Annotated in this window: 57 protein-coding genes and 1 tRNA gene (2 of these 58 cut by a window edge); 48 read left to right on the forward strand and 10 right to left on the reverse strand. The window is 39.9% G+C overall.

Annotated features, from left to right (window positions below; translation table 11 throughout):
- From ychF to AC6UD0_RS04765, 7 genes are all read left to right on the forward strand, one after another.
- A protein-coding gene (gene ychF, locus AC6UD0_RS04735) for a redox-regulated ATPase YchF (RefSeq protein WP_500695788.1) crosses the window boundary here: on the forward strand, positions 1 to 262 show its final stretch. The gene continues 836 nt to the left of window position 1, outside the view; 262 of the gene's 1,098 nt are visible here — the last part of the coding sequence; its start codon lies off the left edge, out of view; the stop codon is at positions 260 to 262.
- 9 nt (positions 263 to 271) lie between these two features.
- Positions 272 to 1,012 carry a DUF1129 family protein gene (locus AC6UD0_RS04740; RefSeq protein WP_500708292.1) on the forward strand — a complete coding sequence of 247 codons (741 nt, stop codon included), beginning with the start codon at positions 272 to 274 and terminating at the stop codon, positions 1,010 to 1,012.
- A 138-nt stretch (positions 1,013 to 1,150) separates the two neighbouring features.
- Positions 1,151 to 1,837 (forward strand): response regulator transcription factor CroR, encoded by a 687-nt coding sequence (gene croR, locus AC6UD0_RS04745; protein ID WP_500694021.1) that lies wholly within the window; start codon positions 1,151 to 1,153, stop codon positions 1,835 to 1,837.
- A 21-nt stretch (positions 1,838 to 1,858) separates the two neighbouring features.
- Positions 1,859 to 3,043: a sensor histidine kinase gene (locus AC6UD0_RS04750; RefSeq protein WP_500708324.1), complete on the forward strand. Its 1,185-nt coding sequence runs from the start codon at positions 1,859 to 1,861 to the stop codon at positions 3,041 to 3,043.
- Positions 3,024 to 4,313, forward strand: a complete 1,290-nt coding sequence (locus AC6UD0_RS04755; protein WP_500707451.1) for a D-alanyl-D-alanine carboxypeptidase family protein — start codon at positions 3,024 to 3,026, stop codon at positions 4,311 to 4,313. Before AC6UD0_RS04750 ends, AC6UD0_RS04755 begins: the two co-directional genes overlap by 20 nt.
- Before the next feature lie 126 nt (positions 4,314 to 4,439).
- The gene (locus AC6UD0_RS04760) at positions 4,440 to 5,216 is read left to right on the forward strand and encodes an AzlC family ABC transporter permease (RefSeq protein WP_500696938.1); all 777 of its coding nucleotides are present in this window, start codon (positions 4,440 to 4,442) and stop codon (positions 5,214 to 5,216) included.
- A 15-nt stretch (positions 5,217 to 5,231) separates the two neighbouring features.
- Positions 5,232 to 5,564: an AzlD domain-containing protein gene (locus tag AC6UD0_RS04765; protein WP_500694018.1), complete on the forward strand. Its 333-nt coding sequence runs from the start codon at positions 5,232 to 5,234 to the stop codon at positions 5,562 to 5,564.
- A gap of 71 nt (positions 5,565 to 5,635) precedes the next feature.
- On the opposite strand, the gene AC6UD0_RS04770 is transcribed toward AC6UD0_RS04765, so the two are convergent.
- The gene (locus AC6UD0_RS04770; protein ID WP_500707452.1) at positions 5,636 to 6,814 is read right to left on the reverse strand and encodes a class I SAM-dependent methyltransferase; all 1,179 of its coding nucleotides are present in this window, start codon (positions 6,812 to 6,814) and stop codon (positions 5,636 to 5,638) included.
- A gap of 197 nt (positions 6,815 to 7,011) precedes the next feature.
- Between AC6UD0_RS04770 and AC6UD0_RS04775 the strand changes: the two genes are divergently transcribed.
- Both AC6UD0_RS04775 and AC6UD0_RS04780 read left to right on the forward strand, forming a co-directional pair.
- Entirely contained in the window at positions 7,012 to 8,103 is a 1,092-nt protein-coding gene (locus AC6UD0_RS04775; protein WP_500694016.1) for an AI-2E family transporter, read from the forward strand.
- Between the two features lie 42 nt (positions 8,104 to 8,145).
- The gene (locus AC6UD0_RS04780; RefSeq protein WP_500694015.1) at positions 8,146 to 8,844 is read left to right on the forward strand and encodes a 2,3-diphosphoglycerate-dependent phosphoglycerate mutase; all 699 of its coding nucleotides are present in this window, start codon (positions 8,146 to 8,148) and stop codon (positions 8,842 to 8,844) included.
- A gap of 29 nt (positions 8,845 to 8,873) precedes the next feature.
- On the opposite strand, the gene AC6UD0_RS04785 is transcribed toward AC6UD0_RS04780, so the two are convergent.
- Positions 8,874 to 9,350: a MerR family transcriptional regulator gene (locus tag AC6UD0_RS04785; protein ID WP_500694014.1), complete on the reverse strand. Its 477-nt coding sequence runs from the start codon at positions 9,348 to 9,350 to the stop codon at positions 8,874 to 8,876.
- A 188-nt stretch (positions 9,351 to 9,538) separates the two neighbouring features.
- Between AC6UD0_RS04785 and AC6UD0_RS04790 the strand changes: the two genes are divergently transcribed.
- Together AC6UD0_RS04790 and AC6UD0_RS04795 are read left to right on the forward strand one after the other, a co-directional pair.
- Positions 9,539 to 11,020, forward strand: coding sequence for an MDR family MFS transporter (locus tag AC6UD0_RS04790; protein WP_500694013.1), 1,482 nt, complete (start codon positions 9,539 to 9,541; stop codon positions 11,018 to 11,020).
- Positions 11,020 to 11,790 (forward strand): DUF4811 domain-containing protein, encoded by a 771-nt coding sequence (locus tag AC6UD0_RS04795; RefSeq protein ID WP_500707453.1) that lies wholly within the window; start codon positions 11,020 to 11,022, stop codon positions 11,788 to 11,790. The genes AC6UD0_RS04790 and AC6UD0_RS04795 overlap by 1 nt, the downstream gene beginning before the upstream one ends.
- A gap of 35 nt (positions 11,791 to 11,825) precedes the next feature.
- On the opposite strand, the gene AC6UD0_RS04800 is transcribed toward AC6UD0_RS04795, so the two are convergent.
- The gene (locus AC6UD0_RS04800; RefSeq protein WP_500707454.1) at positions 11,826 to 12,668 is read right to left on the reverse strand and encodes a metal ABC transporter solute-binding protein, Zn/Mn family; all 843 of its coding nucleotides are present in this window, start codon (positions 12,666 to 12,668) and stop codon (positions 11,826 to 11,828) included.
- 121 nt (positions 12,669 to 12,789) lie between these two features.
- Between AC6UD0_RS04800 and AC6UD0_RS04805 the strand changes: the two genes are divergently transcribed.
- Positions 12,790 to 12,862: transfer RNA gene (locus tag AC6UD0_RS04805), tRNA-Thr, on the forward strand.
- Between the two features lie 57 nt (positions 12,863 to 12,919).
- Here AC6UD0_RS04805 and helD read toward each other — a convergent pair.
- Positions 12,920 to 15,232 carry an RNA polymerase recycling motor HelD gene (gene helD / locus AC6UD0_RS04810; RefSeq protein ID WP_500708293.1) on the reverse strand — a complete coding sequence of 771 codons (2,313 nt, stop codon included), beginning with the start codon at positions 15,230 to 15,232 and terminating at the stop codon, positions 12,920 to 12,922.
- A gap of 308 nt (positions 15,233 to 15,540) precedes the next feature.
- Here helD and trpS point away from each other — a divergent pair, with 308 nt between their 5' ends.
- From trpS to AC6UD0_RS04890, 16 genes are all read left to right on the forward strand, one after another.
- Positions 15,541 to 16,560, forward strand: a complete 1,020-nt coding sequence (trpS, locus tag AC6UD0_RS04815; protein ID WP_500708294.1) for a tryptophan--tRNA ligase — start codon at positions 15,541 to 15,543, stop codon at positions 16,558 to 16,560.
- A gap of 51 nt (positions 16,561 to 16,611) precedes the next feature.
- A complete protein-coding gene (locus tag AC6UD0_RS04820) occupies positions 16,612 to 17,547 on the forward strand; it encodes a Ppx/GppA phosphatase family protein (RefSeq protein WP_500708296.1) in 936 nt (311 codons plus the stop codon).
- A gap of 8 nt (positions 17,548 to 17,555) precedes the next feature.
- Positions 17,556 to 18,821 (forward strand): hydroxymethylglutaryl-CoA reductase, degradative, encoded by a 1,266-nt coding sequence (locus AC6UD0_RS04825; protein ID WP_500708298.1) that lies wholly within the window; start codon positions 17,556 to 17,558, stop codon positions 18,819 to 18,821.
- Positions 18,808 to 19,779, forward strand: a complete 972-nt coding sequence (locus AC6UD0_RS04830) for an IpaB/EvcA family protein (protein WP_500708300.1) — start codon at positions 18,808 to 18,810, stop codon at positions 19,777 to 19,779. Before AC6UD0_RS04825 ends, AC6UD0_RS04830 begins: the two co-directional genes overlap by 14 nt.
- 9 nt (positions 19,780 to 19,788) lie before the next feature.
- The gene (locus AC6UD0_RS04835) at positions 19,789 to 20,499 is read left to right on the forward strand and encodes an NAD-dependent protein deacylase (RefSeq protein WP_500707460.1); all 711 of its coding nucleotides are present in this window, start codon (positions 19,789 to 19,791) and stop codon (positions 20,497 to 20,499) included.
- An 8-nt stretch (positions 20,500 to 20,507) separates the two neighbouring features.
- Entirely contained in the window at positions 20,508 to 21,356 is an 849-nt protein-coding gene (locus AC6UD0_RS04840; protein WP_500708301.1) for a DUF72 domain-containing protein, read from the forward strand.
- A 66-nt stretch (positions 21,357 to 21,422) separates the two neighbouring features.
- A complete protein-coding gene (gene metG / locus AC6UD0_RS04845) occupies positions 21,423 to 23,465 on the forward strand; it encodes a methionine--tRNA ligase (RefSeq protein ID WP_500708303.1) in 2,043 nt (680 codons plus the stop codon).
- A gap of 60 nt (positions 23,466 to 23,525) precedes the next feature.
- Positions 23,526 to 24,299, forward strand: coding sequence for a TatD family hydrolase (locus AC6UD0_RS04850; RefSeq protein WP_500708304.1), 774 nt, complete (start codon positions 23,526 to 23,528; stop codon positions 24,297 to 24,299).
- Between the two features lies 1 nt (position 24,300).
- Positions 24,301 to 24,870: a ribonuclease M5 gene (gene rnmV, locus AC6UD0_RS04855; protein WP_500708305.1), complete on the forward strand. Its 570-nt coding sequence runs from the start codon at positions 24,301 to 24,303 to the stop codon at positions 24,868 to 24,870.
- Positions 24,863 to 25,753, forward strand: coding sequence for a 16S rRNA (adenine(1518)-N(6)/adenine(1519)-N(6))-dimethyltransferase RsmA (gene rsmA / locus AC6UD0_RS04860; protein ID WP_500708306.1), 891 nt, complete (start codon positions 24,863 to 24,865; stop codon positions 25,751 to 25,753). Before rnmV ends, rsmA begins: the two co-directional genes overlap by 8 nt.
- A gap of 72 nt (positions 25,754 to 25,825) precedes the next feature.
- Positions 25,826 to 26,056, forward strand: a complete 231-nt coding sequence (locus AC6UD0_RS04865; RefSeq protein ID WP_500693999.1) for a Veg family protein — start codon at positions 25,826 to 25,828, stop codon at positions 26,054 to 26,056.
- 209 nt (positions 26,057 to 26,265) lie between these two features.
- Positions 26,266 to 26,964 carry a metal ABC transporter ATP-binding protein gene (locus AC6UD0_RS04870; protein ID WP_500695771.1) on the forward strand — a complete coding sequence of 233 codons (699 nt, stop codon included), beginning with the start codon at positions 26,266 to 26,268 and terminating at the stop codon, positions 26,962 to 26,964.
- Positions 26,957 to 27,757 carry a metal ABC transporter permease gene (locus AC6UD0_RS04875; protein WP_500693997.1) on the forward strand — a complete coding sequence of 267 codons (801 nt, stop codon included), beginning with the start codon at positions 26,957 to 26,959 and terminating at the stop codon, positions 27,755 to 27,757. Before AC6UD0_RS04870 ends, AC6UD0_RS04875 begins: the two co-directional genes overlap by 8 nt.
- Positions 27,758 to 27,864: 107 nt before the next feature.
- On the forward strand, positions 27,865 to 28,692 hold the full coding sequence (gene purR / locus AC6UD0_RS04880; RefSeq protein WP_500693996.1) for a pur operon repressor: 828 nt from the start codon (positions 27,865 to 27,867) through the stop codon (positions 28,690 to 28,692).
- A gap of 24 nt (positions 28,693 to 28,716) precedes the next feature.
- Positions 28,717 to 30,096 carry a bifunctional UDP-N-acetylglucosamine diphosphorylase/glucosamine-1-phosphate N-acetyltransferase GlmU gene (gene glmU / locus AC6UD0_RS04885; RefSeq protein ID WP_500696922.1) on the forward strand — a complete coding sequence of 460 codons (1,380 nt, stop codon included), beginning with the start codon at positions 28,717 to 28,719 and terminating at the stop codon, positions 30,094 to 30,096.
- A 79-nt stretch (positions 30,097 to 30,175) separates the two neighbouring features.
- The gene (locus tag AC6UD0_RS04890) at positions 30,176 to 31,168 is read left to right on the forward strand and encodes a ribose-phosphate diphosphokinase (RefSeq protein ID WP_500693994.1); all 993 of its coding nucleotides are present in this window, start codon (positions 30,176 to 30,178) and stop codon (positions 31,166 to 31,168) included.
- Positions 31,169 to 31,224: 56 nt separating this feature from the next.
- Here AC6UD0_RS04890 and yidA read toward each other — a convergent pair whose 3' ends face one another.
- Together yidA and AC6UD0_RS04900 are read right to left on the reverse strand one after the other, a co-directional pair.
- Entirely contained in the window at positions 31,225 to 32,034 is an 810-nt protein-coding gene (gene yidA, locus AC6UD0_RS04895) for a sugar-phosphatase (protein ID WP_500693993.1), read from the reverse strand.
- A 1-nt stretch (position 32,035) separates the two neighbouring features.
- Positions 32,036 to 33,388, reverse strand: coding sequence for an HD domain-containing protein (locus tag AC6UD0_RS04900; protein WP_500693992.1), 1,353 nt, complete (start codon positions 33,386 to 33,388; stop codon positions 32,036 to 32,038).
- Between the two features lie 127 nt (positions 33,389 to 33,515).
- On the opposite strand from AC6UD0_RS04900, the gene AC6UD0_RS04905 reads away from it, so the two are divergent.
- The 5 genes from AC6UD0_RS04905 to AC6UD0_RS04925 all read left to right on the forward strand — a co-directional run bounded on the left by AC6UD0_RS04905 (position 33,516) and on the right by AC6UD0_RS04925 (position 38,085).
- On the forward strand, positions 33,516 to 33,950 hold the full coding sequence (locus AC6UD0_RS04905) for a YwiB family protein (RefSeq protein WP_500708308.1): 435 nt from the start codon (positions 33,516 to 33,518) through the stop codon (positions 33,948 to 33,950).
- Positions 33,951 to 33,995: 45 nt separating this feature from the next.
- A complete protein-coding gene (gene rpoE / locus AC6UD0_RS04910; RefSeq protein ID WP_500695768.1) occupies positions 33,996 to 34,571 on the forward strand; it encodes a DNA-directed RNA polymerase subunit delta in 576 nt (191 codons plus the stop codon).
- A 145-nt stretch (positions 34,572 to 34,716) separates the two neighbouring features.
- Positions 34,717 to 36,336 (forward strand): CTP synthase, encoded by a 1,620-nt coding sequence (gene pyrG / locus AC6UD0_RS04915; RefSeq protein WP_500708309.1) that lies wholly within the window; start codon positions 34,717 to 34,719, stop codon positions 36,334 to 36,336.
- Positions 36,337 to 36,448: 112 nt separating this feature from the next.
- Complete coding sequence (gene murA / locus AC6UD0_RS04920; RefSeq protein WP_500693988.1) at positions 36,449 to 37,723, forward strand: UDP-N-acetylglucosamine 1-carboxyvinyltransferase; 1,275 nt, start codon at positions 36,449 to 36,451, stop codon at positions 37,721 to 37,723.
- A gap of 110 nt (positions 37,724 to 37,833) precedes the next feature.
- Entirely contained in the window at positions 37,834 to 38,085 is a 252-nt protein-coding gene (locus AC6UD0_RS04925) for a type B 50S ribosomal protein L31 (RefSeq protein ID WP_500693987.1), read from the forward strand.
- A 49-nt stretch (positions 38,086 to 38,134) separates the two neighbouring features.
- Here AC6UD0_RS04925 and AC6UD0_RS04930 read toward each other — a convergent pair whose 3' ends face one another.
- Both AC6UD0_RS04930 and AC6UD0_RS04935 read right to left on the reverse strand, forming a co-directional pair.
- On the reverse strand, positions 38,135 to 39,370 hold the full coding sequence (locus tag AC6UD0_RS04930; RefSeq protein ID WP_500693986.1) for a multidrug efflux MFS transporter: 1,236 nt from the start codon (positions 39,368 to 39,370) through the stop codon (positions 38,135 to 38,137).
- The gene (locus AC6UD0_RS04935; protein WP_500708311.1) at positions 39,357 to 39,866 is read right to left on the reverse strand and encodes a low molecular weight protein-tyrosine-phosphatase; all 510 of its coding nucleotides are present in this window, start codon (positions 39,864 to 39,866) and stop codon (positions 39,357 to 39,359) included. Before AC6UD0_RS04935 ends, AC6UD0_RS04930 begins: the two co-directional genes overlap by 14 nt.
- A gap of 172 nt (positions 39,867 to 40,038) precedes the next feature.
- On the opposite strand from AC6UD0_RS04935, the gene AC6UD0_RS04940 reads away from it, so the two are divergent.
- The 6 genes from AC6UD0_RS04940 (at position 40,039) to AC6UD0_RS04965 (ending at position 45,884) form a co-directional block, all read left to right on the forward strand.
- The gene (locus tag AC6UD0_RS04940; protein ID WP_500708312.1) at positions 40,039 to 40,827 is read left to right on the forward strand and encodes a hypothetical protein; all 789 of its coding nucleotides are present in this window, start codon (positions 40,039 to 40,041) and stop codon (positions 40,825 to 40,827) included.
- A gap of 80 nt (positions 40,828 to 40,907) precedes the next feature.
- A complete protein-coding gene (locus AC6UD0_RS04945) occupies positions 40,908 to 42,284 on the forward strand; it encodes a UDP-N-acetylmuramoyl-tripeptide--D-alanyl-D-alanine ligase (protein ID WP_500708313.1) in 1,377 nt (458 codons plus the stop codon).
- A gap of 169 nt (positions 42,285 to 42,453) precedes the next feature.
- Positions 42,454 to 43,944 (forward strand): degradosome RNA helicase CshA, encoded by a 1,491-nt coding sequence (gene cshA / locus AC6UD0_RS04950; protein ID WP_500708315.1) that lies wholly within the window; start codon positions 42,454 to 42,456, stop codon positions 43,942 to 43,944.
- Positions 43,945 to 44,056: 112 nt separating this feature from the next.
- A complete protein-coding gene (gene alr / locus AC6UD0_RS04955; protein WP_500693981.1) occupies positions 44,057 to 45,199 on the forward strand; it encodes an alanine racemase in 1,143 nt (380 codons plus the stop codon).
- A 23-nt stretch (positions 45,200 to 45,222) separates the two neighbouring features.
- Positions 45,223 to 45,486 (forward strand): hypothetical protein, encoded by a 264-nt coding sequence (locus AC6UD0_RS04960; protein ID WP_500693980.1) that lies wholly within the window; start codon positions 45,223 to 45,225, stop codon positions 45,484 to 45,486.
- Between the two features lie 26 nt (positions 45,487 to 45,512).
- Positions 45,513 to 45,884, forward strand: a complete 372-nt coding sequence (locus AC6UD0_RS04965; RefSeq protein WP_010022835.1) for a type II toxin-antitoxin system PemK/MazF family toxin — start codon at positions 45,513 to 45,515, stop codon at positions 45,882 to 45,884.
- Positions 45,885 to 45,938: 54 nt separating this feature from the next.
- On the opposite strand, the gene cbpA is transcribed toward AC6UD0_RS04965, so the two are convergent.
- Both cbpA and AC6UD0_RS04975 read right to left on the reverse strand, forming a co-directional pair.
- Complete coding sequence (cbpA, locus tag AC6UD0_RS04970) at positions 45,939 to 46,610, reverse strand: cyclic di-AMP binding protein CbpA (RefSeq protein WP_500693979.1); 672 nt, start codon at positions 46,608 to 46,610, stop codon at positions 45,939 to 45,941.
- Positions 46,611 to 46,712: 102 nt separating this feature from the next.
- The gene (locus tag AC6UD0_RS04975; RefSeq protein ID WP_500708316.1) at positions 46,713 to 47,666 is read right to left on the reverse strand and encodes an L-lactate dehydrogenase; all 954 of its coding nucleotides are present in this window, start codon (positions 47,664 to 47,666) and stop codon (positions 46,713 to 46,715) included.
- A gap of 204 nt (positions 47,667 to 47,870) precedes the next feature.
- On the opposite strand from AC6UD0_RS04975, the gene pth reads away from it, so the two are divergent.
- The 9 genes from pth to ftsH all read left to right on the forward strand — a co-directional run.
- Positions 47,871 to 48,428: an aminoacyl-tRNA hydrolase gene (pth, locus tag AC6UD0_RS04980; protein WP_500696915.1), complete on the forward strand. Its 558-nt coding sequence runs from the start codon at positions 47,871 to 47,873 to the stop codon at positions 48,426 to 48,428.
- Positions 48,429 to 48,460: 32 nt separating this feature from the next.
- Entirely contained in the window at positions 48,461 to 52,000 is a 3,540-nt protein-coding gene (gene mfd / locus AC6UD0_RS04985; protein WP_500708318.1) for a transcription-repair coupling factor, read from the forward strand.
- On the forward strand, positions 51,981 to 53,552 hold the full coding sequence (locus tag AC6UD0_RS04990) for a putative polysaccharide biosynthesis protein (protein ID WP_500708319.1): 1,572 nt from the start codon (positions 51,981 to 51,983) through the stop codon (positions 53,550 to 53,552). Before mfd ends, AC6UD0_RS04990 begins: the two co-directional genes overlap by 20 nt.
- Entirely contained in the window at positions 53,549 to 53,836 is a 288-nt protein-coding gene (locus AC6UD0_RS04995; protein ID WP_500693974.1) for an RNA-binding S4 domain-containing protein, read from the forward strand. The genes AC6UD0_RS04990 and AC6UD0_RS04995 overlap by 4 nt, the downstream gene beginning before the upstream one ends.
- Before the next feature lie 75 nt (positions 53,837 to 53,911).
- Positions 53,912 to 54,295 (forward strand): FtsB family cell division protein, encoded by a 384-nt coding sequence (locus tag AC6UD0_RS05000; RefSeq protein WP_500699654.1) that lies wholly within the window; start codon positions 53,912 to 53,914, stop codon positions 54,293 to 54,295.
- An 89-nt stretch (positions 54,296 to 54,384) separates the two neighbouring features.
- Entirely contained in the window at positions 54,385 to 54,867 is a 483-nt protein-coding gene (locus tag AC6UD0_RS05005) for a S1 domain-containing RNA-binding protein (RefSeq protein ID WP_500693972.1), read from the forward strand.
- 50 nt (positions 54,868 to 54,917) lie between these two features.
- Positions 54,918 to 56,300 (forward strand): tRNA lysidine(34) synthetase TilS, encoded by a 1,383-nt coding sequence (gene tilS / locus AC6UD0_RS05010; protein ID WP_500708321.1) that lies wholly within the window; start codon positions 54,918 to 54,920, stop codon positions 56,298 to 56,300.
- Positions 56,293 to 56,832 (forward strand): hypoxanthine phosphoribosyltransferase, encoded by a 540-nt coding sequence (gene hpt / locus AC6UD0_RS05015; RefSeq protein WP_500693970.1) that lies wholly within the window; start codon positions 56,293 to 56,295, stop codon positions 56,830 to 56,832. The genes tilS and hpt overlap by 8 nt, the downstream gene beginning before the upstream one ends.
- Before the next feature lie 75 nt (positions 56,833 to 56,907).
- Positions 56,908 to 57,671, forward strand: the 5' portion of a protein-coding gene (ftsH, locus tag AC6UD0_RS05020) for an ATP-dependent zinc metalloprotease FtsH (protein WP_500693969.1). The gene runs 1,345 nt beyond the window's last position; the window shows 764 of its 2,109 coding nt (coding positions 1-764); the start codon lies at positions 56,908 to 56,910; the stop codon falls past the right edge of the window.

Genomic DNA, 57,671 nt, shown 5'->3' on the forward strand with positions numbered 1-57,671 from the left:
TGGACTGGAAACCTTCTTTACTGCAGGTGGCAAAGAGACCAAAGCCTGGACCTTTAAAAAGGGCACTAAAGCACCTCAAGCCGCTGGAATTATCCATTCTGATTTTGAACGGGGCTTTATTCGAGCTGAGATTATGTCCTTTGAAGACCTAGATAAATACGGAAGTGAAAATGCCGTTAAAGAGGCCGGGAAATTGCGGGTTGAAGGTAAGGATTACGTCATGCATGATGGAGACATTGCAGAATTTAGGTTCAACGTCTAGGAGGAAATTATGAGCGAGGAAGATAATCGAAAACGAAATGCTAAAGCAAAACAGCATCAACATCACTCAAACACTAAGATTGCTGAACGAGAACAATTTGATCACGTTGGTTTGACCAAGAGAAATGCTGAATACATGTATAAATTTAAGCAGGAACTTTCGGAAACCAAATTGGAACCAGAAAAGCAAGCTGCTCAGATCAGTACGATGGTAAATGAACTAAAAAAGGCCCAAAAGAGTGGGGTGACCGCAAAGAATCTGTATGGAACGGTTGCTCAAAAAGTGCAGGTTACGGTTCACCCACCAAAGAAACCCCAAAAGATGACGCCCATCACCTACGTGATTGATGCCACGTACAACTTTTTGTGGTTTTTGGTTCTGTTCTGTTTCTTGTACGCAGCCATGTTCTTCATTAATTCCTCGCAAGCATCAAAGGGTGGTGTAATGGGGATCACTGGCATCTTCGTTTCCTCGATTGTTGCTGGTGCAGGGATGCCACTTATGACTAACTTGTTTGCTCCGGGAGTAAAACATAAATATAATGGCATCGTTCGAGCTTTGATGATGGTTCTATTGTTCGCAATTTGGATGCTAGTCTTCTTTGGTGGAACGTATATTCCGAGAGTGATTAACCCGATTACCAGTCCGATTGTTGATGCAGTGATTGGTGTAATTGGAATTGCGGGAATTTTGTACATGCGTCATCGTTTCCCAATTACCAATGGACTATTTACCGGGAACCGAAATTAATTAATGAATCGTGGATCAACTGGTCTACGATTTTTTTGATGTGAAAGTTTAAATGTTTATAATATTAAAACAATTTTGGTTAATCTCTGTTTTCAATCTGATAAACTGAAAGAAAACAGTGAATTCGAGGTAATTAAAATGAAAATTTTAGTTGTTGATGACGATAAAGAAATCGCACAATTATTAGAAATCTACATTAAAAACGAAGGATACGAACCAATCTCAGCCTATAACGGTAGTGATGCATTATCACTTTTACGTACTGAGCCAGACATTGGTTTGGTAATTTTAGACATCATGATGCCGGAAATGAGTGGGATTGATGTTATTAAAGAAATCCGTAAAGACTCCCAGATTCCGATCATTGTGTTGTCCGCTAAAACGGCTGATATGGATAAAATTCAGGGATTGGTTTCTGGAGCTGATGATTACGTCACCAAGCCATTTAACCCATTGGAAATCATGGCACGGGTTCGTTCCCTGCTTAGAAGAAGTCAAAACGATGTCACTAAGGACAAGCCTGACATTTTAAACGTGGGTCCACTGACTATCAATAAGGATTCACACGAAGTTAAGACGGAAGACGGCAAAGAAATCCAGTTAACCGCTCTGGAGTTTGGTATTTTGTACCTTCTTGCCAGCCATCCTAACCGGGTCTTTTCAGCTGATGAGATTTTTGAGCGCGTTTGGAAACAAGAAAGTATCATTTCAGCTAAAACCGTCATGGTCCACGTCAGTCATTTACGTGACAAGATTGAAGAAGCCACTGGCGGTGAAAAAGTGATTCAAACCGTTTGGGGCGTCGGCTACAAAGTGGAAGCATAAATAATAAGAGGAATCTTGAGTTTGAAATTAACGACGAAAGAAAAAACTGAATTATTTGTTGAAGGAGTAGTTACTTTAATATTATTACTCCTTTTAAACTTGGCGATTACTGTGATTATCACTGAATCAATCGAGAGTAACCCGGGTCTAAGGGACGGAATCTTCATCATTAAGCAGTCGGTGACCTTTGGCCCGATGCATTTTCGACTACTTAGCTGGGAGAATCTCTTCATCATTGCTATGGGCGTAATCGATGTCATTATTATTTACTGGCGGTTGATTCGGCGCTATCATCAAATGCAACTCCGTCACATTATTTCGGAATTGCATTACATTGCGAACGGGCATTTTGACCATCGAATTCCCTTTGAATTAAAGGGAGATACCGAGCGAGTCATTCAAAGTATCAACGCGCTTGTTGATAGTGTCATTGAATCCATGAATGATGAGCGAGAGGTGGAAGCTTCAAAGGACAAATTGGTCACTAGCGTTAGTCATGATTTAAGAACGCCACTAACTTCAATTCTGGGATACCTTGGTCTCATTGAAGACGGTCAGTATCAAAATGAAGACGACATTTTAAAGTATTCACATATTGCTTATTTAAAGGCGCAACAAATGAAACAATTAGTGGATCGGCTTTTTGAGTATGCTAAGGCGGGCGACAAGTCTAAGCCTTCGCAAAAAATTGATAACATTGATGTGAATGCGCTATTAGAGCAACTTCAGACCTCATTTAAACTTGATGCATCTAAGCACAAGATGACGATTGAAATGAAGCCACTCAAGCATGATATTTCGATCAAAGCCAATGCGGAGTCGTTAGGTCGGGTATTTAATAATCTGATTTCGAATGCTTTTAAGTATGGAAAGGGTGGACGTCATATCTATCTTTCTGCTAAGCCATTTAGTAGTGAAGGAGTTGAAATTATCGTTTCAAACGATGGCGAACAGATCCCTAAAGGGTCACTAGATCACATCTTTGATCGTTTTTACCGGGTTGAGGAGTCACGAAACACCAAAACTGGTGGAACTGGCCTAGGACTTGCCATTGTTCGTGAGATTGTCACCAATCAGGGAGGTTATATTAACGTTTCTTCAACGAAAAAATTAACCGCGTTTAAAATTTACCTTCCGTTAGATGTTCATCCATTACGGAAAGATAAACATGTGATAGGAGAGAAAAATGCAAACCAAGAAAAGTAATCATAGTGGTCATCAATTTCTCGTTTCATTTTTAATCATGACGTTAGCGCTCGTTTTAATGATTCCAGAGACCTTGGCAAAGGCTAACTCGAACGAAATCGATAGTAAAGCTGCCATTGCAGTGGACGCTAAATCAGGACAGATTATTTATCAAAAAAACGCTGCTAGAAACTTACCGGCAGCCTCGATGAGTAAGTTACTCACCGCATACATAGTTCAAAAACGAGTTCATGATCATCAATTGAAATGGGACACTAAGGTGGATATTTCACCTGCAGTTGCCAAATTAAGTACCAAAAAAGGGTTCACCAACGTTAAATTAGAGGCCCATAAGAAATACACGGTAAGGGAGCTATATTCAACGGCCCTAATTGGTTCAGCTAACGCGAGTGCGATGGCGCTTGGTGATAAAATCTCTGGTAACAGTGAGAATTTTGCCAAAACCATGCGAGTAACTGCCAAAGAATTGGGAATTAAAGACGCCAAATTCTATAATGCCTGTGGTCTGACTAACAAACAGGTTGCACCGATGAATTTACCAAGGGTGACTGGTGATTCTGAAAATGAGATGTCAGCAAAAGACACGGCAATTATCTCTTCCAAAATTATTTCGCAGTATCCTGATGTTCTAAAAACCACTAAGAAAACGCAGTATACCTTTGGTGATACTGATAAGAAACCGCAAGAAGTTGTCAAGACCTCTAACGAAATGTTGAAGGGACAACGATATTACGATCCAGCCTTAAACGTTGATGGTCTAAAAACGGGAACTTCTAAGAAAGCGGGCGAAAACTTTGCGGGGACTTTAGATAATCACCATGGTCATCGCATTATCACGGTAGTTATGGGTGCCAAGCCTAATCAACGGTTTATCGTTACTAAGAACTTAATGGAACACGTAATCAAGAATTATCGCCCCATGGAGTATGATAACGATCAATTTACCGAGAATCATCTAAGGGTGATTAACGGGAAAAAACGGACGGTTAAAGTCAAGATGAGCAAACCAGTTACCCTGTGGGGCAAGGTTTCTCAACCAAATGAATTTAGCGACCAAATTATACTTGATTCAAAGCATGCTAAAGATAACGCGGTATCAGCTCCTGTGCTTAAAAATCAGGAAGTTGGAACGAATCAGGTTGGATTTAAAAATCAGAAGGTGGAATTTTTAAATCATGATGGTGGAAAAGCACCAATCGTTACCTGCCAAAGCGTTGATAAGGTTGGCTTCTTTCCGAGATTGTTCCGTGAAATTGTGGAATTTTTCTGATAATTACCATTAGAACAAAATTATGGTTTGTTATTTTGCCATTTTTTCTTATAATGAACAATGTACGCAAAAAGTTAATTAATTTTTTTAGGTTATTTATTCAAGAAATCAAGTGGAGGATTTCAATTGACAAAATTAGTACCGAATCCTAATGAACCTACTTGGAAAGCCAATTTCAAGGTCTCGTTTCCCTTAGACTTGAGTTACATTCCAATTGGTTTGGCGTGTGGGATTTTGCTACACGCCGCGGGATTTAACACGTTTAACACGATTTTGGTATCACTACTGGTTTTTTCCGGTGGTGCCCAATTTTTGATCGCATCCATGTTAACCATTAATTCACCACTTCTAACGATTGTGTTGATGCTGTTTTTCCTAGAGCTGAGATACGCATTATTAGGATCGAGTCTTTCTAAGTATCTTCACGGGCAGAACACGCTCTTTACGTTCTTTTTTGCCTGTTCTTTAAATGACGAAAATTACGCTGTGAACTATTTAAAGTTTTCAACTGACAAGAAATGGACCCCGAAGGATGCGTTGCAAGTAGAACATTTTACGTTATTTTTCTGGACCATTAGTAACTTAGTGGGGAGTTTAATTGGGTCAGCTCTTACAATTGATCTAACCGTGGTGCATTTCGCACTCACAGCGCTCTTCTTGTATATGATTGTGATGCAGTTAAAGGATTTGCTAAAAGTGTTTATTGCACTTTTTGCTGCTGGCCTTGCGATCTTCTTCTTAGTGTTAACTAAATCAACACTTGGATTAGTTGCGGCGACGTTAGTTGCATCGTTCATCGGTTTCTTGCTTGATAAATACTTTCGGAGTCGAAAACGGAAGACCAACAAGAAAAGTATTTTTCTTAAGACGTTTAAAAACCCTGCGGGGACACCGAAGGAATAAGTTGGGAGAATTGTTATGAAATGGGATGCGATGCAACACTTTCTGTTAATATTGCTGTGTTTTTTGGTTGCTTTAGCTCCAAGATTTATACCATTAGCATTTTTTAGAAAGCGCAAAATTCCAAAGTGGTTTACCGAATGGATGGAATTTGTACCAATTTGTCTGTTTACTTCACTGGTAGTAAAGGATATTTTTATTAATCAGTCATATGCCTTTTCGATTAGTGGTCAGGGACCAGAGTTAATCGCTGCCGTGTTGGTAATTGGGATTGCTTACTGGACCCGATCTATGCTAGTTTCAGTGATGGCAGGACTAGCGGCGGTGTTTCTGTTAACGTTTGTCCTTTAATGAATATTTGATAACAAAAAGACGTAACTTTAATTGATGAAGTTACGTCTTTTACTATCTATTATATTAAGTTATTTGTACATGTAGTCACGGGTCATTGGAAGTGATGCACCAGCCGGTCCCTTTGAAATGAGGTACTGCATGACATCGATATTTCCAACCTTAAATGAAGCGGCACAGGCTTGAAGGTACAAGTCCCACATGCGGCAGAAACGTTCGTCAAACATATTTTCAATTTCTTTTCGGTGCGCATTGAAGTTTTTGTCCCATGTTTCCGTAGTCTTCTGGTAGTGTCTTCTTAGTGATTCAAGATCGTAGATTTGCATGCCATTATCAATAATATGGTCTAAGTTTTCGGTCAAACCAGGGATGTAACCCCCAGGGAAGATCCACTTATTTAACCAACCATTGATCGCACCACCTTGTTGTCTGGTAATTCCATGGATGAGGGCGTTTCCGTTTTTCGCTAAGTGGTCTGAAACGACCTTGAAGTATTCATCAAGATTTTCTTTCCCAACGTGTTCAAACATTCCAACAGACGTGATGTAATCCCACTTTTCTGACTTTGGTAGTTCACGATAATCTTGAAGGCGGACTTCAGCGATGTCTTCAAGACCGTACTTTTTGATCTGTTCGTTAACGTAGTCGCATTGTTCCTGACTAAGGGTCACACCAGTGACCTTTAGGTCGTATTCCTTAGCGGCAACTAACATTAGAGTACCCCAACCACAACCGATATCTAAAAGAGTACCACCAGGCTGTGGGTTTAGTTTCTTGATGATGTGATGAACTTTATTCATCTGAGCATCGTACAGGCTATCTTCTGGACTTTCCCAGTAACCGCATGAATAGGTCATGGTCTTATCCAGCCAAATTTTGTAGAATTCATTTCCGATGTCATAATGCTTTTGCACATCTTTTTTACTTGCTGCTTCTGAATGAGAAGACTTTGGTAGCCACTTAATGAATTTCTTGTTGTGTAAGAAACTGCTGCTATCCAGGTAAGCTGCTGCAACTAAATCTTCTAAAGAAATCCCTTCAACAGTGATTACACCATCCATGTATGCTTCACCTAAAGCGATTGAAGCATTACTGGTAATATCTTTAATTGGAATTGCCTTGTGGATGGTAATGTGAGCTTTAGGCTCACCCTTACCATAAGTCTTGGTAGAACCATCCCAGTATGTTACCTTTAATGGAATATTAAAACTGTGTTTGATAAATTCACTGTAAAACGTCTTTTCAAGCATATAAAAACCTCTCTTTAATTCAATAGTTATATGGCCATTATAACCTTTTTTTGTGAAACTCGTAAAATAGACTGACATGAATTTTAACAAATTACATTAGATGCTATAATAAAAATATTACGTACTACTATTAAAATTGATTTGAGTAAAGTGTTAAATACGAATTATGGATGGAGAGGGGATGGAGTAAAACCAAAATGGAGAATTTAACCAATTGGTGGCAAAAATTTTTAAATAACACAAAATTAAGACGGGCAGTGGTCTTGTTGCTAATCGTCGTTGTTTTGTATCTCTGTCGCTCAATGATGACCACCATTCTTTTGACCTTTATCTTTACGTTATTAATAACCAAGCTAGTACTTTGGATTCGGGCCCGGATTAAGATTCCGATTCCAATCTTGGTCATTGTGATTTACTTATTAATTGTGGGAGCCATTGTACTGGTAAGTGTCCTGTACCTCCCCCAGATTGCTGAGCAGGGAGTTGAAATAACCAAGACGCTAATTACCTTTTATGAAAGTCCCCATTCGATTAAAAACCCAGAATTACGTTCGTGGGTTTTATGGTTACTAAAGAACTTTAATGTACCAAACCAGATTAAGGGAAGTATGAACCTGATTTGGAGTTACATTACAAGCATTGGTTCAACTGGGATTGCTATGTTCTTGTCACTACTTTTGAGTTTCTTTTTTACCTTGGAACTTAAGCAGGTGAAGCGCTTTTCTAAGAAGTTTTTAACCAGTACCTTTGGGTGGTTCTTCTCGGATATCCTGTTTTTCGCGAAGACTTTCGTCAAAACCTTTGGGGTCGTGATTGAAGCCCAATTCTTTATCGCAATCTGTAACACGACGATTACCACGATTTGTTTATGGATCATGCAAATTCCACAGCTTTTGATCTTAGCTGTCATGATTTTCTTCTTGAGCCTCATTCCGGTGGCTGGGGTTATCATTTCGTTAATCCCTCTAACCTTGATTGGTTATACTGTAGGTGGATTTAGATACGTGGTATACATCTTCATCATCATTATGTTGGTTCATCTACTTGAAGCATACGTGTTAAACCCCAAGTTCATGTCGGCTAAGACCGAGTTGCCCATCTTCTTTACGTTCGTAGTCCTCCTGGTTGGTGAACACATCTTTGGGACGTGGGGATTAATTGTTTCGGTTCCTGTTTTCACCTTTTTACTGGACGTCTTGGGAGTCCAAAACGTTGATGAAGTGGCGAGAAATCGAAAACCCGGTTGGTTTAGTAAGATCAGTAAGTTAGTGAAAAAAAGTTTTAAATGATGTAAAATGAACTAGTATAAAAACAAAAGAGGGGTAATTACAATGGCTAAATTAGTATTTGTTAGACACGGTCAAAGTGAATGGAACTTATCAAATCAATTCACTGGTTGGGTTGACGTTGACTTAAGTGAAGAAGGAGTTAAGCAGGCTAAAAATGCGGGTAAATTAATTGCTGAAGCAGGAATTCAATTTGACCAAGCTTACACTTCAGTTTTAAAGCGTGCCATCAAGACTTTAAATTATGTGTTGGATGAAAGTGACCAATTATGGATTCCAGTTTTGAAGTCTTGGCGTTTAAACGAACGTCACTATGGTGCACTTCAGGGCCAAAATAAGGCGGAAGCTGCTGAAAAATTTGGTAAGGAACAAGTTCACATCTGGCGTCGTTCATACGATGTTTTGCCTCCACTTTTGGACGCAAATGATGAGGGCTCAGCTGCCAAAGATCGTCGTTATGCTGACTTAGATCCAAAGGCGATCCCTGGTGGTGAGAACTTAAAGGTTACTTTGGAACGAGTTATTCCATTCTGGCAGGATCACATTGCTCCTAAATTGTTAGACAACAAGAATGTGATCGTTGCTGCCCATGGTAACTCTCTTCGTGCTTTAACTAAGTACATTGAAGGAATCTCTGATGAAGACATCATGAACGTTGAGATTGCTACTGGTCAACCAATTGTTTATGATATTGACTCTGACTTAAACATTTTAGACAAGGTTAAATTAGGCGAAAATAAATAATTTAATCTAAACCAAAAGACACCTCCTAATTAATTAGGAAGTGTCTTTTTTGTATCCATTAGTGTGATTTTACTACCACGATCGCTTACTTTGATAATGACCGATTTACTGGGGTCGTCTGAAAGAGGTCCCATATTAATGCAGTAGTCGTCATTTTTAGTTTTAACGTATTGAACCCGATCAAGGATTAATTTTTTAAAAACTTTACTGATTTCTTCGTGACGTTTTGCCTTATCTACTGCCGTGGCTAAAGTAAAGCCGGACTCTAGATAGGATTTGATTAATAAAACGGTTACTAGAGTATAGATGCTATATCGCTTGTTTTGATTTTTATGAACTGGTAAAGAAGTAATGTATCCTCGCTGCTCCCAGTAGCGAATCTTACTTTGGGAAAGACCGGAGCATTTGGAAATATCACCAATGCCAACCGAAATGTTATTTTTTTTGATGATTTTTCCGAGTCGTCCGTTGAGGTCAGCTACTTCTTGATCATTCTCATTTTCCAAGGGTTTACCTACTTTCTTTCTATGCTTAATCAAACTCGATGAATTCATTAAATAATACAATACTAATTATATGTAAAATAATGCACGTGTCAATTAAATTGACATAAACATCGGATGGTTGTATAGTAGTTGGTGTTGTAATTTTGAGCAAATATTAATTAATTAAGCTTTTGAAAGGGGCATATATAATGCATAATATTCCTGCTGTTGATGCGAATGGCAAAAAGTATAATCGAACCATGTTTGTCATTATTCTTTTGGTTGGAACTTTTTGTACGGTTTTAAACCAAACCATTTTGTCAACGGCTTTTCCAACATTAATGCGTGCCTTTAATGTTAATACCTCGACCGTTCAGTGGTTAACCACCGGATTTATGATGGTTAACGGAATTTTGATTCCGGTTAGTGCCTGGTTGAGTGGACGTTTTAACACTAAATGGCTGTACTTATCAGCAATGATCATCTTTGAGATTGGAACGGTGGGGTCATGGATAGCTCCAAGCTTCTGGTTTTTATTTGGATCCCGTTTGATTCAAGGAGTTGGTGTTGGTATTGCCATGCCATTACTTCAGACCATCATGTTATCAATTTTTCCAGCAGAAAAACGGGGCACTGCCATGGGACTGGCCGGAATCGTCGTTGGTTTAGCGCCTGCCATTGGACCAACTTTGTCTGGATGGGTGATTGATACTTCATCTTGGCGAAATTTGTTTGGGATTATTGCTCCCATTGTTGCCATAGTCATTGTTTTAGGACTGTTTTTTGTTAAACCAGTTCTTCCAACTAAGAAAAGTAAGCTAGATTATCTCTCATTAGTTTTGTCTACCATTGGTTTTGGTAGTTTACTTTATGGATTCTCGTCAGTTGGAAATGACGGTTGGGGAAGTCCAACTGTCATTTGGGGATTAATTATTGGAATCATTTTTATTATTCTCTTTGGATGGCGTCAACTGGTCATGAAGAACCCGTTCTTGAATTTAAATGTTTTCAAATCACGTGAATTTCGACTTGGAACCATTGTCAGTGCGGTGGTCTTCATGGGAATGGTCGGAGTTGAAATGGTCTTACCTCTTTACTTACAAATTGTTAGAGGGATGAGTGCTTTTCATTCCGGATTGACTCTATTACCCGGAGCACTTTTAACCGGATTTATGAGCCCAATTACTGGAAGACTATTCGATAAGTTTGGGGCCCGTCGTTTAGCAATGGGTGGATTGTTCTTATTGACGGTTGGGACTTTTCCATTTTTGTTTTTAACAAAGGATACTCCAACCATTTACGTTGTTATTTTGTATGCGATTAGAATGTTTGGGGTGGCAATGTCCATGATGCCAGTAACGACATCTGGAATGAATGCTCTTCCAGTTTCTGAAATGGGGCATGGAACTGCTGCTAACAATACCTTTAGACAGGTTTGTGGATCAATTTCAACGGCCGTTATGATTTCAATTTTAGCCAATGTTACTACCAATAATATGCCAGCAAAACACTTACTTAAAATTAATCCGTTGGCATATCGAGCTGGAGCAATTAACGCTAATTTGAAAGGATACATGGCAGCCTTTGGAGTCGCATTCTTAATCTCATTAATTGCCTTTCTTTTGACGTTTGCGTTGAAAAAGGGTCATGTTACTGAAGATCCTGTTTTTGAAAAGGGAGGTAAAAAATAATGATATTTATCTTACTAATTATTTTTGTAATTGCCTTTTTCTTAACGTGGAATTTGATTGCTAATAAAAAAGTGGCAACCTCTTTAGGCCTTATATTTGCTGCTTTGATTATCATTACGATTGGTCTAATGATTGCCAATTACCACAATCACTTTGGGATGGAAAAGAAGACCACGGTTAAGACCACTTCGTTTACATCAGTGAACAATCAAGCCAACATGATATTGTATAAGAAGATTGGTCAGACTAATGATAAAGTTGTGATCTACAAAAAGAATGTAAGTCAAAAGAAGCCAACCGTAACACCTGCGATTGACACTACGAATGAAATCAAACCAGGTGGCGATTCAAACAAACTGGTTACAAAGCAACAGAATTGGGTCTACAAAAATAAATTTTACAAAGTCTTCTTCATGTTTGCTCAAAAAGAAGCCTTTATTAAACGTACGAATACTTTCCACGTAAAATCAGGTTACATGGTATTCACACCTGAACAAGCTAAAGCATTTGGGAAGGCCATGAAACAAGAGGCTGCTCAAATGAAGCAGTCACAACAAAATCCTGAAGCTCAGCAACAGATGGCTGCTTCTGGGAAACAGTTTGTAGCAGCTAAGATACAACAAGCTATGGCCGAAAATCCAAAGATGTCATCAAAGGACCAAGCTAAGCTGCAAAAACAAGCTGAGAATGAATTTAAGGCGCAAATGCAGAACAAAGCTAAAAACCAGATGGAACAAAAGGCAATGGAACAAGCTTTAAAAGTTAACTAGATAAAAAATGATGCTCAAATTTTGAGCATCATTTTTTATTGTTGTTTTTGGATTTTTCCAAGTTCTCGGTACTGATTATTCATCCACTGCATGTAATTTTGCCCCTTTGGAGCGGTCTCTGACACGTTTAGGATGGGCACATGATACTTTTTAGCGTATTTAACCATTTGTGTAACCACCGGGCTATCGGATTGAGTGTTATTAACAAAGAAAGCAATCTTATGGTTGCGCATGTCACTTTGCAGGTTGGAGATGTCACTGACTGAAGGATCGACGCCCTTTTCAATGGCATTTGAGAACCCGTAGTCCTTAAGTTTGTAACCAAGGGCTGAAAGTGAGTAGTCAAAGACGGGCTCGCTGGTAGCAACTGATTGACCGTGCGAATTCTTTGATAACTGCTTGATTAACCGTTGCGTTTGGCCCCATTCATTTTTGTATGTTTGCGCATTTTCCTCAAAATATCCACGGTGATCTGGATCAATCTTACTGTAGACGGTAACTAGATGATCAACCAAATGGTCCATGGTAGTTGGTTTATACCAAATGTGTTCGTTGTCGCCATCTTTTTTATGCATCAATTTGCCAACGTTCACGTCCTGTTGATGATCGTTTCCAGCGTTGTGAATTAATTCGTTCATCCAATCGTCATAACCAATTCCGTTTGAGATGACCACGTTTGCCTTGGCAACTTCTTTCGCGTTGTTAGTTGTTGGTTCAAAGTCGTGTGGATCAACGTCTGAATTGATGATGGACGTGTTGTGACCATACTTTCCAACGACTTGTTGGGCCGCGTCTCCATAAAAGTTAACGGAACTTACAACCTGAATTTTCTTTGGGTCATGGGCTGCCGACTTGTGACATGCTGTGAGTGGAATCATCAGTAGTACGAGACAAGTGACTAGGAGGGAAAGTTTAAAATGTCGTTTCATATTATCGTCCTTTTCTAATCTTTATGAATTCTATCCTAGTGTACCATTTTTGGTGTGGTAAAATAGGAATGCCATTCTAGCTCAGTAGGTAGAGCATTTCCATGGTAAGGAAAAGGTGCCGGGTTCGACTCCCGGGAATGGCTTATCATTTATTTTCACAGTTTAAAACTCTCACTACGTAATCATAGTGAGAGTTTTTTTTATTCGGCCGTTGAATTTTTGCTGACTTTAATTAAATTATCAATGATGGCTTGTTTGGGAATCAACGGCGAAACCTCGCCGTTACACAACAGGGTTAGCGAATGCATGGCGCGGGTCAGAATTGTGTAAAGGACTCCGAGTGAGTGCTGATCAGGGTAATTCTTTTTTGAGACGTCCCAGGCAATGACCGAATCAAATTCGAGTCCCTTGGCCAGGTAGACCGGAAGTACAACAACTGGTGAGGTCATATCTCGGTCACTATCTTTTAATAATGTAGCATCAAAGTGAGCGTTGACCTTTTGATAAACTTGTTTGGCCGATGTGGCATCTCTAGTAATGACCGCGACGGTTTCGTGTTTTTGAAGTTGGTCGTTGATAACGTCAAATAAGGAACTTGTTAGTTCATTAAAATTGTCCTTCACGATTAACTCGGGCTTTTCCCCATTTCGGTTGAAGGCTTCGATGTTATTCCCATCTGGTAGTAATGATTTGGCAAAGGACGTGATGGGATAGGTTGAGCGGTATGAACGATTCAGCTGAATTAGTCGCGAATGTTTACTAGGAATGGCATCATTAAGCTTGTCCAGTAACGTTTGGGCTGACTCGACATCTTTGAAAATGGCCTGTTCACTATCACCAATCAGGTTGAACTTAGCTCTCGGAAAAATGAGCTTGAGATACATAATCTGGGCAATTGAGTAGTCCTGAATCTCGTCGACGAAGAGGTATTTAATGTTAACGTTTTTATTTTCCCCACTGAAACGATCCCTCAAGTACAGCAGGGGGGCAGTGTCGTCCAAACCAATTTGGTGAAATTCAATGTGATTTAGGAAATCATTTTTGCTTTGTTTAAAAGCATCTGGTTCAACATTTTCAGGCAACTTAACGTGGTCAAAAAAATCGGCGTATTGAACGTACGGATCGAAAAACTCATCGTTGTAGATAGCATCGTATACGGTACTAAGTCGATCTTTAACTAGTCGCGTGGCGATGTAGTTTCGTTCATCGTCTAGTTCCTCAAAGTCATTTAAGTGTTTTTCACCCAGAAGATTGTGGTACTGTTCTTCGCTCATGGTGTCGATGATGTCAGCGACCCATTTTTTCTTAGTTTCATCGTGAATACGATTCTTCAGTCTCTTAATTAAACGATTCTTCGTTTGAAGGAGTTTTTCACTGCTGGTCATCCCACTTGGTAGACTAGCGTAAATCTCACGAATTTCCTTTTTAGAAAAGTAAACTTCACCATTAAAGTGAATATCATCGAACTTAATTTGATCAGAGGTGATATTTTTGACGTAGTTTTCAATCTGATCGATGAAGTTCTGACTATTCTTGAATTCGCGAAGTTGAGAATCAGAATCATGATCGGAAGCTTCGTAACGTTGAAAAAGGGTCTGAACCCTCATGCCTTCAAGGTGGTGGGCAAAAAATTCAGCTAACGTAACCTGACGCATACTACGTTCTCCTAAACTTGGTAATACGTCCTTGATGTAGTTACTAAAGAGGAGGTTCGGAGAAAAGAGTAAAATTTGGTCAGCATTTAAAGAGTCCCGACTGTGATATAACAGAAAAGCAATCCGTTGTAAGAGCGCTGAGGTCTTTCCTGATCCGGCCACTCCTTGAACCACCAGCAAGTTACTGGTGGTATCCCTAATAATGTCATTTTGTTCGTGCTGAATGGTGGCCACGATGTTTTGCATCTTTTCGTTATTTTCATCACTTAAAGCACTTTGTAAGAGTTCGTCACCAACCGTTTCGTTAGTGTCGAACATGTTGATGATCTTACCGTTTTTAATCTGGAACTGGCGCTTCTTTAAAAGGTCGGTGTTTTGTTTTCCATTGGGAGTGTCATAAGCAACTTTTCCAAGCGTACCATTATAGTAGACACTTGAAATGGGAGCCCGCCAATCATAGATTAAGAATTCACCGTTTTTGTCGATGAAAGACGCCTTCCCAATGTATAGGTGATCAACGTCAGAAAAGCCCTCGTCTGAGATGTCAATTCGACCAAAGTAGGGTGATTTTTTAAGATCCTGGTAAGTGGCTAGTTGGCCCTCAACAATGGCTTGATCCTCAACCACTTTGTTAGTTAAACTTCGCTGTTGTTGCAGGTCGGCACTGGTTTCAATCCGGTCATCAGCTTCCAAATAATTTGCGGATGTGTTAGTCCCGTAGTCTTTTTGAACTCGTTGAGTTTCTGCCTTGGCTTTTTGGTATTCGGTTTGGGTGTCTTGGATTTTTTCGTCCAACTGGGAACAAACCCAGGTGACCCGCTCTTGCTCTTTGTTTTTTTCATCCTTATTCAAGTGCATACTCCTCCCTTTAATTCGTGAATAATTCTAATTTGAAAAGCCGGTACTGTCAATTTTTTCGTGCTTTGACAACCCGTCATAAATCGCATAAAATGAAATTAGTATGTATTTAGTTTAGTAAGTAGTGGAGTCAAATAACAGAGAGGCTATGTTTACTGAGATTAGTCAGACAACACGAACTGGATAATGGGTAACAACCTTATAGTTTAAGTGGCAGAGAAACCTCTGCAATTTAGGTGGTACCACGTTCAAAGGCGTCCTATTGATTATTCAATAGGACGTTTTTTATTAAAGAAAGGAAAATTACGATGGCAAAAAAAGAAATTGTATTAACTGGTGATCGTCCGACCGGAAAACTTCACATTGGACACTACGTTGGTTCGTTAATGAGCCGTTTAGAGTTGCAGAATTCGGGTAACTACGATCCATTCATCATGATTGCTGACATGCAGGCCTTGACCGATAACGCTCGTGATCCAAAGAAGATTCAAAACAGTCTATTGCAGGTAGCCTTGGACTATCTAGCGGTCGGACTTGATCCAAATCAATCAACGATCTTTGTCCAATCCCAGATCCCAGCCTTAAATGAACTGACCATGATTTATCTTAATTTAGTAACGGTTTCCCGACTGAAACGAAATCCGACCGTTAAAACTGAGATTAAACAGAAAAACTTTGGTGAAAGTGTGCCGGCTGGTTTCTTCATCTATCCGGTCAGTCAAGCCGCTGACATCACTGCTTTTAAAGCAACCGTGGTTCCGGTTGGAGAAGATCAAGAGCCAATGATCGAACAAACCAGGGAAATTGTCAGAAGCTTTAATAGTGCCTATCACAGAGACGTATTGGTTGAACCACAAGGTTTCTTTCCACCGAAAGGCATGGGGCGCATTCCCGGCCTCGACGGAAATGCCAAAATGAGTAAGTCGCTTAACAATGCTATTTACCTTGCTGACGATGCCGATACCATTAAGAAAAAAGTGATGTCCATGTACACGGATCCAAAGCACGTCCACGTTGATGACCCAGGTCAAGTTGAAGGGAACACGGTCTTTACGTATCTGGATATTTTCGCTCACGACAAGCAAAAAGTTAGTGAACTTAAAAAGCAATATCAACACGGTGGTCTTGGAGATGTTAAAATTAAGTTGTATTTAAACGAAGTTTTGCAAGATGAACTCAAGCCAATTCGACAACGTCGAGAAAAGTTAGCTAAGGATCCTGAGTATGTATACAGAGTCTTAAAAGACGGAAGCGACGCGGCTAACATTGTTGCAGAAAACACCCTTGAAGAAGTTCGCGATGCCATGGGGATTAATTATTTTAAGTAGATAAATTGTCATAGCACCAAATATGAATAAATACTTGAGGAGGAGAATCGAATGGAGAACTTTGTTATCATTGATATCGGTTCAAACTCAGTCAGAATGGCAATTTATTGCATCGATTCCGATGGAAGTTATCATGAGATTAAACGCGTTAAGAACGATACGAGATTGTCTGAGGGAATCGGACAAAATAACATTTTACAGATAACTGCAATGAATCGTACGATCTCGGCGCTTCGATCCTTTAAGTCAGAGTATTCAAAGTATAAAAACATTGTGGTTCGTGCCATTGCTACGGCAGCGGTGCGCCAAGCTCAAAATCAAAAGGATTTTTTACACAATGTTTATAAGCAGCTTCACATTAAGATTCGCGTGTTAACCGGCAAGGAAGAAGCTTACTATGATTATCTAGGAATCTCTGATCGATTGGCGGTTAAAGATTATCTCTTGATGGATGTTGGTGGTGCTAGTGTTGAAATTATTCAGGTTAGAAACCAAAAAGATATCCATTGTATCAGCGTTCCCATTGGGGCAGTAAAAATTTCGGAACAATTTCATTTGATTAACCAGGTGACTCCAGCTGATTTATTTGCGGCTGAGTCTTACGTTATCGAAGTGTATAGTCGGATTCCTTGGATTAAGAAGCCCCTTCATTATCCGATTGTTTTGATTGGTGGAGCTGCCCGCGCAATTGCAAGAATTAACCGGCAGTACCAACACTTAAGTCACGTCGATCACATCCAAAATTTTCAGTTAACCAGAAAACAGGTCAACAGTACGATGGAAATGTTTCTGAGTAAGACTTTGGCTGAGCGTCAAAAGATTAATGGGCTTGAAAACGACCGTGCCGACGTCATCATTGGTGGTTCCCTTTGTTTAACTGTCATGATGCATTTTATTGATTCCAAGCGGGTCATTTTCTCAAACGGTGGCGTGCGTGAGGGACTGATTAATGAATACATTGAGAATAGTCCTCATTTTAGAAAATAGGTGTCATTTTGAACGATTTTAATGGATTTTATAAAAAATCATATCAAAAACGGTTACAGCAGGTTGCCAAATTTGCCGATCTTGATCGAACACAACTTGAGGTGATTGAAAGTCACTTCGTAGACGCTAGTAGCCACATGATTGAAAACTACCTTACCGACTACGGATTGCCAGAGGGGGTTGCAACTAACTTTGTAATTAACGGAGTCGAACATTTAATTCCGATGGTGATTGAAGAGCCCTCGGTCATTGCGGCCGCTAGTAACGGCGCCAATATGCTTCGTGTTGGTGGCGGCATCCAGGCTAAGTCTCAGAGTCGTATCTTGACTGGTGAAGTCATTTTAGGAGTCTCGGATCCGGTTCAATTTACCGAATGGGTTGAAACTCAGCGAGTTAAATTAATGCAAGTTGCACACGATGCTCATCCCACAATTGATAAATACGGTGGTGTACACGATTTGACCGTCTCACCTCTTTACGATCATTATCTGGTGATTGAACTGTTCGTTGACGTCGGTGATGCGATGGGGGCTAACATCATGAATTCGATGCTTGAGGCTCTTTCCACTTACATTGAAATCAACACCAGTCAGTCGTCTTTAATGAGTATCCTGTCGAATTATGGGGATAAAAATTTGGTTACAGCATCAGGAACCGTTCCGTTTCATGCCCTAAAGCGAGGTCAATTGGACGGGAAAAACGTTGCTGAAAAAATCGCAGAAGCCTCATTAATTGCAAATAAGTACCCAAAACGGGCGGCAACTCACAATAAGGGGATCATGAATGGAATTGATGCGGTTCTCGTTGCCACTGGTAATGACTGGCGCGCCGTTGAAAGTGCGGTTCATTCCTATGCCGCAAGGGATGGTCAGTATCGTGGGGTTAGTCAATGGCGAGTTACTCCTGACGGATTAAAGGGAGAAATTACCATTCCGGTACCCTCAGGAATCATTGGTGGTGCAACTCGGCTCTTTTCAATGAGTAGGATTAACTATCAAATTTTAAACGTTAGCTCTGCCATGCAGTTCATGGAGGTGATTGCTTCTGTAGGATTAGCACAAAACCTGGCAGCCTTAAAGGCGCTTGTAACCGATGGGATTCAAAGAGGTCACATGAACCTTCAGATGAAATCACTCGCCATGTCTGCTGGAGCTTCCAGTAAGAACTTGGACATGGTGATTAACGCATTAAAGAAATTACCAACAAATCAAAGAAACTTAGAAAACGCAAAACAAATTATAGAAGGGAAGTTTGGATCAGATGGCCGAAAATAATGATAATGTGCAATTAAGTAAGACGACGCAAGGCTTAATTAACGAAGTCAGTCACTTTTTTCCAGGGGATGTTGAGGTTCAATTTATTGGCAACTTAAAGTCCGGTTATGTGCGACATGACCAAGCGCAAGTCGTGCAAGATGGTGATCGACTTTACGTGCAGATTAGAGATCTGACTGAGCCGGATTTTACCGCTACTCATGAGTTGTTACACTTGTTAATGACACTCCGTGGTTTTCCACAGGTTTACTTTCCCCTTACTAGTGGGGATAAGCAACTTGATGAACAGTTAATGTACATGGGAACTGAGTTGTACGATGATGTATGTCACTTTGTCGTGTATGCTGAACAGAGAAAGCACGGTTTAGTTGATGAAGCGGTTGAAAAAGAATATGTTAAGGGTGTTAGACAGACGATTACCCCTGAATCTGGGAAGGTCGACGATGAAATGCCGTTACGATTGGTGACCATTCTGGATGCCATGATTTTTCTTGGCGACCACTTTGATCAGTACGCCGATGTATTTCAAACGAGTTTTCCCATTTCTTTAAAGGCCGCTAAGGAACTTTACGCAATGCTCACAGAGAAGCCGGTGGACTCACCATTTACCCTCAGACGCGATGTGGTAAAACTATACCGTGATTTTGATAAACAGATGAAGAACTGGGGACTACCAGCCTTACAATTAAATGATTTTGTGATGCTAACGGCGGTCTTCTCAAAGCGCCAACTCGGTTTGCAAGTGAAACAGGTTTTTAACCTTTATCACTCAGAATTAAAGGAGACCAAGACTAACAAAAGAGCGTACGTGGGCTTTACCAAATCGGATGACCAAAATTCGTTTGTGACAAATGGTCCAGCTGGTAAAAAGGCGAGTGAAGACTATTTCAAAGAACTATATTCAAAGACGGTTAAAGAGTTGTATCAAGACTTACGGATTCCATATTTATTGAGATAAGGTGACAATATGAATCAAGATAATATTCAAGAAAAGTTTGATAATGCTAAAAACATCGTATTTTTAACGGGAGCCGGAATCTCTACCCCTTCTGGAATTCCCGATTATCGTTCTAAGGGCGGATTGTATACGAGTGACAAGAGCAGTAAACCAGCGGAATATTACTTGAGTCACGACTGCTTAGTAAATGAACCTGAGGTATTCTACGAGTACGTCAAAAAGAACATGTACTATCCAGATGCTCAACCCAATGTTATTCACAAAAAGCAGGCGGAATTAACCCGTCAAAATCGGGCTAGTATTATCACTCAGAACGTTGATAATCTGTACGAAAAAGCTGACGCAAAGAACCTGAATGAGTTTCACGGCAACCTCTATGATATTTACTGCCAAAAATGTGGCAAACACGTTGATTATCAGGAATATATGAAGAGTATGTATCATCAAAACTGTGGTGGAATTTTGCGCCCTAACATTGTTTTATATGGTGAGGGAATTAATCCTCAAACAATTGAAAATAGTGTTCGATTGATGAGTCAAAGTGATCTAATTGTGATTGTCGGAACTTCAATGCGAGTTTATCCGTTTGCCGGATTACTTGATTACCGTAATCCCAGTGCCGATGTGATTGCGATTAACCAAGAGGCACTTAATTTTCCGTTTCCGTTCACCATGGTGCAAGAAGATGCCGTTGATTTCTTTGATAAACTGAAAGTATAGGTGGTAACGTGATTTTAATTGGACTGACAACCTGGTCTGATCATCCATCACTGATTAATGGGGAAGATCGCAAAGTTACTTTATCAGAATATGCGGAACATTTTCCCGTTGTTGAAGTTGATAATCCGTTTTACGGCATCCCTAAAATTAAGACGGTGGAGAATTGGCAAAAGCAGGTTCCAAACAATTTTCAATTCATCTTAAAGGCCAATTATTTGATGACCAAACACCATTTGCCACAGTTTGGTGAAGATAATGAGCAGGTTAGAAGGGAGCAATTTATGCGGTATGGTGAGATGGTTGCTTCACTGGTTGACAGTAACCAGTTGGCATCCGTTTTATTTCAATTTCCGCCGTACTTCCGTTTAAACAACGATAACATTAGGTACCTTCGACTAGTTCGTGAGTGGATGGGAAGTTTACCCATCTCAGTTGAGTTTCGTAATCCTAGCTGGTATGGTGATGAAATCTCAAATGATGTCCACGATTATCTAAAGAGCCTCAAAATGAGTGAAGTGATCGCTGACGAGCCTCATAACCTGTCAGATGGCGTGCCCTTTGAACCCGTTGTTACGGATAAAAATTTCGTCATGCTTCGACTGCACGGTCAAAACCAAAAGGGCTGGTTTGAAAAGAGCCCCCAGTGGCGTAAGAAACGGACTCTGTACCGTTATAACGAAGAGGAATTAAAGCATTTTGCCGAAGTTGTTGATGATCTACGCCAAAAAGCTAAGGTAGTTTGCGTCATTTTTAACAACAACTCTGGTCATGATGCGGCTGACAATGCCCTTCAGTTAAAAAAGATTTTAGGATTGAACTTTGGTGGGTTAGCTCCCATGCAACTCGATCTGTTTTAAGGGACAAAAGTAGTATAATATTGGTACGATTTAGTTTGTACGATAGGAATAAAGGAGCGAATTGGGATGGCTGAAAAACCAACATATTACATTACAACACCAATTTATTATCCATCAGGAAGGTTACACATCGGGAACGCTTATACGACGGTTGCCTGTGACGCACTGGCTCGTTTTAAGCGGGAATCTGGCTACGACGTGTTTTATTTAACCGGAACCGATGAACACGGACTAAAAATTGAACAAAAAGCAGAAAAGTTGGGTGTTGATCCTAAAAGTTACGTTGATAAGATGGCCACTCAAATATCTGACTTGTGGGCTAATTTAGATATTTCTAACGACGATTTCATCAGAACCACTGATGATAAGCACGTAAAAGCCGTGCAAAAAATATTTCAAACGTTACAAGACCAAGGCGACATCTATCTTGGACAGTATTCGGGGTGGTACTCGGTTTCAGACGAAGAATACTTTACCGAATCACAATTAGCAGAGGTTTATCGTGATGCTGAGGGCAACGTGATTGGCGGAAAAGCCCCATCTGGACACGAAGTTCAACTTGTTAACGAAGAGTGTTACTTCTTTAAGATGAGTAAATATTCTGATTGGTTAATGAATTACTACAAAGAGCATCCTGACTTCATTGAGCCGCATTCTAGAATGAACGAAATGGTTAACAACTTCTTAAAACCAGGTTTGGATGACTTAGCGGTTTCGAGAACCACCTTTAAGTGGGGAGTTCCCGTTAAGTCAAATCCTAAGCACGTGGTTTACGTATGGATTGATGCATTGTCAAACTATATCACTGCCCTTGGTTATGACAGTGATAATGACGAGTTGTTTAAGAAATTTTGGCCAGCTGATCTACAGATGGTTGGAAAAGAAATCGTTCGTTTCCATACCATTTATTGGCCAATTATTCTTCACGCCCTTGGTCTCCCACTGCCAAAGAAAATTTATGGCCACGGCTGGCTAACCATGAAAGACGGAAAGATGTCCAAGTCAAAGGGCAACGTAATTTATCCTGAGACGTTAATCGATCGTTATGGATTAGACGCTACCAGATACTATCTGATTAGAGCAATTCCGTTTGCAAGTGACGGGATTTTTACTCCTGAAGACTTTGTTGATCGGGTTAACTATGACCTAGCTAACGACCTTGGTAACTTGTTGAACCGAACGATTGCAATGGTCAATAAATACGAAGATGGCGTAACACCTTCATATCACGATTCCAATGATCAACCGAGTGTTGATTTACAAAAAATTGCTAAAACAACCGTTTCAGAATTTAAACGGTTAATGAATGACACTCATTTATCTGATGCCTTGGCTGAAATTTGGAAATTAGTTTCTCAAACCAACAAGTACATCGATCAGACCGAGCCATGGACCTTGGCTAAGGACAAGGATGACGCAGATGACCAAGCTAAATTAGCAAACGTCATGAGTCATTTGGTTGCCAGTCTGCGCTTGATTGCAATCTTAGTAAGTCCAATCATGCCAAATACGGCGAATGAAATGTATCGTCAATTAGGTCTTGATCAGATGGATGGGTTTGATATCAAGAATGCCGCTCTTTCTGGACTTCCTGAAAAACAAAAGGTAATTGAGAATGGTGAACCAATTTTCCCTCGTTTAGATCGCGACGTTGAAGTTAGATTCATTAAGGATCAGATGACTCAATCTGACAAAACAAAGGGTCGTTCAGCAATGAAACGTGCTGACCAAAAGAAAGCTTTTGACCCAGAAAAAACGATTTTGAAGTCAGAGAAGAAGACCTTGGACTTTAGTGATTTTGAAAAAGTTGAATTAAAGGTCGCAGAAATTAAAAACGTAGCTAAAGTTGAAAATGCTGATAAATTACTTAAGTTTCAACTTGATGCTGGCGATGACGGTGACCGTCAGATTGTTTCTGGAATTGCCAAGTGGTATCCAGATTTTAAACAGTTAATTGGTAAAAAAGTGATCATTGTCGCTAACTTAAAGCCAAAGAAACTTCGTGGTGAGTTAAGTCAGGGAATGATTTTGTCCGCTGAACAAAAAGACGGTTCAATTAAAGTAGCAACTGTTGACCAAACTTTAGATAATGGCAGTACTTTAGAGTAGTAAAAAAGTTTCACTAGTCAATGATTAGTGAAACTTTTTCGATTATGAAAGGAATAGTCAATGAAAATATTTGATTCCCACACTCATTTAAACGATCAACCATTCCAAAATGATATTGAGGGCTACGTTCGACACGCCAAAAGACTTGGTGTTGTTAGAATGGCTAACGTCGGGTCCAATACTGAGCTAAATGAGCGTTCCTTGGAGCTTTCAGCTCAGTACGACAATCTGTATTCAATTATTGGATGGCATCCAGAAGACGCTATGAATTACGGTCGTGAGCAGGAAGAACTGCTCGAAAAGCAACTAGAAAATCTGCAAGTTGTCGCTGTGGGTGAGATTGGAATGGATTATTTTCAAGATGTCACACCGAAAGACGTGCAAGAACGAGTCTTTCGGCGACAAATTGAAATTGCCAAAAACATGCATTTACCAATCTCAGTCCATAACCGGGATGCATTTGAGGACGTGTACCGGATTTTAAAAGACGAAAACATTGGTGAAATCGGTGGCATTATCCATAGTTTTAATGGAGATAGTGAATGGATGAAGAAATTCATTGATTTAGGGATGGTGGTTTCATACAGTGGGGTAGTGAGCTTCAAGAAAACCAAAGAGGTTCATGAAGCTGCTCGCGTAACTCCGCTGGATAAAATCCTAGTGGAAACGGATGCCCCGTATTTAACGCCAGAACCGTTTCGTGGGCGGCAAAATGAGCCGGCTTATTCTTTGTATACCCTAGAAGCAGTTGCCAGATTTAAAGACATTGATCCTGATGTGGTTGCAAAGGCGACGTACGAAAATACGAATCGAATATTTGGATTGGATAATTAAAATGAAAAGAATTAAAGAAGTAATTGTGGTGGAAGGAAAAGATGATACCAAACAAATTCAACGAGCCGTTGATGCTGATACGATTGAAACCCGGGGCTCTGCGATTTCGGATGAGACCCTCGATCTAATTGATCGGTTGGCACAAACCCGTGGAATCATCGTTTTTACTGATCCAGATTTTTCTGGGGAAAAAATCAGAAAAATAATTTCAGATGAGATTCCAGAAGCAAAGCATGCCTTTTTGAAAAAGTCGGAAGCAGTTCCTGATACACAGAAGGGATCCCTTGGGGTTGAGCATGCTAGTCCAGAAGCAATTCGGAATGCCTTGTCTGAAGTGTACACCGAAAGCGATGAGAATCCAGAAGTCATTAGCAAGCGGGATTTGATTCAAGCTGGTTTAGTAGGAACGAAAGAAGCTAAGGAACGCCGACTGGAACTTGGTGAATTGCTTCATTTGGGGTATGTTAACGCTAAACAAATGCAAAAAAGATTGCGAATGTTTGGGATTACCAAAAAACAGTTTAACAATGCATTAAAGCAACTTGATGATAAGGAGGGATTAGATGAGTAAAGTTCCCGCAATCGGCAGTCCAGCTCGGACCAAGGCCATCTTGAACCGATACCGTTTAAACGCGAAAAAAAGCTTGGGGCAAAATTTCTTGAATGATCTCGGAGTTTTAAAAGAAATCGTTGCAGTTGCCCAAATATCAGAAGCCGATGATGTAATTGAAATTGGACCTGGCATTGGGGCGTTAACTGAACAAATTGCTCAATCAGCTCACGCCGTAATGGCCTTTGAAATTGACGAGAATCTTCTCCCAATCTTAGATGAGACTCTCAGTCCCTATGACAACATTAAAATTATTAATGAAGACTTCTTGAAGGCTAATCTGCCAAAATTAATTAAAGAAAACTTTGATGGAAAACACCACCTAAAAGTTGTGGCTAATTTGCCTTACTATGTCACCAAACCAATCTTGATGGATATTTTAAAGGGCAACGTTAAATTTGATTCAACGGTGTTGATGATGCAAAAAGAAGTGGCAAAACGAATTAGCGCAAAGCCGGGCAATCGCGACTATGGGGCTTTGACGGTTATCACTCAGTATCTTAAAAACGTTGAGATTGCAATTAACGTATCGGCCAAGTCCTTTATTCCCTCACCAAAAGTTGATTCTGCGGTGGTCAAGTTAACCCCGAAAACAGATAAAAAGGTGATTGCTTACGATGAAAAGGCTTTCTTTGGCTTTGCGCATGGATGCTTCATGCACAGAAGAAAGACACTCTGGAATAATTTGCAGGGTATTTTTGGAAAGAAACCTGAGGTAAAAGAACAAATTGAACAGGATTTAAAATGGTTAGGCATTAATAAGTCAGACCGTCCCGAACAGTTATCGGTTGATCAATTTGTGAAAATGGCAAATCAGTTTCACATAAGTGGATTGCTGGCATAACAGGCTATTCATCCATTACCTTTACATTATATTGATTTTAATGTATAATAGTAATACGCGAGGTGATTGATAATGCCAACTAGTCTATCTAAGATTAAATTATTTCTAGATAATCACATTGGACAGGAAATCCATGTAACTGCACAAGCCGGAAGAAAACGAACTAACGAATATGATGGGGTTCTGGCTGAGACATTTCCCGCTGTATTTTTAATTACACTTGATCCAGATGAGAAGTTAGGACAAGTATCATACAGTTATACTGATATTTTAACCAAGAACATCGAGATTAACTTTGTTTAATGAATTGACCGAAAGGTCTTTTTTTTTGCTTTATATTATTAGTAGTTAGTAAGATGATGTGGGTATTTAAATTAGTCAAGATAATCCATGATTTCCCCGAGCTGTTAGTTGCATGTCTTAAGATAACAGTGTTATATTAGTTGAGAACTATTGATTAGTTAGTAAGCTTCGTTAGTACTATTGAAGCTCGAAATGGCAGGAGTTTAAAGATGGATGACTTAGTTTTAAAGATAGAAAATTTAACCGTTAATTTTGCGGATAAACACGTTTTAAGTGATTTGAGCTTTAACGTGAAACGTGGTAGTTTTTTAAGTATTGTAGGCCAGAATGGAGTAGGGAAGACCACCTTGATCAAAGTGATTCTTGGTCAATTGAAGCCCACCAGTGGAAAGGTTCAGTTTATCCCGGATCGTTCTCAGGTCAAGATTGGGTATGTGCCCCAGTTTAGAAATATTGATACCGAATATCCGTTGTCGGTAAAAGATTTTGTTGCTCTAGCTTTTAGTGGGTTTAAACTACCATGGCTTTCAAGAAAAGATCGTGAAACGTTAAATCAGGTCCTAACTGAGACTAACCTAACTGATATTGCCAAAGAACCATTAGGAAGAACTTCCGGTGGGGAAAAACAGCGAGCTTATCTAGCACAGGCGCTGGTAGTGAAACCCGATCTTTTGATTTTGGATGAATCGACGGCAAGTCTTGACCCAGAGGCCAAGGAGAACCTGCTTAATGTGGTTTCCGATCTAAACGTCAAAAGTGGGTTAACCGTAATTTTTGTTACGCATGACATTCCGCTAGCAAAGAAGTTCGCTAACGAATACTTGTTTTTGCGTCCTGATAATTATGAATTTGGACCAATTAAGAACTTAAATGTTGAAGAATTTTGGAAGGGGCAAGCCGATGTTTAGTTTTGAATTTATGCGTAATGCCTTTTTAGCCAGTACCATCATTGCGGTGGTCTGTGGGGTCATCGGGGTGTTTGTCGTTTCAAGAAACATGCCGTTTCTGACCCACACTTTATCTGAGATTGGGTTTGCTGGAGCTTCCTTTGGAATGTTTGTTGGGATTAGTCCGTTAAACGGGATGCTACTCTTTACCACCATTAGTTCGGTTCTCGTTGGGAGAATGAGTGCTGGCTCCGTTGCCGAAAGACGAGAAGATACCATCAGTGCTGTTTCGGCCCTCTTTATTGGACTAGGAGTCTTATTTCTAGCCCTTTCAAACAGTAGTGCTAGTTATGCCACTAATATCTTGTTCGGAAGTATTGTCGGAATCAGTGCTTCTGAAGTCCATCAGATGATTTGGTTATCGGTGATTGTGTTAATCGTGACCCTATGTATTTATCGGGACTTAAAGTTTGATTCGTTTGATGCAGTGGGAGCCAGAGCCCAGAAAATTCCAAGTGGAATCCTCTCATTGATTTTCCTAGTGATGCTGGCCTTAAGTGTCTCCGTGGCTGCTCAAATTGTCGGGGCACTTTTGATTTTTATCCTTTTGACTTTGCCAGCTGCGAGTGCTAAATACTTTGCCCATTCAGTCGGAAAAATGATTGGACTGGCCATTGTTTTTGGTTTGATCGGAGTTTGGGCTGGATTAACGCTTGGATACTACACGAACTGGCCGGTAAGTTTCTTTATTGCTGTTATTGAGGTTGCCATTTACTTTGGATCACTGATTTATAATCACTTTAGGGAGGGCTAATTTGATTTAGTTCCTCTTTTTTTTACTCTTTTTTCGATAAAGTGAAGTAAAACACGAACATTTATGCTAAAATTTCCTTGTGTGCCAATTTATGACGAGGTGAAAGCATGAAATTTAAAAGAAGTGAACGATTAGTAGATATGACAAACTATCTATTAAACCGTCCTCATACATTAGTACCATTAACTTTTTTCGCTAAGCGCTACAATTCTGCTAAATCTTCCATTAGTGAGGACTTAGCCATTGTGAAGCAAGCATTTCAACAACGTGGGATTGGTCTGGTTGAGACCGTTCCCGGAGCTTCTGGGGGCGCCAAATTTACGCCATACATTTTAAAAGAGGCGGCTGATCAGTTTATTAAAGAGGTCTCTGACATCTTAAACGATAACGATCGTTATCTTCCTGGTGGTTATGTTTATATGTCCGATATTTTAGGCCAACCGGAGAAGTTGAAAACCATTGGGCGGATCATTGCCACCCAATACCTGTTTCAGAAAGTTGACGCAGTACTAACGGTGGCAACGAGAGGAATTCCAGTTGCCGAAGCTTCTGCCACGTATTTAAATGTGCCACTGGTAATTGCTAGGCACGACTCTCAAATTACTGAGGGGTCGACCGTGAGTGTTAACTACGTTTCGGCATCTAGTCAAGAAGTTAAACGAATGACAATCTCAAAAAGAAGCCTGAAGCCAGGTTCTAACGTTTTGATTGTTGATGATTTTTTGCGTGGTGGCGGAACGATTTCTGGTCTGACGTCCCTGATTGATGAGTTTGATTGTCATCTAGTGGGCAGTACGGTTTTTGTTGAAACCGATGACCCAGGTCACAGAAAGGTTACTGATTTTACTTCATTACTTAAAATGGATATTAAAGATGATCAGATTGAGATTAAACCTGGCAATTATGCCCAAAAAATTTTTGGGAGTACAAATTAAAAATTAATTACAAGGGGAACAAAAATGAGTTCAAAGAATACGATTATTTTAGCGGCTGGTAAGGGCACCCGGATGAAGTCCAAGTTATATAAAGTTCTCCACCGAATTTGTGGGAAATCAATGGTTGACCATGTTTTGACGCAGGTATCCAAGTTAGATATGGATAACATCATCACGATTGTTGGTTACGGTGCTGAAGATGTAGAAAACGAACTTGGCAATCGTTGTGAGTACGTCGTCCAAGATAAACAACTTGGGACTGGCGATGCCGTTGCACGAGCTGAAGGACTTTTAAAGAACTCAGATGGTGAGACGTTAGTTATTAGTGGTGATACTCCATTATTTACCTCCTCTACTCTTAAGCAACTCTTTGAGTATCACGAACAAAAAAAGGCCACCGCGACCATTTTGACGTCTAAAGCTCCTGATCCGACTGGTTATGGCCGGATTGTTAGAAATGACATTGGGATTGTAGAAAAGATCGTGGAGCAAAAGGATGCTACGCCGGAAGAGCAAGCCATTCATGAGATTAACACTGGGGTTTACGTGTTTGATAATCATTCGTTATTTGAGGCTTTGCACAAGATTAATAATGATAACGCTCAGGGTGAATATTATTTAACTGATGCCATTGAAGTTTTAAAAAATGAAGGTCACACAATTGCTGCCTACAAAATGGCGAACTTTAATGAATCGATGGGTGTAAACGATCGGGTCGCTCAGGCCCGTGCCACTCAAATTATGCAAGCCCGGATTAATCGTCAGCACATGCAAAATGGTGTTACGATTGTTAATCCCGATGATACCTATATTGATAGTGACATTAAAATTGGTCAGGATACCATTATTGAACCAGGAGTTCAACTTCAAAATGGGACGGAAATCGGTAGTAATTGTATCATTGGTGCCCACTCTAAAATTTCTGGCAGTAAAATTCATGATAACGTTAAGGTCTTCTCTTCGGTAATTGAAGATTCTGAGATGATGCCAGGTTCTGATATCGGACCAGATAGTCATTTAAGACCGGGTGCTAAGATTGAAAAGAATGTTCACATTGGCAACTTCTGTGAGGTCAAAAGTGCCACCATTGGCGAGGGAACCAAGATGGGTCATCTGACTTACGTTGGCAATGCTAAACTCGGTAAACACATTAATATTGGTTGCGGAGTGATTTTTGCGAATTACGATGGAGCCCATAAGCACACCACAACGGTTGGTGATGATTCTTTTATTGGAAGTAATTCCAACTTGATCGCCCCAGTCCACATCGCTGATCATACTTTTATTGCGGCTGGTTCGACCATTACCGACGACATGGATCAGTACGACATGGGAATTGCTAGAGAGCGCCAGACTAACAAGCCGGGTTATTATAAAAAACTTCCCTTTAAAGGCGCTAATTAATTTGAGCTAAATAGTGAAATTGTTTTCTGAAAATAATATAATGGAATTGATTAGGTAGGAAAAAAATGTGGGGGTTATAATGGCTGAAAAGTATGCTGATCCAAAATTAAAGATTTTTTCTTTAAATTCAAATCGTCCGCTTGCAGAAAAGATTGCTAAACGAGTGGGAGTTCCCTTGGGAAAAGCTTCCGTCAGTCGCTTTAGCGATGGTGAGATTCAAATTAATATTGAAGAAAGCATTCGTGGCGATAACGTTTATATTATCCAATCAACTTCTGATCCCGTTAATGATAATTTAATGGAATTATTAATCATGATCGATGCTTTAAGAAGAGCAAGTGCCAAAACCATTAACGTGGTTATTCCATACTATGGTTACGCTAGACAAGATCGAAAAGCACGAAGTCGTGAACCAATTACCGCTAAGTTAGTGGCAGACATGCTGGAAAAAGATGGAATCACACGTTTGGTAGCCCTTGATTTACATGCTGCTCAAATTCAAGGATTCTTTGATGTTCCCGTTGATCATTTGATGGGGGCACCGCTTCTTGCTGACTACTTCATCAAGAACGGACTCGCAAAAGACGCGGTAGTTGTTTCACCTGATCATGGTGGGGTGAGTCGAGCTCGTGCCATGGCTGAGTTTTTAAAGGCTCCAATTGCTATTATTGATAAGCGTCGCCCAAAAGCCAACGTTGCTCAAGTTATGAACATCATTGGGGATGTAAAGGGGAAGCGTTGTATTATGATTGACGATATGATTGATACAGCTGGAACCATTACGAAAGGTGCGCAAGCCTTAATGGATGCTGGTGCTTCAGAAGTTTATGCATGTTGTACCCATCCCGTCTTATCAGGGCCAGCAACCGAAAGAATCGAAGCTTCGCCAATTAAGAAACTGGTTGTGACTGATTCCATTCAGTTACCCGATTATAAAAAAATTGACAAGATCAAACAAATTTCAGTTGCACCATTAATTGGAGACGCAATTACTAGAATTAACGAAAATCGTCCCGTTAGTCCGCTGTTTAGTCATCGGTTTGACTATGGTAAGGATGATGAAAAAAAGTAATGGATAAAAAATAATCTTAGCTTAAAATGCTAAGATTATTTTTTTGCGCTCGTTTGTTATTGATTAACGTACTTATTGATGGCGTATGCTACCCCATCTTCTGAATTAGGTTTAGTAACAAATTGGGCGTTCTTTTTAACTTCATCGATTCCGTTACCCATGGACACTCCCAGTCCCGCAAACTTGATCATCGAAATATCATTCCCCTGATCGCCAATGGCCATGACGTTATCTGGCTTTAAACCAAGCTTTTCGGAAAGATCCCGTAAGGCATTGCCTTTACTTGAATTTGAGTTCATAAACTCAAGAAAGACCGGTGAACTCTGAACGACACTCATTCGGTCGTAGATTGATTTTGGTAGATTGCCCTTTGCTTTGGTAATCTTGTCCGGATAATCAACGTACATCAGTTTGTAAATGTTGACGTCACGAGTGATTTCACCAGGAGTTCGATATTTGATGGGCATCGAAACAAGATGGCTTTCTTCAACGGAAAAGGGACTAATATCACGATCGGTAGTGGTAATGGAATCAACCGTTTCGATTTGGAAGTGAACTCCCATTTCTCGTGACATCATTTCAATTTCTAAAAAGTCATCATACTTAACCGTTTCTTTGATTAACACTTTGCCACTAACCGTTTCGACTAGGGCACCATTATAAGTGATGGCGTATTCATCGTCTCCGTCAATTCCGAGCTTATCAAGGTATGGCTTTACGCCAGTAATGGGGCGACCAGTACAAAGAACCACTTTTATGCCTTGATTGCAGGCTTTAGTAATAGCTTCGATGGTTGCTTTTGCTAATTGATTTTTTTCGTTTAATAGGGTGCCGTCGATATCGATGGCAATTAATTTGATATCCATGTTAGTTCTCCTTTGGAATTATAAGGTTGTCATTATCAATGTATTTTTGAAATTCATCGTATAAAGGTTGAAAAAGTTCAACGTTTTTTGTTGGCTTAAGCATTTCACGTGGAAAGAAAAAACGCTTGTCACCAATTAGTTTTCCGGTAATGGCACGAACTAGGTCACTAGTTTGAGAGAGTTCTACCAAATTACCATCATTTTCCATCAGTTCAATCTGGGCGTTTTGATGTTTACTTTTGGGATCGTAGACATCATAGGGCTGATCAAAACTGTTGTCAGTGGCAGTGTAGTACTTTGGATTAAATCCGGCTTTTTCAATGATCTTTTGTAGCTTAGGGATTAAAAATTCCGTCTGATCGTTGTATTTAGCGGATTTAAAGGGACGCCGATTTAAGAAACGTTTGGCGAGGTCAGAGAGAATCGGATCTTCCGACTTGCGCCACATGACGAAGTAGGTGTTAAGCACCCCATCGTCAATTTGTAAATAATCATCTAGGGAATAGTTATTAGAAAAGATTGGCATTAAAAGACTAGGCTTAAAGGTGCTCTTAGGTTGTAACGCTAATTCTTTTGCCCGCATCAGTAGGTGACTTAAAATAACCTCCATCGAACGTGAGACGGGATGGAAGTATACTTGTTGATACATTTGAAAACGACAAACAATGTAGTACTCAATCGCGTGTAAACCACTTGCCCGAAAACAAATCCCGCCAGAGTACGGACGCATCACCTGAAGAATCCGATCCAAATCAAAATTACCGTATTGTGCTCCGGTGTAATATGAATCACTTAGAAGGTAGTCCATCCGATCGGCATCAACTTGACTTGAAATCATTTGGACGACTTGCGGATTGTCATAGGTCTTGTTAATGACACTGGCGACGCGTTCGGGAAAATCAGGACCGACCTCACTTAAGACGTGGTTAATTTCCGTTTCGTTTGAAGTGATGATTTGCTGAGTAATCTGTTCGTGATTGGTGTGAAAAATGTGTTCAAACGTATGTGAATAAGCTCCATGACCAACGTCGTGAAGTAGAGCGGCACACAGGGCCACAATTCGTTCTGAATCGTCCCATAAGCCATCACCCGCTTTTTTAGACGGATAATTTCGCTTAAAATTATCACAAATTCGTCTAGTAATTTCATACACTCCTAAAGAGTGGCTAAATCGGGTGTGTTCTGCTCCGTGAAAGGTTAATGAAGTAGTTCCTAACTGCTTGATTCGTCTTAGACGTTGAAATTCAGGCGTATTAATGAGATCAAGAATTACTTGGTGTTCAACGTAAACGTGACCCAGAACTGGGTCACGAAAAACTTTGTCATATTTCAATGGTTGATTGTAATACTTCAATAAAAGACCTCCACTTATACTAATCTCTCTTCATTATAACTGAAATAAAAATAAACGTCATGACAAACTCAAAGTTAGTGCATTTCCATTGCTAACGGCGTAAAATCAAATTTGTGAGGTGATATTTTTGGCAGAAAACGAAAAGATCGAAAAAGTTCAAGTTGAGATTGCAATCGAAATAAAACAGGACGAAAACGTCGAACACCATCATTTTAAAGAAAATGGGCAACTAGTTATGCTCAACGGCTATCGTTATTTACGTTACGTTGAACACGTTGACGGACAACCGGACGTTCCTGTCACCTACCGGATTGAAAAAGATGCGATTCGGTTAACTCGTGCTGGCAAAAATCATCTTGAACTTCATTTTAAACCGAACGAAACAATCGAAGACTTGTACCGAACGCCATTTGGTAATTTGAAAATTGGGGCACATACCACTAGCATTAAACAATCTAGAGATGATAAAAACGGATGGCAAATGATTGAGATTAACTATGAGTTGTACACCGACGGACAGAAAGTCGGCGACTATCGAGTCAAATTGCAATTTAAATGTTAAACTAGTATTATTAGTCTGTTAGGAATCTAGAAAGGCGTGGTCGAATTGGAACTTAAAGAATTAGACAAGCAAGATAAAAGCGAATTATCAATGGTTGAAGTGGCTCATGCAATTTTAGCTGATGCTGGTAAAACCATGTCATTCGTTGATTTAACCAACGAAGTACAAAAATACTTGGGGGACAGCAACCAAGTAATTCGTGATCGTTTACCTCAATTCTACACAGACCTTAATGTTGATGGGAGTTTTATTTCCCTTGGCAATAACGTTTGGGGTCTTCGTACTTGGTACCCATATGAATCAATTAATGAAGCCACCATCAATGAAGGTGAAGAAGACAACGGTAATACTCCCAAAAAGCATCGTAAGGTGAATGCTTTTATGGCTGATGCAGCTGACGATGATGATGTGATCGACTATGATAACGATGATCCAGAAGATCAGGATGATTTTGATGATACCCCTGACGACAAGGATAAGTATCATAAGGATCTTGATGAAGAAAATCCTGATACTGATGATGACGCCATTGACGATGATGATGGTGTTGAAGGCGACCTCTCAGAGGTCAATCCAGATGACGATGACGATAAAAAAGATGATGACGACGACAATGATTAAACTTGACTAATTATGTAGAATCCCTTAACATACTATTTGGGCACTTTACAGACATGTGAAGTATTTCGAATAAGTAACCGCTCCCTATTCAATGAATGGGGAGCTTTTTTTATGTTGTAACCTAAATTTGATGGAGGAGTTAAGCATGACTAAGTATATTTTTGTAACCGGTGGAGTAGTTTCTTCCTTAGGAAAGGGAATTGTTTCGGCTTCAATCGGAAGATTATTGAAGAATCGTGGTTTTAACGTTACGATCCAAAAATTTGATCCATATATCAACATTGATCCGGGAACAATGAATCCTTATCAACACGGAGAAGTCTTTGTTACCGATGATGGTGCTGAAACTGATCTTGATTTAGGTCATTACGAACGTTTTATTGATAACAATTTAAACAAGTACTCTAACTTTACGACCGGTAAAATCTATGAAGAAGTTTTAAGAAAAGAACGTCACGGAGATTATCTGGGGAGAACCGTTCAGGTCATCCCTCACATTACTGGAATGATTAAACAAAAGATTATGAGTGCCGCTCAAAGCACGGACGCTGATATCGTTATTTCAGAAATTGGTGGAACGGTTGGAGACATCGAGTCCCTACCGTTTTTGGAAGCCATCCGTCAGATGAAACATGAAGTCGGTGACGAGAATACTTTTTATATTCATGTTACGCTTGTTCCGTACTTGCACGCCGCAAAGGAAATGAAAACCAAACCAACCCAGCACAGTGTTAAAGAATTAAGGGGAATTGGCATTCAACCCGATATGTTGGTTCTTCGTGCTGAGAAACCAGTTAGTGATGAGATGAAGAAAAAAATTGCCATGTTCTGTGATGTTCCGGTTAAGGATATCATCGAGTCCATCGATGCTCCTAACTTGTACCAAATCCCGCTTAGTTTTCAAAAACAGGACATGGACGATGAGATTTTAAAGCACTTTAACGTTAAAGCTCCAGAGGCTGACATGAAAGACTGGAAGAAGATGGAGAAGCACATCAGAAATCTCAAGGGCGAGGTTAACATTGCCATTGTTGGTAAGTATGTTGATCTAAACGATGCTTATTTGTCCGTCAATGAAGCTTTAAAACATGCCGGTTATGCTGCTGATGATAAGGTTAACATTCACATGGTTGATGCGGGTACGATTAACAGAGACAACGTTTCTAAGAAGTTAAAGGGAATGGACGGAATCTTGGTTCCTGGTGGATTTGGTAATCGAGGGGTCGAAGGAATGATTCAAGCCGCTCGATATGCTAGAGAAAATGATGTTCCTTATTTAGGTGTTTGCCTTGGAATGCAGATTGCTACCATTGAGTATGCTAGAGACGTTGTGGGTTATAAGGATGCCAACTCAACTGAATTTGATCCGCAAACTAAGCACAATGTGATTGATCTCATGGCCGATCAAAATGATGTTACTGATGCTGGTGGAACCCAACGCTTGGGTGCTTATAAGACTAAGTTAAAAGCAGGGAGTAAAGCCGCCGCCGCATACGACAACAAAAAGGAAATCTCAGAGCGTCATCGTCATCGTTATGAATTCAATAATAAATTTAGAAAAGACCTGGAAGATGCTGGCTTAGTTATTTCTGGGACCTCACCAGATGATCACTTGGTTGAAGTGGTCGAAGTTCCTGATAATCACTTCTACGTTGCAGCACAATACCATCCCGAATTTTTATCACGTCCAAATCGTCCCGAGGGATTATTCAAGGCGTTTGTCGCCGCTGCCGACAAAGAACACATGCATAATCACAAGAAGTAACCAGGCTTCTTTATAATCTTAATAAAATAATTTCTGATTTTGTATTGTGTTTTGGTGAAAACTTTCCTATGATTATTATTAAAAGATATGATATAAGTGAGGATTACCAATTATGACGATACTAAAAATATCAGGAGGACATCCTCTATATGGCGACGTTACCGTTGGCGGAGCTAAGAATAGTACGGTCGCTTTGATACCGGCCGCTATTTTGGCGGATAGTCCAGTGGAACTTGACATGGTTCCCGATATCCTGGATGTGCATAATCTCATGCTAATCCTCCAGTCGATGAACGTAACATCTGATTTTTCAGATGGTGTCTTAAACATTGATCCAACTAATATACTTGAGGGTGAGTTGCCCGGTAAAGCAATTAAAAGTCTACGTGCTTCCTATTATTTTATGGGAGCGCTTCTTGGCAAGTTTCATCGTGCCACGATTAGTTTCCCTGGTGGAGACAATATTGGGCCACGGCCAATTGACCAGCACATTCGCGCCTTTAAGGCCTTGGGTGCTGAAGTCAATGAAAGTGATGATTCGGTCGATATTAATGCAACGGAAAATGGACTTCATGGGGCTTCAATTTTCTTTGACATGGTCTCGGTTGGAGCGACGATCAACACGATTCTAGCAGCGGTAAAGGCTGATGGGGTTACTACCATTAGTAATGCCGCTAAAGAACCGGAAATCATTGATATTGCATCGTTTTTGAATAGTATGGGAGCTAAGATCAGAGGAGCTGGGACCGACGTCATCAGGATTCAAGGCGTTGATCATCTCCAGGCCAAGGCGACGCATACGATTATCCCTGATCGAATTGAAGCGGGGACATATTTGACGTTAGCCGCCGCTGTTGGGAAGGGAATTAACGTTAAGAACGTAATTCCTGAGCATTTACAAGCCTACACGGCTAAGTTGATTGAAGCCGGCGTTCAATTAGAAGTTGGCGAAGACAGTATTTATGTTCCAAAGACTGGGAAATTAAATGGTATCGAGATTAAAACGGCACCATTTCCAGGATTTGCAACGGATTTACAACAACCAATTACCCCCATGCTGTTTAAAGCAGACGAGGATAGTGTGATTCACGATACGATTTATCCGGAACGTCAGAATCACATTGCCCAGCTCCAGAAGATGGGGGCTAATATCAAGGTCAATCCAACTGATAATTCAATTATTATTAGTAAGAGTGAGAACCTCCATGGGACAACCGTTCAAGCCGGAGAGATCCGCGCTGGGGCATCCTTGGTCATTGCTGGGCTGATGGCTAGTGGTAAGACCGTCATTGAAAATGCGGACAATATTTTACGCGGATATGATAATATTACTAATAAATTAACCAATCTACACGCTAACGTCCAGATGATTGACCAGGACGACTAACGCCTGGGTCCTATTGCGTACGTCAAAAAATAATGTTAAGCTATTATGGTTGATGTTATATTCGATAATCAATCTCTGAACTGTGTTTAGGGCAAAAGGAGCGAAATATTATGAAAAAAGGAATTCATCCAGATTTTCATCAAGTTGTTTTTCAAGATTCAAGTACTGGATTTAAGTTCATTACTGGTTCAACTGCAACCTCTGATGAAACCGTCAAAATGGACGACGGCAACACTTACCCATTAATCCGAGTTGAAATTTCATCTGATTCACATCCATTCTACACTGGTAAGCAAAAGTTCAACCAAGCGGATGGTGCGGTCGATCGTTTCAACAAGAAATATGGTCTTGCCGACAAATAATAATAAATAAAAAGAGCCAACTTCTAGTTGGCTCTTTTTTTGTCTAAATTTAGTTTACGGTCTTCTGTTCGTTTCTGGTTTCGTTTAATACTAACAAAAAGTTAATGAAGACAAGGATTGCGGTTGAAATGAACACACTTGAGTAATCAAACAAAGAAGAAACAATGGAGCCGATGATGGGTCCGATACAGTTTCCAGCTGCTTGCATGGACTGGTTCCAGCTAAAGATTCGACCGGTAACGTTAGATGGGGTGTTTTTAGCTAAAATGGTTTGAACGGCAGGTAACATACAGGCGTTGGAGATTCCAATCAGAAATCTGAGTCCCATTAATTCCCAGACGTTGGTTACAAACGCCATGGGGATATAGACCAAGATGGCAAAGATGAAACCGCCTAGCATAATCTTGGAGGTCCCGATTCGATCGCCTAATGCTCCCAGTTTGGGGGCAGCAAAAAGCGTGGCAATTCCCGGAACTGCGGCAACAATTCCACTGTAAAAGGTGACTTGAGGACTATTGTGCATGATTTCTTTGACGTACAGTGACAGAATGGGTGAAATGGAGAAATTAGAGGCTTGAATAATCAGGGTGGTCAAGAACATTCCAAAAATCAGTTTGACGTTTGAAAGTTCGAAAATAACCTGTTTGGTAGATAGGTTATCTTCTTTTGCAACTGGTTTAAAGTGTTCTTTAACGAAAAATAGCGTGACAAAAAAGACGGAAATGAGTAAACCACCAGTAATGAAGAAGGTAAGACGATAACTAAAGACAGAAGCTAAGATTCCGCCAATGAAGGGACCAAAAAGGGTTCCTGAGACGTTGCCGGTGGTTAAAATTCCAAGGGCTTTCCCACTTTCTCGCTTTGGTACCTGAGTCGCAAGTAAGGCGTTGGCATTGCTCATGTATCCAGAGAAGATTCCTTGAATAAATCGAAGGGCAATTAACTGCCAAACAGCAGTAACAAAGCCCATCAATATTAGACAGATTGCCATTCCAAGTGATGCTCGTAAAAGCATCACTTTTCGTCCGTATCTGTCAGCCAAAGATCCCCAAATGGGGGAGACGACGGCGGTAACAATGAAAGAGGCTGAGAAAGCAAGCCCGCTATAGATACTTAGTTGACTAGAATTATAGTGGCCTAGGGTAGCGATGAACAGGGAGAGAAAAGGCATGACTTCACTAAAACCTAATCCATTCATGAACATCCCAAACCATAGTGCTACTAGGTTTTTGTGCCATATTTCTGAAGGAACCGGATCAGAGATTTGGGCTTTATTCTGATTCAAATGATTCGCTTCCTTCCTGTTTGCTGTTATGATGTTCTTGCATGTACTTTAGCCACAAGGGCAAAGATTGATCCAGCATTTGATAGGTATCCTCAAATCGATGGGTATACCAAGGATCAACGATGTTGACTCCCTTTTTACCGGGAACAATGTCCATGCATAAATGAAGCTTATTCCATTGACTTTTGGGGATCATCTTTTTAAGATCACTGATATTGTAGTCATCCATGGTAATAATGTAATCAGCATTATCAATGTCGTAAGCGGTGATTGGATGGGATTGTTTCCCACTATAATCCAAGTGATGAGCGTCCATGTTTTTTTGAGCACCAGGATGAGGACGACTACCTGCTTCATCGTTTTCGGTGGCAGCTGAACTTACTGAATAATGATTTGAAAGTCCTTTATTTATAAGCATTTTTTTAAACATTGCTTCTGCCATGGGTGATCGACATATGTTCCCCAAGCAGACAAATAAAACGTTAGTTTTTTTCATAATCCACACTCCCGAAATTTAAATCGTTATTACTATATTAACAGTAATTGAACTTCATATATATAAAAATGAATGCTAATTATAACGTAAGAAAATGACGTGAGTTGGAAAAATGGTTATTAAAATCTTATTTTATGGTGAAAGGGGTAATAAAGATTGGAGCAAGACAAATATGTTAATTAACACAGTGTATTTTCAGGTTAATCCAGTTAAGAATTTTGCCTACAGTTGGGGAATCCTTCCGTCGGATTTTTTAAACGGAATTAAGAATGATCCCCAAAATATTATTTTATTAAATGATGATTATCGTTACGCAAATGATTTCAATATGTTCACTAAATTTGATTTAATTACCGGTCAAAATGAAATTAGAGAGTACATGATTAACAATAAAATTAGTACCAAGAAATGGGTTGATTTTAGAAACCGGGAGGATTTGGACTCTTTAAATGAGGATGAAATCGCAGATTTATTGTACTTGAGTCACATGGGTATCCCACTCAATCAAACGAGTCCATTTTCGGTTAAATTGAAGAATCAATTTGTGTTTTTGGGTGAATCCACTGGCTTTACAAAGGTATACATGCGTCATTTTAGTGTCATTAATCAAATTTTAGCTGTCTGCATTAAACGGCATCTAAAAAAGCAGTGGAACAGTAGACGAATGTTCGTAAAGTCAGTGCCGTTTAGGGATATCGACGAACGTACTATGACCAAGTTGTTAAAACTGGGAATTACGGGAGTTATTATTCCGTATGATATGATAGTTGTGAAGAGACCGAAGCTTGAGATTCCCTTAATGAGACACAAAAAACGATCTCCAAAGGTAATTTGGAACTCTTATGACCAGTTGAAAAGTGGAGCCTTTAAAGTTGGTCAAATTACTTATGATATTTCCACTAAAACGTGGGAACTTCAAAGAGACGTTGATGATGAGGGAGAATTAAACGATTTGGTTTAAACCAGCTGAGTCGCTTTTTTATTGATTTTTTTCTGATATACTTTAAATGCATTTACATCGAATTAAGAGGAGTTTTTGTTATGAAAATGAACCTTTTAGAGGTTGCAAAATCCGTTAATGGTGACTTGAATTCAAAAAAATACGAAAACGTTGAAATAACGGGAGTTTCGTTTGATAGTCGGAAATTAAAACCGCATGATCTTTTTGTTCCACTCACTGGGAATCACGATGGGCACGATTTCATTGCTAGTGCCATCGAAAACGGGGCTAACGCAACGTTTTGGAGTCAAAGTCGAATTAGTGATGTTCCGAAGGATTTTCCGGTTATTTTAGTCGATGACACACTAAAAGCCCTACAGGATCTCAGTCGACACTATTTAAATAAGATTAACCCTAAAGTGGTGGCAATTACCGGAAGTAATGGCAAGACCACTACTAAAGACATGATTGCTTCAATTCTTGCCACTCAGTTTAATGTTACTAAGACGCACGCTAACTTTAATAATGAGATTGGAGTCCCAATTACGATCCTTTCCATGGAATCTAACACAGAATATTTGGTGGTAGAGATGGGGATGGATCGACCCGGCCAACTTGACTTTTTAAGTAAGCTAGTTAAGCCAGACATCGCCGTCATTACCATGATTGGGGAAGCTCACATTGAGTTTTTCGGAACCCGTGCTAAGATTGCGGATGCCAAAATGGAGATTACCCATGGACTTAGGCCAGATGGGGTGTTTGTCTATGACGGTGATGAACCTTTATTAAACGAACGGGCTAAATCACTTGACGTTGAAAAGTTGACCTTTGGAAGAAAAGACACTAACGATATTTACCCAAAGGATGTCTATGACGGCGACCACGAAACGACGTTTAAGACCAATCGGTTTGGAAACATGAAATTCACCATTCCGCTAATTGGTGACTATAACGTCAACAATGCCCTTGCTTCCATTGAAGTTGGTGAACTAGCGGAAATCCTGCCGGCCAACATGAAATCAGCACTAGACCATGCCAGTTTTACTAATAATCGAACTGAATGGGTTAAGGGTCAAAATGGTGAAATGATTTTAAGTGACGTATATAATTCGAACCCATCAGCTCTAAAAGCCGTTTTAAAGGCGTTTCAATCCACTCATTTACAAGGGAAGCGAGTTGCAGTTTTAGGTGACATGCTGGAACTTGGTGATAAGGGAGTTGAGATGCATGAGGATATTTCTGATGCAATTGATCCGCAATTGATTAACCAGGTTTACCTAGTTGGACCACTTATGAAGTCTTTATATCAAATGTTGCAAAAAAAATATCCCAATCAAAATGCCCTTCATTATTATCCAATTGATCAGCTTGATCAATTAGCTAAAAGCCTAGACTCCCAGTTATCTACTGGGGATGAAGTCTTGTTAAAAGGGAGTCACGGAATTCACTTAGAACGAGTTTTAAAAGCGTTAGAATAGGTTCATCGGTTTGTGAAATTAGGCCAGATGGTGTAATATGTTTTAGACACGTAATCGCTGAAGAATATAGAAATAAATGTGAATCAGACGATTTGCGCATTATGGAAAACGGATTTTTTCCAAGCAAATCATTGAATTCACAATTGTAGTTTCAATAGGAGGAACACATTTGAAGTTTAAAGATTTAGGACTATCTGATAGTCTATTAAAAGCCGTTGAAAAATCAGGCTTTGACGAACCCACTCCAATTCAGGCTCAGACAATTCCATTATTGTTAAAAGGTCAGGATGTTATTGGACAGGCTCAAACTGGAACTGGGAAAACAGCTGCGTTTGCCCTTCCAATCCTGCAAGAAATCGATCTGAATAATCCAGATGTGCAGGCACTTGTAATTTCACCAACTAGAGAACTTGCCATTCAAACACAAAAAGAGATGCAACGTCTTGGTGGCGTTGAAGGAGCTCGAGTTCAAGTAGTTTATGGTGGTTCAGATATTCGCCAGCAAATTAGAGATTTGAAGAAGAAGCCACAGATTGTGGTGGGGACTCCAGGACGAATTCTTGATCACATTAATCGTCGCACCTTAAAACTAGGACACGTTAAGTACTTAGTGTTAGATGAAGCCGACGAAATGCTTAACATGGGATTCTTAGATGATATTGAAAGCATCATTAAGAACATTCCAGAAGATCGGCAAACTTTGCTTTTCTCAGCAACCATGCCAGCACCCATCAAACGAGTTGGGGTTCAGTTCATGAGAGATCCAAAGCAGATCACGGTTAAGTCGAAGGAATTAACCACTGACCTAGTCGATCAGTACTACGTTAAGGTTAAAGATAACGAAAAGTTTGATACCATGACCCGTTTGTTTGACGTTCAAACACCCAAGGTTACCATCGTATTTTGTCGAACTAAACGACGAGTCGACGAAGTTTCTAAGGGACTGATTGCGCGTGGTTATCGGGCAGCTGGTCTTCACGGTGATTTAACCCAAAAACGGCGAACTCAGATTATGAACGAATTTAAGAACGACAAGATTAATTATTTAGTGGCTACTGATGTGGCTGCTAGAGGAATTGATGTTTCGGGTGTCACTTACGTTTATAACTTTGATATTCCCCAGGATCCAGAAAGTTATGTCCATCGAATTGGACGAACTGGTCGTGCCGGCCATCATGGTACCTCAGTAACGTTTGTCACTCCAAATGAGATGAGTTATTTAAGAGGAATTGAACGACTTACCAAGGTAAGGATGCTTCCTTTAAAGCCACCTTCAGAAGACGAAGCCCTTGCTGGTCAGTTAAAATTTGCTGAAGATGATATTGAAAAGTTAGTAAAGAAGACGGATACTGCCAAGTTTGAGCGGGTCGCAAAAAAGCTCCTTGAAAAGTATGACAGTGTCGATTTGGTTTCTGCTCTTTTGAATGACATGACAAGAGATCAGGTTAAGGTTCACATTACGGCCGAAAAACCACTTAAAAATCATGGTGGCTTTGGTGGTCATCGTGGTGGCGGTTATCGCGGTAAGAGAAATGACCGGAACAGTCACAAACGCTTTGGTAGTCATCGTGGTGGTCACGACTCAAGACGTCGTGATTCAAGAGGTCATAATGGTGGTAACCACGGTAAATCAAAGAATTTTGTCATTAAGAATAAGTAGCAAAGAGAGAGCCTTCTTGGTTCTCTCTTTTATTTAGAAAATTAATTTATTAAGTGTTATAATAATTATCAAAGAATAATTAGATAGTACTTTATTCGAGGAAGTATACGTTATGGCAGTGGGAAGAAATCGAAATGCACAACTAGTTATTGATGAAGATGCCATTTTTCATAACATTAGTGAGGAACGAAAACGATTGGATGCCAAGTCGGATCTATTCATGGTCGTCAAGGCTAATGCTTATGGACACGGTGCGGTTCAAGTGGCGAGGATTGCTAAACAAGCAGGAGCTACTGGTTTTTGTGTTGCCATTTTAGACGAAGCAATTCAGCTTCGAGAAGCTGGATTTGTGTCTGAACCCATTCTTGTTTTGGGTCTTTGTGACCTTTCAAATGTTCCATTAATTGCAAAGTACAATGTTTCGGTTACGGTGAGCTCGATTGATTGGATTAAGCAGGCAGCTAATTTAGCTGAACAACTGAAATTAAAGAACAAGATTAGGGTTCATTTGGCTTTGGATACTGGAATGGGAAGGATCGGACTCCAAACTGTTTCAGAAGTTAGAGATGCAATAGTTGAGTTGAACCGAACTAGCGAGTATATTGACTTTGAGGGAGTATTTACTCATTTTTCTACCGCAGATAGCGCTAATGATGATTATTTTAAGTATCAATTGGATAATTTTAACGAATTGATGACTGCGATTCCCGATAAACCTCGTTATGTTCACGTGGCAAATTCAGCTACTAGTATGTGGCATAAAGCAGCGGGTGGAAACATGGTCCGCTTTGGAGTGGCTGGCTATGGTTTGAATCCATCGGGGGTTGAGATTGCTTCACCATTTAAGTTGAAACCAGCACTGAGCTTTACCAGTGAGTTAGTTTACGTTAAAGAGGTTAATGCTGGTCGTTCAATTGGATACGGTGCAACTTATACATCCAACTCAAAGGAGTGGATTGGAACGGTTCCTGTTGGATATGCAGACGGAGTTCGTCGCTCGATGCAGGGATTTTCACTTCTAGTAGATGGACAGTATTGTCCAATTGTCGGAAGAGTATGTATGGATCAACTGATGGTGAAGTTACCACATCAGTTACCAATTGGAACGAAGGTGACCTTGGTGGGAACTGATCATGGTCATACTATTACTCTCCAAGACGTTGCCGACTATTGTCATACCATTCACTATGAGATTGCATGTGGGTATTCGGATCGATTACCACGGGTGTATAAATCAAGTAATCATTTGAAGTAACTATTTGTAAGGAGGAGTTCTCCATGACATACAAATACACGATTGATGCTATTTGGTCTCAGAAAAATGAAGAATATTTCACCAAACTAGGACTTTCTTTTGACAACCACAAAGTTGCCATGGACTGTGACTCGTTTGATAAAGACCCTCTAATTAATTCTTTAATTTATGGCTACTCAATCATGGCCAATCTAAATTCAATAATTGTTGATGAATATTCTCCATGTGAGGATGAGATTGCAAGACGGCTCTTTGACAATTATGAAGACGAGAAGTCACGGTTGTAAGTTTATTTATGCGGAAGGAATAGTCTATGGAAAACGTTGAAATTAAACGTGGCGATATTTTCTATGCAGACTTATCTCCAGTCGTTGGTTCTGAACAGGGTGGAATGCGACCAGTTTTGGTAGTCCAAAATAACGTTGGAAATCATTATAGTCCCACTGTGATTGTAGCCGCAATTACGGCTCGGATTACTAAGCCAAAGATGCCTACTCACGTGGGTATTACACCTCAGAATGCCGGAATTGAGAAGAGTTCGGTGATTCTGTTAGAACAAATTAGGACGATTGATAAGCAGCGTCTTAAAGATCATGTCACTCATTTAAGTAAAGATATCATGAGAAAAGTTGATGCTGGTCTTAGTTTAAGTCTAGGGCTCAGTCAGAGCACGCACGAAGTCTGATGATACATAAGATACAAAAAAGAACGTGGAATTATTCCACGTTCTTTTTTGTATCTAATTTTCTTCGATTGGAGTTTCTTTTGATTCTTGTTTTAGATCTTCAACTTCTGGAACTTTGAATCCCTTTCGTTCTAGAGCTGCAATGATACGGTCCAGACGATCCTTAGTCACCTTAGACGGGAGGGTAAACATGGTTCGATAGACCGTTTTACCAGAACGATCAACTGAATCCAAGCTGATCACACTTGAAATGGCGGTATATCTAGTAATAATGTGAGCCATCTCTTCTAAGTCCCCACGTTCACCAGGTGAGACAACTGAAATCACGTAGCTACCAAATTTCACGTTCCATGATTGTGACAAGCTTTCCATCAATTTCGTGTGAGTTAAAATGCCATAAAAATTGTTGAACTCGTCAAGAACGGCAATGTATGGAAGATCCTTAATCGTAAAGAAGACCTTGAAAAAAGCTGAATTCAGGTTAACAAATTTAGTTTCGTTTCTAATCAGGGTCATAACCGAGTCGGACATCTTGCCGCCATCGGCTTCGTGTTTGTAGATGTGCATGCGATAAATGTTACCCTTGAAGGCTTTATGAGTGGCATCTAAAACGGGAATGCAACGAAAATGATTCTTTTCCATTAATTTTAATGCGGTGTCGAGATCAGTGTTTTCATCAACAGTAATCAGGTCACTTTTAGGTTTAACTAAAGATTGCAAAATCATGGCTAAGGCTCCTCACGTAAGTAATTTCTAATTAATATTAACACAAAATAACTTGGAGCATAAAAAAACAGACATAAATGTCTGTTCTTTTTAAACTTATTTTTAAAGGTTGATGGTCTTCATACCTTTAGCAATGGTTTCTTTTAAAGTTTTAGCTGAAGCACTCATCTTGTCTTTTTCGTCATCACTTAATGGAACTTCAAGGACTTTGGCAACTCCTGAAGCATTAACAATGGCAGGAGTTCCAATGTAAATACCGGACAAACCGTATTCACCATTCATTGGGGCACCAATTGGTAAAACGGTGTTTTCGTCTCTTAAAATGGCCTTTGAAATTCTCATCAAAGCAGTTCCAACTCCGTAGAAAGTAGCACCCTTCTTGTTAATGATGTCGTAGGCCTTATTTCTAGTTTCGTCTTCCATTTTCAATAAGTCGTCCTTGCTAACACCATTTTGTTTAGCAAATTCAACCAATGGAACGTTTCCGATTGAAGCTTCATCAATATCAGCAAATTCTGAATCACCGTGTTCACCCATAACGTAAGCATTAACGCTTTGTGGGTTAACGTTTAACTTCTTACCAACGGCAACTTGGAAACGTGAGGTATCAAGTGATGTACCTGAACCAAAGACACGGTTTTTAGGAAAGCCAGAAATCTTTTGGGTTGCGTAGGTTAAGATGTCAACGGGGTTAGCAGCAATTAAGAAGATTCCATCAAAACCAGAATCAACAACTGGCTTAACGATGGTAGTCAAAATCTTCAAGTTTTTGTTAACCAGGTCAAGTCTAGTTTCACCGGGCTTTTGTGGAGCTCCAGCAGTGATCACAACTAAATCAGCGTCTTTACAGTCACTGTAGTCACCAGAGTAGATCTTTTTTGGAGAAGTGAAAGGTTGGGCATCTTCAAGGTCCAATGCGTCTCCTTCAGTTCTGTTTTTGTCGATATCAACAACGACAAATTCTTCGGCGATCCCTTGTTGCATCATTGCGAATGCGTATGATGAACCAACGGCACCATCACCAACTAAAACAACTTTTTCGTGTTTTTCAGCCATAATATTTCTCCCTTTTGAAATTAGTTTGTTCACAAACTGATTATATCATGAACGAATTTATTTATACAGAACCATATTCTTAATGGTACGGGATCAGCTCAAATCGTTAATCTATTATGATACAATAAACATGATTAAGCCGAGTGAGTAATTATTCATTTCGGCCATTTTAGGTTAATTAGAAGTAAATGGGAGACAATAGCAATGAAAATGATTGTGGGATTAGGCAACGTTGGTGCTGAATTTGATGGTACCAGGCATAACACGGGGTTTATGGTGGTTGATAAGTTTGCTGATCAAAACCAGATTGCGATTAATAAACAAAAGATGGATGCCATGTATGGTACGGGAATAGTCAATGGTGAAAAGGTAATGGTAGTCAAACCAACGACGATGATGAATGATTCAGGGCGCGCAGTTCATCCGTTGATGCAATTTTTCAAATTAGATCTTGATGATTTAGTAATTGTTTACGATGACATGGATTTACCAGTGGGACGAATTCGGCTAAGAAACCACGGTTCGGCTGGTGGTCATAATGGAATTAAAAGTATCATTGCCCACCTTGGGACCGATCAGTTTAATCGGATTAAGATTGGAACCAGTCATCCCAAACGTGAAAGTGTTGTGAACTATGTCTTGAGTAAATTTAGTCTGGAACAACGGGCACCGTTTTTAGAAGCGGAGGATCATGCGGTTAAAGCATTAGACGAGTGGGTTTCTGGTACTCCCTTCAGTAAGTTAGAAAATCAGTTTAATTAATTCGTATAATTAATAAAAGAGGAGATGAGTTTTTGAAGCTAGATGAAACGTTAAAAGAAATGCCACAGTATGAAAAAATCAGTTCTAATCTTGCTCCTGATACCAAGCAACTGATCACTGGGACTAGTGGATCCGCTCGTACTCTATTATTAAAACAATTAATTAATGATAAGCAAAAACCTACGATATACGTAACCGATACGATGAACCATGCGGATCAAATTACCGAGTCTTTTAATGAAGTAATGGATTCAGATCAGGTCTTTGAGTTCCCAGCTGAAGAACTCGTCGCGGCAGAGATTGCAACCAGCTCTCCGCAGTATCGAGCTCAAAGAGTGCGGGCCCTAAACGCGCTTGAGTCAGGGAAACCAGTGGTGGTGATTGTTTCAACGGCTGGTCTTAAACGATATCTACCAGAGCCAGCTAGTTTTAATCAAGCCAAATTACACTTCAAGGTTGGAGACGACTTGGACCTTATAAAACTTCAACAACAGTTGGTTCAAATGGGTTACGAGAAGAAGAACATGGTTTCCGCCCCCGGTGAGTTTGCTAATCGTGGGTCAATTTTGGATATCTACCCGCTTAATTCGGACTATCCAATTCGGATTGATTTTTTTGATACGGAAGTGGATTCCATGCGTTATTTTGATGCTGCTACCCAACGAAGTGTGGCAAATATTGATGAGATTAGTGTGCTACCGGCTTCTGATTTTTTACCCAGCGAAAGCGATCGCAAGCATGGAATCAAGGAACTTTCGAAACGATTGAACCAAACCATCAAAGACGACGGCAGTGACGTTTTAGTTGATAACATTCAACAGGTGATTGACGGGCTCAAAGGCCAATCGATTGACCAAAAATGGAGTGAGTATAGTCAGTTTATTTTTGAAAAGGGAACCTCAATTTTAGATTATTTACCTGAAAATGGGATGGTAGTCTATGATGACTACAGTCGCATAAGGGATGCTAATAAGCAACTTGAAAGTGACGAACAGAACTGGCGTGATTCAGTTGAAGATAATCATGAACTGTTTTCTGACCAGAAACTGTCGCTTAATTTTAGAACGGTAACCGGAACTGATCATCATGCGACCTTGTTATTTTCTTTGTTTCAAAAGGGACTAGGGCGAATGAAGCTTTCTGACATCATCGACATCAAGGTTCACCCAATGCAGCGTTTTTTTGGACAAATGCCGATGTTTAAAGCAGAAATGCAACGTTATCAAGCTGAGAAACGAACCGTGGTCATTGCCGTTAGCGATGAAAAACGAGTGGAAAAGGTTGCGTCAACGTTGAGTGATTTTGGTGTTGATGCCATTCAATCAACCACTGATAACATTATTAAGGGAAAGACTCAGATTGTTTCAGCTAACCTAAAAAATGGCTTTGATTTGCCGGCCGCTAACCTAGCGATTGTTTCTGAATCAGATATGTTTAAACGGGTGAATGAACAAGGGAAAAAGAAACGAGTTAGAAGACAGACCTTTTCTAATGCAGAGCGAATCAAAAGCTATACCGATTTAAAACCCGGTGACTACGTTGTTCACGTTAATCACGGAATTGGACGATACGATGGGATGAAGACCATGGAAGTTGATGGCAGACATCAGGACTATATGACCTTGACCTATCAAAAGGGAGCTAAGATCTACGTTCCTGTTGACCAACTGAATTTGGTACAAAAATACGTTTCATCTGAAGATAAACATCCAAAAATTAATAAACTTGGTGGAACGGAATGGGCCAAGACCAAACGGTCAGTCGCTTCTAAGGTGGAAGACATTGCTGATGATTTGGTTGACTTGTACGCCAAACGGGAGGCCGAGTCGGGTTATGCCTTTCCGGTTGATGATCAATATCAGGCTGAGTTTGAGCAGGCGTTTCCATACACGGAGACACCCGATCAGCTTCGAAGTACTGATGAAATTAAAAAAGACATGGAGAGTCCCCATCCGATGGACCGTTTACTGGTTGGAGACGTAGGCTACGGGAAAACTGAGGTAGCCTTGAGAGCGGCCTTTAAAGCCGTTGAAGCCGGGAAACAGGTGGCTTTTCTAGTGCCGACAACGGTACTAGCTCAACAACATTATGAGACCATGGTTGAACGATTTAATGGTTTTCCGGTTAAAATCGGAGTTCTCTCGCGTTTTGACACGCCCAAACAGACCCGCCAAACCATTCAAGACCTAAAGGACGGAAAAATTGATATCGTGGTTGGCACCCACCGTTTGCTGTCTAAAGACGTGAAGTTCAATGACTTAGGTCTTTTAATCGTCGATGAGGAACAACGATTTGGGGTTAAACACAAAGAAAAAATCAAGGAATTGAGGTCGGATGTCGATGTGTTGACGCTAACTGCCACACCAATTCCACGGACTTTAAACATGTCAATGATGGGCGTTCGTGACCTATCAGTCATTGAAACGCCTCCGGCTAATCGCTATCCGATTCAAACCTACGTGATGGAGCAAAATGAGGGTTCGATTGTGGACGGAATCAGACGGGAGATGCAACGCGGGGGACAGGTCTTTTATTTGCATAATCGGGTTAAAGATATTGATCAGACGGTCGACAAGTTGCAGACCCTTTTGCCTGATGCGCGGATTGCTTCCATCAACGGCCAGATGTCCGAAAATCAAATGGAAGGTATCTTGTACGACTTTGTTAACGGAGATTATGATGTGTTGGTTACGACGACCATCATTGAAACGGGAGTTGACATTCCTAATGCGAATACCCTGTTCGTTGAGGATGCGGATCGGATGGGACTCTCCCAGCTTTATCAGATTCGGGGAAGAATTGGTCGAAGTAATCGAGTAGGACAAGCTTACTTTATGTACCAGCCAAATAAAGTGTTGACCGAAGTTTCTGAGAATCGACTAGAAGCCATCAAGGATTTCACTGAATTGGGTTCAGGATTTAAGGTGGCCATGCGTGATCTTTCGATTCGTGGGGCTGGAAACGTGCTCGGAAAGCAGCAGCACGGTTTTATTAATTCAGTTGGTTATGATATGTATACTAAGATGTTGTCTGATGCTGTCTCCAAGAAGAAGGGCCAGCATCGCGTGGTTGAAAAGTCTGATTCAAAGGTTGAACTCGGGATTGAAGCTTATCTTCCGGCGACTTACATTGAGGATCAGCAACAAAAGATTGAATTATACAAGCGAATCCGACAGATGGATAGTGAGGAACAATTTACCGAACTACAAAGTGATTTAATTGATCGGTTTGGTGAATATCCTGATGAAGTAGCTAATCTGCTTGAAATTGACCGCATTAAGATGCTTGCCGATTATGATCTGATTGATAAAATTCGCAAAGATAAAAATAATTTAACCGTTACCATGAGTAAGGTAGGAACCCAAAGATTCACTAGTAAGGAAATTTTGAAAGCCATTGCTGATACGGATTTTCGTTCCTCAGTGAAAGTGGTTAACGGGTGTTTTCAAATTAAGTTAGTTGTTCAACCAACGATGAAAGATGCCGATTGGTTGAAACAGCTTTATCAATTTGTCAAAAGCTTGAGTAAAATAAGATTGGATCAAGAAGAACATGAATCAAAAGACAAGTAAAAAGATTGTTAGTGGAACCTTGATCCTTTCGGTAGCTGCCATTATTTCAAAGGTACTAAGTGCTGTTTATCGGATTCCACTGGAAAATTTTGTTGGAAACGTTGGATTTTACATCTATCAGCAGGTTTATCCTATTTATGGGATTGGGGTTGCGTTTGCCTTGACCGGTCTTCCAGCGTTTGTTTCCAAGATGATTGTGGAACGGGAGACTGAAGGGGAGAAGCAAACGTTGTTTTTCCAAATCATGGTGATCTTAATGATCATTTCGGTGATTATTTTTGGTGGATTACAGTTATTTTCATCAGAAATTGCTGCTTTAATGGGAGACTTTGAATTAAAACCCGTAATTCAAGCGGTAAGCTGGATGTTTTTGTTGATGCCCCTCTTAGCGGATGTGAGGGGGTACTTTCAATCTAGCATGCAGATGATTCCAACGGCGACTTCTCAAGTGGTAGAGCAGTTTGTTCGGGTTTCAATGATCATTGTGGTAGCCTATTTAGCAGCCGTCCAGCATTGGAACTTATATAAGATGGGGACGTTAGCAATGTTATCTGCTCCATTAGCAGCGATTTTTTCAGCACTTATCTTGGGATATTATGCACGTGACATACTTGCTCATTTTCACTTTCAAGATTTGAAATTTAACTACCTGAAATTAGCGAAGCAAATCATCTTACAGGGTGGTGTGCTTAGTGTTTTAGCTGCTCTAATGGTGTTAATGCAGTTGGTCGATTCATTTACGGTAAAAAATGGGCTGGTAGTAAGTGGTGTAAGTAATCTAATGGCTCAGACCCAAAAGGGGATTTATGATCGCGCTCAGCCCATTGTTCAACTAGGATTAGTGATTGGAACGGCCATTTCTTCAACCGTCTTGCCGCAGATGGCGTATTATCATCATGCTGGAAAAGAAAGGTCATTTAAGACCCTTGTAAACCACAGTATGCGCATTACACTGGTAGTGACGATGGCAGTTACCTTCGGACTGATTAGTATTATGCCTCAATTAAATCATCTCTTGTTTGGGAGTTATGATTTAGACATCACGCTTTCGGTATACTGTTTGAGCATCCTCTTCGCTACGATGGTGACAGCCCTTAACTCGGTTTTACAGAGTATTGATGACTTTAAAAGTACGGTGACCGCTATTTTGTTAGGTCTAATTTGTAAAATAATGATCACTAAGTGGTGCGTAATTCATTTCGGGATCATTGGTGCTTCATTATCAACTATCATTGCTCTGTTAATCGTGTTATTAGTTAACTGGTATACTAGTCCAAAGCGGGTTCATGAGCACATTTTTAGTTGGAAGTTCCTATTAGAGGTATCATTAATCAGTATAGTAATGGTGATTGTCGTTGTTTTAACTGAATTCGGATTGAACCACGTCCTTGGAGATACCAGTCGACTGGTGGATGTTATTAAATTAATGATTGTTATTCCGATTGGGGCATTCGTGTTTTTAGGAATGTGTCTGAAAGGAAAAGTTTTGACTGCTTCGGAGTTAGCGATGGTTCCAATTATGAAACGGTTTGTAGGAGATAAGCAAAAATGAGAATTGATAAATTTTTAAAAATTTCACGGATTATAAAACGTCGTCCAGTTGCCAAAAAGATTGCCGATCAAGGGCGAGTCTTTGTAAACGGCGAGCCAGCCAAATCATCAAGTAAGGTTTCGGTTGGCGATCAAATTCTGATTAAGTTTGGAAATAAAAATTTAACCGTAGAGGTGCTACAACTGTTAGATACCACCAAAAAGTCTGATTCAGACACGATGTATAAGACCATCAGTGAAACCTATGATCGTGACTACCGGGCTGAAAATGATGAATTAGAATAATTATTGTTGAATTAATATTATATTCTGGCTTTACATGTGGTACTATGTTCATATAAATTCGTGGAGGCATTCCTGATGAACAGAAATAACAACGTTGAATACTTGAATTCTGCTTCAAGGAAAAGTAAAGCAAACCAACATCAAAGAGATAATAAGAAGTTAAGTAAAAGAACCAAGCGACTGGTTGCTCTCGTGGCAATATTTGCCGTGGCTTTTTTGGCGCTCGGGTGGCAAATTGTTAGTGGAATGAATCAAATTCACGGTGTGAATGCCCAAATTACCAGAAAAAAACAGGATTACCAGGTTGAAAAACAAAAAGAAAAGAATCTTAATGAACAAATTAAGCTTTTAAATAACAAGAATTATCTTCAAGAATTGATGCGAGCTAAATATTATTATACAAAACCAGGCGAAACTGTTTACAGTTTCCCACAGAATAGTAAGATTGGTAATGAATAGAGGATTACTAGGATGTAATCTTCTTTTATTTTACTTTAAAGGATTATGTTATAATTAACACAACATTTATTAGGAGGAATGGCTTTTTTATGACAATTAAGGTTGGAGAGAAGGTCACTGGGAAAGTTTCAGGAATTACTAATTTTGGAGCTTTCATTGATCTAGGCGATCATAAGACTGGACTAGTTCATATCAGTGAGGTTTCTGATGGTTACGTAAAAGATATTCATGATATTCTGTCGGTTGGCGATGAAGTGACCGTTAAGGTTTTGAGCATTGGGGATGATGGTAAGATTGGCCTATCAATTCGCAAAGCTTCCGATCATCCAGAAAAAGAATCACATCAACATCATGGTGAACATAATCATGATGAGCATTCACACTACGGGCACTCAAATAACGGGAATCATGGACATCGCAGTGGCCGCGACAATCGTAATGGCCATAAGGGTAAGAATGAAAGCTTTGATGATTTGCTTTCAGACTTCATGAAAGAAAGCGAAAGTCGGATGTCCGTCATTAAGAAAAACACAGAAGGAAAACGCGGCGGTCGTGGTGGTCGTCGTAGTTAATGAACGAATAACTGGGCAGATTGCTCGGCTTTTTTGTTTTGGAGGTTAATTTGAATTTACGTAATCAAATTAATTCGTTGGTTAAGAAGAAACAATGGTGGAAAAAAGACGAAAATGTTGTGATTGGGGTCTCAACTGGAGTTGATTCCATGGCTTTGTTAGATTTACTCCAACACTTAAAAGATTTTAAACCTCATATTATTGTTGCTCATGTTAACCATCATTTACGAAAACAAAGTGAGGTTGAAGAACGGTTTCTGATTGATTACTGTAAGAAACACCACCTTGATTTGCGGGTTGGCAATTGGAATCACGACCAGATTAGTAGTGGGGTGGAGAATCAAGCTCGTAAGTTTCGCTATCATTTTTTTGCGGAAGTCATGAATGATTTTAATGCTTCAGTCTTGTTAACGGCTCATCAAGAAAATGATCAAGCCGAGACCATCCTTATGAAACTCATTCGCAGTGGGAATTTGTTTGAGGTTCAAGGAATTAAAGAGAGTCATCCCTTTAATGGAGGAACGATGGTTCGACCATTACTACAGTTTTCGAAAGAATCCATCCGTTTATATGCTAAAGAACACTCATTAACATGGTATGATGATAAAACTAACTTTGAAAATACGGTCCTCCGTAATCGGATTCGTAACCAGGTTTTACCAGAATTAATTAAAGAAAATCCTAATGTTATCTCTCATTTTGCTAAGTTTGCTAGTAATTTGCAGTCGGAACTCGACGGATCAAGTGGTTTCGCTCAAGCCGATCTTTTGAGACATGACTTAAAGGTTAAAAGAGACTGCGTAAGTGCCGAGTACGATACAACGTCAATTAATCAACTTTCCATTTTACTTCGCGCATTGTTAAAACAGTTGACGTCAACGGTTACTCTTTCTGATAATCAAATTGCTGAAATTTTGACTTTAGTTAAAGATTTTGGAAAACCACAGGGAAAATTGCGAATTTCAAATGCTTATTTTTTTGAAAAAAGTTATAATAAAATCATGTTTTTTAAACAATCTCCTAACAATTACGATGATCACCGTGATGAAAGTTCGTTTGTGGTAGAATTAAACCAGTGGAACCGCAACGTTAACGGATTTAATTTTGGTATTTTTGATGAAAATCATGTTCCAAAGGGAAACTTTTGGCGTCGAAGTCATTTTGATTTGGCCGACTCTCAGTTTCCCTTGTCCAAAAGAGCCTTTAAACCGGATGATACCGTTGAACTCAAGAATGGCGGTCATCAGAGTTTAAGAAGATTGTTAATTAATCAGAAAGTTCCAAGTGCCAAGCGACGTCACGTGCAAGTACTGGTGGACAGTAAGGAGAGTGTGTTGGCCGTCATTGGTTATAAGGAAAGCAAGTGGTTGCCTAAGGGTGCAACTCACGGGTATGAACTTTTAATTACGCGAAAGGATATAACAAATGAATGACGATATTGAGCGGGTCTTATATAGTCAAAAAGACATTGCTTCTGCAGTAAAAAGGCTAGGGAAGCAGTTAAGTAATGATTATCGAGACAAAAAGCCACTAGTGGTTTGTGTGCTGACTGGGGCAGTGTTATTTATGAGCGATATTATTCGCCAGATGGACATATACCTAGATCTTGATTTTGTCGATGTTTCAAGCTATAAGGGTGGGACTGCTTCAACCGGAAAAGTTGAGCTCATCCGTGATCTTGATGGTGATGTTAGTGGCCGTGATATCATTTTTGTTGAAGATATTATTGATACAGGACGCACCCTTCAATTTCTTGAGGATTTGGTTTCAGATCGAGGAGCTAATTCAATTAAAGTTTGTACCATTTTTGATAAACCTGAGGGAAGAGTTGTCCCTGCCAAGGCAGATTATGTGGGTTTTAACGTTCCAAATGAATTTATTGTCGGTTATGGACTTGATTACAAGGGTTTTTACCGTAACTTACCGTACATTGGAATTTTAAAACCTTCAATTTATTCGGCCTAAACGGTCGTCCATTTAAAGTAAAAGTGATAACATTCTATTTGTTATCTTTTCGAGAAATTAGATTGGGAGGCACAAATGAAAAATAATAAAAATGGGCTTTTTAAGAGTAGCCTATTTTATATCATCATCTTTGTGGTTGTCATGGGTGTGATTATGCTTGTCACTGGTGGTGGCAGCGGATCACAAAGCACTCAAACTCAGGGAATTCGTTCAAGTCAATTTACAAATGATTTGCAGACGAACAAGGTTAAAAACTTCTCTGTTCAACCTTCTGGCGGTGTATATAAAATAACTGGTCAGTACAAGAAGCCCCAAAATGTTAAGCAGAAAAATAACGGAATTCCGCTTAATTTTAGTAATGGAAAACTTACCAAGTCGAGCAACAATACTTACACTAAGGTAAATGGATTCACTACTAGCATTTTAAAGAATGACTCATCGGTTAGTCAGATTACCAAGTTAGCTAATAAGAATAAGGTGCCGATGAGTACTAAAGAAACACAATCGAATAGCTTTTGGTTAAACTTAGCAATCTCAGTTCTACCATTATTAATCTTCATTTACTTGTTCTATATTATGATGAAACAAGCTGGTGGAGCCGGTGGTGGTGCTGGTGGTGTCATGAAAGTTGGCAAGAGCCAGGCTAAACCAGTTAAGAGTAATGTTAAGTTTAGTGACGTTGCTGGTGAAGATGAAGAAAAACAAGAACTGGTCGAAGTTGTTGAATTTTTAAAGGATCCAAAGAAGTTTACTAAACTGGGTGCCGTTATACCAAAAGGTGTCTTGCTTGAAGGACCTCCGGGTACTGGTAAGACGCTGTTAGCTAAGGCGGTTGCCGG

The organism is Fructilactobacillus sp. X7R9C1 (genome assembly GCF_059901005.1).

What these genes read in the sequence shown, in the direction of transcription:
- pth (WP_500696915.1), top strand. Translation starts at nt 47,871, where the DNA reads ATGAAAATGATTGTGGGATTAGGCAACGTTGGTGCTGAATTTGATGGT.
- AC6UD0_RS04775 (WP_500694016.1), top strand. Translation starts at nt 7,012, where the DNA reads ATGGAGAATTTAACCAATTGGTGGCAAAAATTTTTAAATAACACAAAA.
- AC6UD0_RS04890 (WP_500693994.1), top strand. Translation starts at nt 30,176, where the DNA reads ATGGCTGAAAAGTATGCTGATCCAAAATTAAAGATTTTTTCTTTAAAT.
- AC6UD0_RS04995 (WP_500693974.1), top strand. Translation starts at nt 53,549, where the DNA reads ATGAGAATTGATAAATTTTTAAAAATTTCACGGATTATAAAACGTCGT.
- AC6UD0_RS04830 (WP_500708300.1), top strand. Translation starts at nt 18,808, where the DNA reads ATGGCCGAAAATAATGATAATGTGCAATTAAGTAAGACGACGCAAGGC.
- AC6UD0_RS04850 (WP_500708304.1), top strand. Translation starts at nt 23,526, where the DNA reads ATGAAAATATTTGATTCCCACACTCATTTAAACGATCAACCATTCCAA.
- croR (WP_500694021.1), top strand. Translation starts at nt 1,151, where the DNA reads ATGAAAATTTTAGTTGTTGATGACGATAAAGAAATCGCACAATTATTA.
- AC6UD0_RS05000 (WP_500699654.1), top strand. Translation starts at nt 53,912, where the DNA reads ATGAACAGAAATAACAACGTTGAATACTTGAATTCTGCTTCAAGGAAA.
- AC6UD0_RS04960 (WP_500693980.1), top strand. Translation starts at nt 45,223, where the DNA reads ATGACATACAAATACACGATTGATGCTATTTGGTCTCAGAAAAATGAA.
- purR (WP_500693996.1), top strand. Translation starts at nt 27,865, where the DNA reads ATGAAATTTAAAAGAAGTGAACGATTAGTAGATATGACAAACTATCTA.
- AC6UD0_RS04795 (WP_500707453.1), top strand. Translation starts at nt 11,020, where the DNA reads ATGATATTTATCTTACTAATTATTTTTGTAATTGCCTTTTTCTTAACG.
- AC6UD0_RS04820 (WP_500708296.1), top strand. Translation starts at nt 16,612, where the DNA reads ATGGAGAACTTTGTTATCATTGATATCGGTTCAAACTCAGTCAGAATG.
- rsmA (WP_500708306.1), top strand. Translation starts at nt 24,863, where the DNA reads ATGAGTAAAGTTCCCGCAATCGGCAGTCCAGCTCGGACCAAGGCCATC.
- trpS (WP_500708294.1), top strand. Translation starts at nt 15,541, where the DNA reads ATGGCAAAAAAAGAAATTGTATTAACTGGTGATCGTCCGACCGGAAAA.
- AC6UD0_RS04975 (WP_500708316.1), bottom strand. Translation starts at nt 47,666, where the DNA reads ATGGCTGAAAAACACGAAAAAGTTGTTTTAGTTGGTGATGGTGCCGTT.
- helD (WP_500708293.1), bottom strand. Translation starts at nt 15,232, where the DNA reads ATGCACTTGAATAAGGATGAAAAAAACAAAGAGCAAGAGCGGGTCACC.
- AC6UD0_RS04945 (WP_500708313.1), top strand. Translation starts at nt 40,908, where the DNA reads ATGAAAATGAACCTTTTAGAGGTTGCAAAATCCGTTAATGGTGACTTG.
- AC6UD0_RS04800 (WP_500707454.1), bottom strand. Translation starts at nt 12,668, where the DNA reads ATGATTCCACTCACAGCATGTCACAAGTCGGCAGCCCATGACCCAAAG.
- murA (WP_500693988.1), top strand. Translation starts at nt 36,449, where the DNA reads ATGACGATACTAAAAATATCAGGAGGACATCCTCTATATGGCGACGTT.
- pyrG (WP_500708309.1), top strand. Translation starts at nt 34,717, where the DNA reads ATGACTAAGTATATTTTTGTAACCGGTGGAGTAGTTTCTTCCTTAGGA.
- AC6UD0_RS04790 (WP_500694013.1), top strand. Translation starts at nt 9,539, where the DNA reads ATGCATAATATTCCTGCTGTTGATGCGAATGGCAAAAAGTATAATCGA.
- glmU (WP_500696922.1), top strand. Translation starts at nt 28,717, where the DNA reads ATGAGTTCAAAGAATACGATTATTTTAGCGGCTGGTAAGGGCACCCGG.
- AC6UD0_RS04935 (WP_500708311.1), bottom strand. Translation starts at nt 39,866, where the DNA reads ATGAAAAAAACTAACGTTTTATTTGTCTGCTTGGGGAACATATGTCGA.
- AC6UD0_RS04765 (WP_500694018.1), top strand. Translation starts at nt 5,232, where the DNA reads ATGAAATGGGATGCGATGCAACACTTTCTGTTAATATTGCTGTGTTTT.
- AC6UD0_RS04990 (WP_500708319.1), top strand. Translation starts at nt 51,981, where the DNA reads ATGAATCAAAAGACAAGTAAAAAGATTGTTAGTGGAACCTTGATCCTT.
- alr (WP_500693981.1), top strand. Translation starts at nt 44,057, where the DNA reads ATGGCAGTGGGAAGAAATCGAAATGCACAACTAGTTATTGATGAAGAT.
- AC6UD0_RS04865 (WP_500693999.1), top strand. Translation starts at nt 25,826, where the DNA reads ATGCCAACTAGTCTATCTAAGATTAAATTATTTCTAGATAATCACATT.
- AC6UD0_RS04965 (WP_010022835.1), top strand. Translation starts at nt 45,513, where the DNA reads ATGGAAAACGTTGAAATTAAACGTGGCGATATTTTCTATGCAGACTTA.
- rnmV (WP_500708305.1), top strand. Translation starts at nt 24,301, where the DNA reads ATGAAAAGAATTAAAGAAGTAATTGTGGTGGAAGGAAAAGATGATACC.
- cbpA (WP_500693979.1), bottom strand. Translation starts at nt 46,610, where the DNA reads ATGATTTTGCAATCTTTAGTTAAACCTAAAAGTGACCTGATTACTGTT.
- AC6UD0_RS04835 (WP_500707460.1), top strand. Translation starts at nt 19,789, where the DNA reads ATGAATCAAGATAATATTCAAGAAAAGTTTGATAATGCTAAAAACATC.
- hpt (WP_500693970.1), top strand. Translation starts at nt 56,293, where the DNA reads ATGAATGACGATATTGAGCGGGTCTTATATAGTCAAAAAGACATTGCT.
- AC6UD0_RS04870 (WP_500695771.1), top strand. Translation starts at nt 26,266, where the DNA reads ATGGATGACTTAGTTTTAAAGATAGAAAATTTAACCGTTAATTTTGCG.
- AC6UD0_RS04770 (WP_500707452.1), bottom strand. Translation starts at nt 6,814, where the DNA reads ATGCTTGAAAAGACGTTTTACAGTGAATTTATCAAACACAGTTTTAAT.
- AC6UD0_RS04780 (WP_500694015.1), top strand. Translation starts at nt 8,146, where the DNA reads ATGGCTAAATTAGTATTTGTTAGACACGGTCAAAGTGAATGGAACTTA.
- AC6UD0_RS04755 (WP_500707451.1), top strand. Translation starts at nt 3,024, where the DNA reads ATGCAAACCAAGAAAAGTAATCATAGTGGTCATCAATTTCTCGTTTCA.
- AC6UD0_RS04875 (WP_500693997.1), top strand. Translation starts at nt 26,957, where the DNA reads ATGTTTAGTTTTGAATTTATGCGTAATGCCTTTTTAGCCAGTACCATC.
- AC6UD0_RS04740 (WP_500708292.1), top strand. Translation starts at nt 272, where the DNA reads ATGAGCGAGGAAGATAATCGAAAACGAAATGCTAAAGCAAAACAGCAT.
- AC6UD0_RS05005 (WP_500693972.1), top strand. Translation starts at nt 54,385, where the DNA reads ATGACAATTAAGGTTGGAGAGAAGGTCACTGGGAAAGTTTCAGGAATT.
- metG (WP_500708303.1), top strand. Translation starts at nt 21,423, where the DNA reads ATGGCTGAAAAACCAACATATTACATTACAACACCAATTTATTATCCA.
- AC6UD0_RS04940 (WP_500708312.1), top strand. Translation starts at nt 40,039, where the DNA reads ATGTTAATTAACACAGTGTATTTTCAGGTTAATCCAGTTAAGAATTTT.
- yidA (WP_500693993.1), bottom strand. Translation starts at nt 32,034, where the DNA reads ATGGATATCAAATTAATTGCCATCGATATCGACGGCACCCTATTAAAC.
- AC6UD0_RS04925 (WP_500693987.1), top strand. Translation starts at nt 37,834, where the DNA reads ATGAAAAAAGGAATTCATCCAGATTTTCATCAAGTTGTTTTTCAAGAT.